We start from the raw sequence: 57671 nt of genomic DNA on the forward strand, positions 1-57671 counted from the left end.
GCCATATCCTCCTTTTAACGTCCTTATCTCTTCGAAATCAGCTGGAAAAGCTTGAGAACGCTACGGGCCTATCCCTTCGTTTCTAATATGGTTCGTCTTCAATTCAGAGCGGCGGAGCTTAATCCTAGCCTTAACCGTAACAGGCGTTTTCGCGAATATTTCATTCCATCTTTCCGCAAGCGGTTCGTATTGCTTATAATGGTTGCGGTACATCTGCTCTCCGAACCCGAACACGTCAAGCCCATATTTCTCCTGAATGCTTTGGATCGCCTTACTCAATTGCTTCTCCAAGTAATCCGAACCCAGCTTCTCGAGCTTTTCGTAGCCGGAAATCTTGGTTATATCAATGGATTCGTCAATGCTCGACACCACACCGTCGCCCTCCAAGTTAATCTGTAATTTCACTTTTCCTTTATCCATATAGGCTTGAATATCAGATTGCACATGCCGAAGGCGAAGGGATACTTCATGATCATGATACGGTATCGATAGTGTCGTATCTTTAACCAGGTCGCTTGCCATCATGACCAATCTGCATTCATCGACAGTGATGAAGCCCTTCAGTTTGTCCTCTGAGAAAATACCCGCTCCGGTTATAACGATGGATGCCTTCGGCGTGACCATCTTGATGCTCTCCATTTTATCGGCATCCTTAATGGAGCCCTTAAGCGAGATTGCCCCAAGCATCAGTTCTCTTCCTTCTGCCAGTATAGCTTCAGAGGCATCAAACAATCGGCTTTGGGGAATACCTCCCCTGGAGGAGCGGTAGCTTTTGAGCTGAGATACGATTTTTGAAGAGGCCTGCATGGATCTAGGATAAAGCACCTTAAATATTTGGGAGGCTTGAACGCCTTCCGAAATTAAAATAAGGACATCCTCTCGGATAAATCTCGTCCGCTGCAGCGGGTCCAATATAGTCTGCAGGCCTTTGCGGGCTAGCCGTTCGTCGATGACAATAACGCCGATATGGGAGATGAGCAGACTGCGATCCAAGCTTTCGTTGAACCGCACCAACAGATCGGGCAGCGAATTTCCCTCCAACGATTGCACGATCGATGGCGCCGTGTCCTTGCTCTCCTCCGGACGTTTGGCGATCATGGTCTCTACAGTAAGCCGCAGCTTACTGTTTTTTCCGGGCTCTAAGGCTACCCCTGTAATAAGCGATGTTTTATTAAGCTCCGAGCTGTCCCAGCAGCCTGACAAAGAAAGAGAGGCGGCTGCCAGACTTACGGCAAGAAATAATCTAACCGCTTTATTCATGGCGCTCCCCTCCTATCCCCTCATCCGGCAAAGGCGTTTGTAAGACCATGATCGCATCCTTCTGGTTGCTTGCACGGAACGGGACGAATGGAGAGAGATACACAACCCCGAAGGATTGCAGCCTAACCATATGAATCAACAGGAATGCGCTACCCAATATGACGCCATAAAGTCCAAGCAGCCCTGCTAGAAAAATAAAGCCAAACCGCAAAAGGCGAACATTGGTGCCGAATGAATAGATCGGAACGGCAAAGCCGGAAATCGCAGTTAACGACACGACAATGACGTTGATGCTGGAGACGATTCCTGCTTGAACCGCCGCCTCTCCGAGCACTAAAGCTCCTACGATGGATATCGTCTGGCCGACGACACGGGGCATTCGCGTGCCCGCCTCGCGCAAAATTTCAAATGTGATTTCCATTAATAGTATTTCGATAACGGCGGGGAACGGGATACCCTCCCGCTGCGCAACAATGCTTGTCAGGAGCACCGTCGGGATCAATTCCGCATGAAAGGTCGTTATCGCTATATAGATGGCGGGAGCAAGCAGTGAGAAGAAGAAAGCCAAATACCGCAGCAGCCTTGTAAAGGTTCCAAAAGCAAACCATTGATAATGATCCTCCGGCGACTTGAAAAAATCGTTCATGACAGCCGGAACAACGAGCACAAACGGGCTGCCGTTCACGATAATGGCGGCCTTCGCCTCCATGATGGAACAGCACACCGCATCAGGCCGCTCGCTGCTGTATACGGTCGGAAACAAGGAGAAGCCCTTTGGTCTAAGCAGCTCCTCCAAATTGCCGGAATCCATCACGCTGGACATTTCATTCTGTTGCAGCCTTTTCCTGATCCTATCCAGAACTTTGGATTCGACGCCCCCTTCCAAATAAGTTAAGTAAACGGGGGTAAACGATTTAGCGCCTACTATATATTTTTCGAATCGCAGCTTCTCATTGATTAGTCGCCTGCGAATTAAGCTCATATTCGTATCCGCCGATTCCGTAAATCCGTCCTTCGGCCCTCTTACAACGGCTTGTGACGTGGGCTCGGCAACGGATCGGTTGTCCATCTTCTTCACGTCTAACATAAGTATGGAAGACGCCCCGTCTAGCGCTAAGCCCGCATAACCGGCAGCCATCTTATGCGCGAGCTCCTTCAAATCACCTATAAGCTCGCAGGATAACCCACCGAAATACTGTACCATCAATCCTTGCAGCAACGACTCGGAACTGCTTTCATGTTCACCCTTATTCCGATGCGATAGCGGCTTTACGATATGATCCATAATAAAAGGGACGCTCGTCATCGTCTCCAAATAGCAGAGCAGCCCGATGTCCTCCCCGATCCTTACCGACACTACGGCAAGATCGTCCGTATTGCCGAAAACATCCGTCAAATAGGCGCGAATTTGCTCAATTGACCTAATTGGCTGATTATCCATCCCGTTCTGTGAAGGTTGGTTTGATCGGTTCACCCGCATTGCCTCTCTTTCGTCTAGAACGAATCCAAATGAGCGCCCCTGTTAGAACCGGAAGCACAAACTGAAACGGAAAATGCAGGAAGAAAGTGACAAAATGAAGCCCTTCTTCCGAATGCTCGGCAAAGTTTTGCGTAACGATGAGTGACATCGCCCCAATTAGCAGAGCAAGCGGATAAATGTAGGTTCGGCTTGCCCTCCGGAATACGACAGCAACCCCTTTGGCGCCCGCGTACAAAAAAATGGTGCATTTCAAAAAAACGCCGAATATGGTGATCAACGCAACGAGAGCATCCATTCGGTTAATAAAGTCCAATACATTAATGAGCCTTGCCGCATCCAGCAGCGGAAAGGTAGAAAATTTCTCGTACTCCATTCCCATCGACCAAATTTGCAGCAAATCGGAGAAAGCCAGAATCATCCCTGCGCTTATAACTGCCCACAAACCCGCTTTGCGAAATGACTTTTTCCCGCCCATTCTCGAACATAACACAAGAAAAACGACCATCTCGCCGTAAGGAAACCACAATGAGCTTGTAAAGCTTGTCTTGATGATTGGCGCGATGCCTTTAGACAAGAAAGGAAACATTCTTTGCAAATCAAGCGAGCCGCTTATGAGCAATAGCGCTGCTATCGCAATAAAAAACAAAATAATTAATCCGATAATAACCTCCGATAAGCGCCCTAATGCCAGTAATCCGCCTGACGCCGCATAGGCGACAATAAGCACAAACAGTACGACAACGAACTCCTGCGGAGTAGCACGCAGCAGCGTAGTCATGACAAGCTCCAGCATATCCCGGACATTTCGGGCCGCTATATAAAGAAAATAAATCGAATAACCAAGCACGAATATTTTTCCCAGCACGCTTCCCCAAGCTGCAATCAAGAGGGTATATAGCCCTTTCGGAGAAACCTTGGAAACCATCGTCGTGTAGAACAGAAACAACAGCATCGCTGGAACGATGGTTACCACTTGAACCAGCCATACATCCGGCACCAGCTTCGGGGTTCCAAACAGGATTGACGTGCCTAACAGTAAAACAAGCATGAGGCTGTAGATTTGAATCGTGGTCATTTTATTGGTCATCCGTTATTCCTATCGCTTTGCCGTTCACCTCGTAAACGCTGCAGCCGCTTCCTGCCTTGCGATTGTTTAAGGCTCCGCCAATCCCGAAATAAGGCAATGATAAAAGCAGCTATTACCATCAAGTACGTTTGCCAGCTATTATAAGCTAAGGTTTGCTTATAGAACGCGGGTCCAAGGGATTCGCGATATACGCCCATATCTAGTACAACAAACAGCAGCGAGGCTAGAATGGAAATTGCTAATATGCCTATGGTCGTCATTTTAAACAGCCCCATTTCTCATGCATGTATTTACCATTGCTATTTTTCACGGAAACAATGGCAATTATGTACAAAACATCATCATGCCTATCGCTTTTTTGCAACAAAACAAAAAACCACAACCTCGGGGAGGCTGTGGTTAGTCGTACATATTAAGCTTTTCCAAGGATCTCATCTATTTCGCTTTTCAGTAATAGATATCTGTGGACGCTGCGATTAATCGCTACCTTCGTTAGGTTATGCTTAAGCACATACACCTTCATCTGGTCCTTTGTAAGGCCTAAGAGATCGCCGGCCTCGGTTACCGTCAATACAACCTGCTTGCTCGTCGCATTAAACGTCTTTTTTACTTTTTGATCCCAGTCTTCAAATACTACCTGCATATTTCCGACTCCTTTATCATAGTCAATGTTCTTTATTGACTGCACCTCTTAATTATAACACGAACCGTGCCATAATCTTAGCTGGATAAAAATTTTAACGGAAATATGATGATTAATTTGCTTTCGGGAAGCTGAAATAAAACTCCGTTCCTATTCCGAGCTCGCTCTTAATATCAATTTTCCCGTTCATCTTCTTAATAATGCTAAAGGAGACCATCGTGCCAAGGCCCGTTCCCTTTTCCTTAGTCGAATAATAAGGCGTGCCCAGCCTCTTCATCTGCTCAGGGGCCATTCCGCTCCCATTATCGCTTAATACAATCAGGGCATGATCATCACGGATATCCGTTTTGAGCACTAATAAACCGCCGCTTTGCATCGCTTCGATCGCATTTTTGCCAATATTAATTAAAGCTTGGCGGAATTTATTGCGGTCCCCGTGTATGTGGAATTCCTGCTCTTTCATTGTTTTCACGTCAATCTCTATATTGTGGTAGTTGGCATAGGTCATTAGCACATTGGCTAAGTAATGGATCTCATGATTGATATTGATAGCTTCGACAACCTCAAGGTCAGGCTTGGCAAGCGAGAGGTAATCGGAAATAATAAGCTCCGCACGGTCCAGCTCCTCGAAGCAAATCCTTTTATAGGTTTCCTTCTTTTCTTTGCCGAGGTCTGCTGTAGCGAAGAGATGAATGAAGCCTCTAATCGTTGTTAGCGGATTACGAATCTCATGCGCGACGGAAGCGGCCATGTCACCGACCACCTTCAGCTTCTCGCTTCTAACCATCTCCTCTTGCATGAGAAAAAATTGATCTTGGATATGGATGACATAAGCGCATAAACCCGCAATTACAGCTTGCAGCAAATACGTTTGCAAGGTGCCCATTGGATTCGCCAGCAGCAGCTCCATTTCTCCGATCAAAGCAAGGTATATCGTGAAGGTAATCAGCTTAATGAGCGAGCAAAACACGATAACAACCGCAACTTTCCGAGCAAGGCTTAACGCATGAAAACGCTTGTAAAATAAGGCAAGAACAACAAAGCTCGGCAGCAAGGAAATGACGTATTCCAAGCCATTTGGGCTGTTAAGAAAAAAACGGTACAGCATGAGAACCACATACAAACATATGGATACCTGTATGCCTCCGTAAAGCGCACCGATTGCTAGCGGAATCGATCGGAAATCGTAGATTAAGCCATTAAGATGGATTGGAAACGACATCGTCATCATGATGGACAACGAGAAAAGGATACTTACAAAAAAGCGATAAAGAACTTTGTTGCCTTTGGCTTTATGAATATACGGGTATACAGCAAGAGGGGAGCAGATAATGAATATATTCAATACAAAATCTTTAAAGTAACCTAACATAAATGACCCCCGTAAGCTCATTTTCCCCTGAAATTTACTATTTTTAGCAATTCTCTTTTAATATATCATAAAACCAAAATAATTGGACTAAAAAAAACGCAAACTACTCGTCCATGTTCTTCAGTAGCTTATACAAATAATCAACCGACCGCATCGCATATTCAAATTGTATAGGCTCGCCGTCCTTTAGCAGGACGAGACAGGGCACGCTCGTAATTTTCCAGGCATTGCGCAGCTTTGCCGCATAATTGATATTTATTTTATACAAGGTAACAGGAACCTCGGCTGCGTCGACGATTTCCAGCATGCGCTCAGCCACCTTGCACGTTCCGCAGAACGGCGATGAAAACAGAAGCGCATCCTTCCCGTTGCCGATCCGATTCAGCTTGAGCCAATCCGCCTCTTGTATTTCAAGAATAGCCATCGTTATCTTTCCTTCCTCTAACCCTCTGATCATGCTCATGGAATTTCCTAGCTTCGTATAGATAAATGATATAATAAGGTTTATTGAAAATAAACCATATTCGTTCGGGAGACCTATCCGTCATGAAACCAATAAATACGATGAATATTGCCGAATGGCACGGGCTGTTCAAGCTGCGTACCGCCACTTTGGCCGACCATACCCGGAACCCCTCTTTCGTAAAGGAAGCCATGGCGTCCATTAACCAAATAAAGCCGGCGCTTTCTTCCGGACGCGACGCGCTGTTCACGCTTCATGCCCATCTTTATGTTCTCGGGCTGCTGCTTAACCGAACGCCGAATGCTGCGCCGCAGCCGGGAGCATTTATCGGATTTCATACGCATGCCGCTATTTCCGATGTGGGAGAGGCGCTTGAGCATCTATTCGAAAATAAACCGGAAATCGCAGACGAACCTGCCTACTGGCCTCTCATCGAGGAGACAGTAGGCTATTTGCGAAGTCTTATGCTGACGGATTCGGGAACCAAGCCTTACTTCACCGAATGGTATTTGCGGCTTTGGAGATGCTGGATTTCCCCTTATCAGGGAGACGCAAGCCGTTTTGCGGACGAGCTTCGTCAGCTGCAATCGGCGCCAGCTGTGCTTGGCCCAGCGCTTTCCGAGTACCCATGGCTGCTTGCCCAAAGCTGGTTATGCTTTTATTTAAAACGCGATGAAGAGGCGCAGGCTTATCTGATAGAACTGAACAAAAGGTCCGCCGTTCGTCCCGAAGATCTGTTCCCTATGCTTGAAATGCTCCAGACGGGTGAAGATTGGCAGCGCCTGAAGGGCTGGCTTGTGGCTGCTGCGCCGTTAGTGGAGAGTGCGCGGTTGAATAATTTAAAAAGCTTTTATCAGTACTGGGACGGCGTTATTGCTCATATTCCCCAAGCCGAGCAGCTAATGTGGGAGCCTCTTGTTCAGATGCTGCCTTATACGAACACCATCTACGAGGAAAAGCTGCTCCACTTCGCCAAGTGGCAGCAATGGATCGACTTCCAGATCAGTAAAGGAAGCGAGCCTCTTGACTATCGCGTCGGCGTTCTTGCTCCAATCGAGAAAGAAACGCCTGAGCTGCTGCTTCCCTTCTTTCATCAGGCAGCGGAGAGATATGTCTTGCTCAAAAATAGGCACGGCTACAAGATGGCGGTGAAGCTGCTCAAACGGCTCTCCAAGCTGTACAAAAAAATGAAAAACGAAGAGCGCTGGGAGACTTACATCACTGCCTTCGCCGCGCGCAACAGCCGCCTTCGCGCCCTGCAGGAGGAGCTTCGGAAAGGAAAACTAATCCCATGAGCATATATACAAAATCCATTGCCGTTCACGTTAATTTAACGACGCATGGCGATGCCCTTTTTTACGGAGTGAGCAGTACGGACGAATTCGTGAGCGGCCTAAGCTTAAAGCAAAGCTTGTTTGCCTGGCATGAGCCTTCCTTCTACGGAACGGAGCTGGAGGTGCAGCAGGTTCAGGGACTAGAGCTTGTTCTGCTTCCTGCGGAGCAGGTGCTTCCTTTCTTTGCAGAAAAGAGGCTGCTTGCGCATATTGAGTGGGTGTGGGGAGGATTAGCCGAGCAGCTCCTTCTGCTTGCGCCTCTGCTGGCTTCGGAGATCGAAGCCAAGCGCTATATGCCAAGCTTCTCCGCTTTCCGAAGCGGCAAGCTGCAATGGACCTGGGATAACACAGCCTTAAACAAACAAATACAAGCGGCGCTGGATGCGGCGGATGCGGACAAAGAGGTTCTGGACGGCTTGCAAGCGGCGTTCTCTGCTGTCCTATTTGACGTTTATTACGGGACGGAAACGACTGCCGCCGATTTGCGAAGAGAATATCCGCTGCTATTCGCCAAAAATCATGCTGCTTCAGCGGGATTTGATGCACTGGCATGGCTAATTGCAATAGGCTGGAAAGCCGATCAAGCCTCCTTCCGTCCTATCCTTCAGCTAGTGGAGCCCGAGGAAATGGAAGCGCCTTGGCAGCTTAAGCTCGTTCTGCAGGATAAGCTTGACCAAGCGGTGCTTGTACCGGTACGCCTCTCCGAAGCCGGTGAAGCGTTCGGCTCATGGCCTGCAGCTTGGTCGAACGCCATACGCGAGCGCTCTGCCGGCTGGTTGAATAGTTTGCGCGCCTGTCTGCCAAGAGAGCGGTTAGGCGGAAATGCCGACGATCTGTTAAACGCCCCTTTGGAAAATGATGCCGCATGGCGCTTCCTTGCCGTTGACAGCCCGCGCCTGCTGGATGCAGGCTGGCAGGTGCTGCTCCCCGCCTGGTGGGAGACGGCAAGCCGCAAGAAGCCGCGGCTTCGCGCCAAGGTCAGCACCCGCGAAGAAGGCTCCGGCGAGTCCTTGTTTGGGCTTGATACGCTGATTGACTTTGATTGGCGAATCGCTATTGGCGAAACCGATCTTACCGAAACCGAGTTCAACGAGCTGGTTGCCCGCAACGAGCGGCTGGTGCGCTTCCGCGGGCAGTGGATAGCGCTTGATCCCGCCTTGCTTGCGCAAATTCGCAAAGCAATGGCAGGCATTGACCGCTCTGAAGGGTTGTCCTTCCAAGACGTGCTACAGCTTCATTTGCTAAGCAGCAGCGAGGGGCAGGAGGATGAGCAGCCTGAACAAGAAATGGAGCAGGCGCAGCGTATCCAGCTCGAAGTCGAGCTGAACGAGCATCTCATGAAGCTCGTCAGCCAGCTCAATCAAAAAGCGGATTGGCCGGTGCTTGACGTCCCTTCCGGGCTGAAGGCGGAGCTGCGCGCTTATCAGCGCGAGGGTTATGCTTGGCTGTCATTCTTGCGGCGCTTTGGGCTGGGCGCCTGTCTCGCTGACGATATGGGGCTTGGCAAAACCGTGCAGCTTATCGCTTATTTATTAAATCTCAAGGAAAGCGCAGCGAATGCGGACGATCGGCTTCCTGCACTAATCATTTGCCCGACCTCGGTTCTCGGCAACTGGCAGAAGGAGATCAGCCGTTTTGCGCCATCGCTTAACGTTATGCTTCATTACGGCAGCAGGCGTCTCGAAGGCGGCGCTTTCCATGCCGGCCTTCCGCATACCGATGTCATTCTAACTTCGTTTGCCACGGCAACGCTCGATCAGGAGCTTCTGAAGAGCTTTACTTGGGAAGCGATTTGCCTCGACGAGGCACAAAATATTAAAAACGCCCAGACTAAGCAGTCCACGGCGGTCCGCAGCTTGTCCGCCAAGCATCGTATCGCGCTGACCGGCACGCCAATCGAGAATCGCCTATCGGAGCTATGGTCGATCTACGACTTCATGAACCCGGGTTTTCTAGGCAGCGCCCATGGCTTTCAGCAGCGATTTAGCAATCCCATCGAGAAAGAACGCAATATGGAGCGCACCGCGGATTTGCAAAAGCTCGTCAAGCCGTTCATGCTTCGCCGCAAGAAGAAGGACCCTGCTATCCAGCTGGATTTGCCGGACAAGAACGAAATGAAAACCTATATCCACCTGACGGCCGAACAGGGCGCCCTCTATAACCAAACGGTCAATCAGCTTATGGACCGCATGCAAAAGCTCGAAGGCATCGAACGAAAAGGCGCTATTTTATCCGCCATTATGCAGCTCAAGCAAATATGCGATCATCCGATGCTCCTCGCCAAGGAATCGATTCAAGAGATTGCCGCTTCCGCTGGCAAGGACATCGATACAGAGCCGCTAATCAGCCGTTCCGCAAAGCTTGAGCGGCTGCTCGCCATGGTGAGGGAGCTTCGGGACGAGGGGGAGCGCTGCCTTATTTTCACCCAGTATATCGGGATGGGAGAGCTGCTTAAAGCCGTGCTGCAGCAAGAGCTTCAGGAGCCGATTCTGTACTTGAACGGCAGCACATCCAAGCCGGCGCGGGATAAAATGATCGAGAGGTTCCAATCGTATGAGCTGCCGCCCGCCGAGCAGCCGAATGTGTTCATTCTGTCGATCAAAGCCGGCGGTGTCGGGCTAAACCTTACTGCGGCTAACCACGTGTTCCATTTCGATCGCTGGTGGAATCCCGCCGTCGAGAACCAAGCAACCGATCGCGCTTACCGCATGGGGCAAACCCGCGATGTCCAAGTGCATAAATTTATATCGCTTGGCACGCTGGAGGAACGGATCGATGAGATGCTGGAAAACAAGCAGCAGCTTAGCGAAAATGTCATCTCCAGCTCGGAAGGCTGGATAACGGAGCTTTCGACGGAAGCGCTGAAGGAGCTGTTTACGCTGCGTCAGGATTGGAGCGACTCCTAAATTTACCCAATATTTGTTCGGTTATGACTTGCCGTTTCACGGACGGTTGTGCTACACTGTTTCTAATTTAAAGGAACGGAGGGTTACGTGTGATAGACTATATCCGAGTTAGGTCTTTGCGCAGCTGCTAATTGAATAGCGCCAAAGCTCTGCCTGTGTGCAGAGGACTCAGGATAGGTCTGCCATTTTAAAGGTAACCCATAATTATTGAATACGGCCGCATGCTAAGGGAGCACTCCCTTTTGGCGTATTCGCCTTTGGAACGGAATTTCCATATGCAAATAAGAACCTCGGCTCGTGCAGCAGGCGGATTTTCGCCTACTCATCGCGCCGGCTCCGTTGTTCTTTGCCTATGGATGACCCCATTTTCCTTGATTTCCTCTTACCCATAACTGTGAACACAGGCAGAGCTGCCTGTGTTTTTTTGTTTGACCAAATAACCGTAAGAGGATGATGAATAATGGAACAACCGTTGCAAAAGGCGATTATCGTCGGCGTCCAGCTTCAAAATCAAACTGATTTTGCTTACTCCATGGAGGAGCTGCGCAATCTGGCTGCCGCCTGTTATATAGAAGTTGCTGATGAGCTTAGCCAAAAGGCAGCCCGCATCAATCCATCCCATTATATCGGGACCGGCAAAATACAGGAGCTGCTCGCGCTGCTTGAAGCGCATGACGCGCATGTCGTCATTTTTAACGATGAGCTGTCTCCATCCCAAATTCGCAATTTAGAGGCTGCTTTGGAGCGGACGGTCATCGATCGGACCATTCTGATTTTAGATATTTTTGCGGAGCGTGCCAAAACGAGGGAAGCGCAGCTTCAAGTCGAGGTAGCTCGGCTCCAGTATATGCTCCCCCGCCTGGTCGGCCTTCGGGCATCATTAGGACGGCAAGGCGGCGGGGCCGGCCTCAAAAATAGAGGCGCCGGCGAAACGAAGCTGGAGCTTGACCGCAGGCGCATTGAGGAGCGAATAACAGCGCTGCAAGCTGAGCTGGATAAGCTCGTTGCTAGGCGCCAGATTCAGCGGAAGCAGCGCCAAAAGAACGAGGTGCCCGTCGTCTGCCTCGTCGGCTATACGAATACGGGCAAATCCAGCTTAATGAATGCTTTGCTCGAAAACGGCAATCCCGGCGGCTCGCATAAGCTGGTCTTTGCCCAGGATATGCTGTTTGCTACGCTTGAGACATCGGTGCGAAGCATTGAGCTGCATGACAATAAATCATTTTTGCTTACGGATACGGTCGGCTTCGTCAGCCAGCTCCCCCATCACCTTGTTAAAGCCTTCCGCTCGACGCTTGAGGAAGTAGCTGAAGCGGATCTGCTGGTGCACGTCGTCGACTACTCCCATGAAGACTACGAGCAGCTCGTCTCCGTCACGAACGATACGCTTAAGGAGCTGGGCGCCCAGCATATTCCGACCATCTACGCCTACAATAAATGCGATTTGACGGAGCATGCTTATCCAGCCGTACAGGACAATAAGGTCTACCTCTCCGCGAAGAAAAAGAGCGGTTTGGATGAGCTGATCGCGCTTGTCCGCGATCATATTTTTGACGACTATATGGAATGTGAGCTGTTGATTCCTTTCAGCCAAGGCCGATTGGTCGCCTACTTCAACGAGCATGCCCATGTTCAATCAACGGACTATGAGCCGGAAGGCACACGAATGAAACTGGAATGCCGTGTAGCCGATTTCGAGCGATATCGCAATGAAGTAACCGTGCTTTAACCGCAGGAAAACCAAGCCTAGCTTGAATTATCCCCCTTAGAATAACAATCGGAATAAACCTCTGGTTTGCCCGATGAAATTCTAAGGGGGTTTTTTTTCATGCCCGTAATGGACGTGTTCCCGCAAAAATCTTCTACTAGCCCCTAAGGTATTCCCTAAAGGATATTAAGGGACTTGTACATTTTCATAGGGAGACAAGCTCCGCACGATAAATTATGCTAGGTAAGGATTGAAGATGTCGGCCGACAAATCTTAATTGGTGTAGGAGGGGAATCAGTCAAATGAACCCCTGCTCCTCATTTTTTAATTTAATCATAATTTTAGGAGGAATTTTAAAATGAAAAAGCTGTTTATTTCCGCTCTTATCGCCGTAAGCGCATTGTCTGGGCTCGCTACTAACGCATTTGCTTTCGAGAAAGCGCACGATAGCGTAACCGAAGGGAAAACCTTCTCTTCCTCTTGGCAGCTAGCCGATCAATCCGTTGGGGTATGGGAAATGAAGTATGGTTTCAATACGGCTTGGATCAATGAGGATTATACGCATACCTATCATAATTCCCTTTCCTCCACGGCTGTTGTTAGAAATGACAATGGAACCTATGACAATCAAGCCGGATCCCAAAAGTGGGCAAAAATTGAGGTTACTCACAATGGCACGAAAATATTTTATAAAATCAAATTTTAATTAAAGCCTATATGCCTTTAGTTACCGTTCAGGCGCCCGGCATTGGGAACTGAACGGTAACATCAATAACCTCGGAGGTCAGCGTTTTGAAAACGGTTAAGTATATAATAAGCTTCTGCATTCTATTTGTAGGCGTACTGATTATCGGTGAAAGCCATACCTTTCGCCTGAATAACTTCTATACGGAATTCGATAATACGACCTTATATTTACAACGGAATACAACGGAGCAAGAAATGATAAAGGATATTCTTGAGTCCGCCGCTCGGAATGAAGTCGAAGTATTTACTTACATCAAATCTCCCCGAAGTACGTATCTTACTGAAATCGAAATTTACGGCACAGCGCGTGTCGAACAATATATGAACAAGCATTTAAATATTTTTGCAAAGGAATATCCGAGTATATTTTTGGAGGATTTCCGCTTTGCTTTCCATCATTTAAATGATATTCAGGGCATTAAGAGCATGAATGATTACTATGTCATCGGCAGCAACGAAAAAGTGAAGCAGTTCAAGCTTGATCTCATTGATAAATACGCTGGAAATCACCCTAAGGAAGGTTACGCCAGCAATGAATCCAGGAATACCATCATCGCCATTTGGGCTCTAATCCTATCGATTATTTTACTGTTATCCTATTATGACGTGATTTATCAAAAGAAAGAAAATCTGATCAGGGTTTCGTTGGGAGAACCGATAAGCAGGATCGTTTGGAAAAACATTTTAGCGGACACGCTCTGCTTCGCCTTATTATTTGCCTTGATTTTATACGGCTTATCCCGTTATACGTATGTTTTTTTCGGGTTCCAGCTTTCGCTCCTCTTCTTCTCTATTTTATTAATTGCAAACGCGCTGTTATATATCAATCTATATCATTACAATCTGAAAGAAGTTTTTTCAAATGTCAAAGGCGGGTCCAAAAAGCTGCTATCGCTTAATTACGGCTTAAAGCTGGTGACTGTTGTCATTACGATTTTTGTCATATCGAGCAATGTGGTGCTAATGGTTGAATCGTATCAGCTGTATCGACAAAAATCCTTTTTCGCAGATCACAAAGACTACTCCTTTACAAGATTAGAATACCGGGTTATCGATTATGGCAAAGGATCTTATGATTTGAGGACAGAAGACGCAGAAAGGGCTCAAGCTGCCTTCTACAAGCAATTTTTCAAGGAGTCCGATGCCATATTGTTATCCGGAACCAATCGTTTGTTGGACGGAAAGGGATTAATCGCAAATCGCAACGCGCTTGCATACTTATCCAGCGAAATTAAGGAGCTAAAGGGTCTAAAGCTTAACAAAGATATTTATTTCCTTTTGCCTAAAGAACGGTCAGGCAGCGCTGTGGACTTGGATGAGCTGAAGAATACGGTACGGTCTTATGAAGGAGAGGATTTCACCTACGATTATGAAGTTATTTATTATGAGGATAACGTGGACATCGTCCGAATTGACGAGGATATGGTATACGGCAGCGATCTGCTGAAAAATCCAATTATTATTTATTACAACTTGCCACCAGACGCTCTTGAAAAGTTTGATAAAGACACTCATTACTTAGCCCGTTCTACTGAAATTATGTATAAAATGTCGGATGGCCCATTTAATCAATTCGTGCACGACTATCAGTTAACAGGTCAAATCGTCACAAAAACGAATGTTCTGGATAGCTACAATAAGAGCTGGAATATCGCCAAACGAATCTTATATATGAACTTTATATTTAGCCTTTTAGTATTGTTTTTAGAATTTATAATCATTACCTCCATCATTCGTTTGGAGTACGAGGTAAACGCCATTGAGCTTTCGATTAAAAAAATTTTGGGTCACAGTATACTCGAGAAAAACAGAAAAATCATTCTGATGACAAGCATTACGACGATCGTGAGTATTGGATCAACGGTAGTTGCCGCGATACTTCTTGGATTGGATAAAGTCTACTATTTAACTGCTGCGGGTATCGTTATTCTTGTGCTGGAATTGTTCGTAATCACCTTCTATATACGGCGCATCGAAAACGTTAAAGTCCAAAAAATATTGAAAGGAGGGAGCGTATGATTGAGATCAAAAATGTAACCAAATCGTTTGAAGAGAAGCTATTATTTTCAGATTTTAGCTTAACCATTGAAAATGGGGATTTTGTTATCTTTTCCGGTCCCAGCGGCTGCGGTAAAACGACATTGCTTAATATGATCGGAGCTATCGAAAAAATAGAGCGCGGCTCCATCCTTGTAGACGGTATCGACATTAGCGTTAAAAAAAACCATCTGGGTTATTTTAGAACCAAAATTGGCTTCTTATTTCAAAACTTCGCATTAGTTGACAATAAAACGGTTAAAGAAAATTTGAAAATGATCCGCAAGGACTGCAAAACAGACCTTACCATCGAAGAGGTGTTACGGATTGTAGGGCTAGAGGATAAAATAAACAAAAAAATTTATACCTTATCTGGCGGGGAGCAGCAGCGGATCGCGTTGGCTCGGTTAATGCTTAAGAAATGCGACATTATTTTAGCAGATGAGCCGACAGGATCACTTGATAAAAACAATGCAGAGGTTGTAATCAGCATCCTCAAGCAACTGAATAAAGAAGGTAAAACCATCATTCTTGTTACACATGACGATGAGATTAAAAAACAAGGAAGCAGGGTCGTAAACTTATGCGTAAGTTAATGAAAAATAAATTTCTTATGGTTGTGCTTGCTGCACTTATCCTATTTGGCGTTTGGAACTTGGCTTGGCTGTTCATAACAAAGAACCGCTATCATGATTTTACGGAAGCTATACCTAAAACAGAAGGCGGCTCGTATATTACAACAAAGGATGGGTACATCTACAATGTGAAACTGCCCGATTACCTGCACTTCACAGGGAATTTAGGGATCGCTAATCATGATAAAGGGGAAGCCCTTATTATATGGCCCTTAATAAATGGCGGCTATGAGTATGGAATCCGGCTGCAAAAAGACGGAGTAGCCCATGAAATCTATGTGGATGAAAATATGAACCCCATCGATAAGAACGATACGGATTCCGTGCAGCTCATTGAGAAATATAAAGCTGAAGCAAATGGGCTGCTGGCTAGAGCAAATGAAATGTGGGATTTGAACTAACGCAAAAAGCAGCCAAATGAAAAAACACCCCTTAGAATGAGCATCGGAATAAACGCTTGGTTTATCCGATGAGATTCTAGGGGTATTTTTTTACGCTATATCATAGGCGTTAGCCAAGTTAGATGCTGACATCCTGCGGATGCGGCTCAGTGAGAAGGTCTGCGGCTTTGGCGTTGGCTTCAACCTGCTCGGCGTCCTTGCAGCCCGGGATAACTGCGGTAACTGCCGGATGCTTCAAGCACCATGCCAGCGCCCAGCTAGCCATCGTTACGCCTTGCGGAACTTCTTCCCGCTGGATATGCTCCACCTCGAGCAGCTTAAGCCGCGTATTCTCGGCATCATGCCTGTGGCGCACATCGGTCTCGCCGAAGACTGCACCCGGCTTGTATTTGCCGCTCAAATAACCACTCGCGAGCGGAACGCGGGCAAGCACGCCCAAATCCTGCTGCTGGCAAGACGGGAATACGCGCTCTTCCGGCGCGCGGTCAAGCCTGTTGTAGACAACCTGAATGACGCGTGAATTCACTTTGGATGACGCCTCCGTTTGATGAAGGTTGTCATTGCTTCCAATCGACGTGCCTAGAAAACGGATTTTGCCAGCTGCTATTTGCTTATCCAGTGCGGTCCACAGCTCATCGTTGTCGAAGGACTGGTCCGGTCCGGAATGGAATTGGTACAAGTCAATGTATTCAAGCTGCAGTGCCTTCAGCGATGCATCAAGCTGGGCAATGACCCCCTCCGCGTTAAAGGAATCGGTGCGAGTGAAACGCTCATGAAAGTGATGCCCGAACTTTGTCGCAATGATCCAATCCTCGCGGTTGCGGCGGCTGATATAATTCCCGATCAATGATTCCGAGAGATGATCGCCATAACATTCAGCGGTGTCAATCAGGTTAATGCCAAGCTCATGCCCTTTGTCGAGAACCAGATCCGCTTCCTTTTGCGAATATTCCCGGCCCCACTCCCCGCCAAACTGCCAGGTTCCAAGACCAATTACCGATACGTTTAACCCCGTGCTTCCAAGTCGTCTATACTTCAAGCTCATCACTCCTTCGATTTGATCGGATGCCTGTCTCATTCATTTTACCATTCTTAGCCACAGGTAAGAAATAGCTTGGTCCGCCTATATCGGAATAAGCAATTCCTACCACCGAATTCGCTTAACGAGCTCCACCATCCGCTTCTGCACATCCGCTTGGAACTGCCAATGCTCGATTTCATTCACGATGCGCTCCAAATTCGTATAGCCCTTGGCCAAGCCATTCAAACGGGCAGCTAAGGTGGAGTCGATCAGTTCTTCCTGTGTGGGATACCATTCACTAAGCTTCTCCATGGCATCGGGATACCTCTTCAAATAATACTTTTGATGCCGATCCTCGGCAGGATAAAACTTCGCAAAAGGAGCGATTTCCGTACTTGGCTCCGGTACTCCATGCACGGTCCGTTTTTTCAACACACGCCTAATCGTTTCAATTTGCTGTGCATCCGTATAAAACAAGATCGATCTATACTGCCGCCCCTTATAATCATTGATGTTATCCGGGTTATGGTTGTCCCAAAACACCTCTAAAATCTCTTCAAAAGAAACGATTTCCGAGTCAAAAGCAATCTGGATCGTCTCCGAATGATCTCCCATCTGCCTGTAGGTCGGGTCCGCAGCGGTGCCGCCAGCATAGCCGACACGCGTTCGAACCACGCCAGGCAAATGTCCGAATAATGCCTCCGGACTCCAAAAACAACCCATTCCAAGCGTTGCGGCCATAATGCTGCTGTGCAAAAACGAAGCCTCGCTTCTTCCAGCTTGAAAGCCCGATTTGTTCATTTTCCGCCCTCCTTATGCTTGATTGTACGATTGAGATGAAAAAATGTGAAGGCTATGCTACAATACTAAAATTGCTGAAATTGCACCGGCAATACAATTAGGGAGGTTTATTTAATCGCCATGCTTATTATTGGAATCGCCGGCGGCACCGGTTCGGGCAAAACAACGGTTGCCCGCTCTGTTATCGACCGTCTTGGATCAGAAAAAGTCACATTCATATCCCAGGATAATTACTATAGTAACCCCATACATCTCAGCCTAGACGAACGCAAGATGATTAATTATGATCATCCGTTATCTTTTGACATCGAGCTGTTAGCTCGCGACCTCCTGCTTCTTAGAGAAGGCAAAACCGTCTATGCGCCGGTCTATGACTTTTCCCTTTTTGCACGTGTTGAGGGTGAGTCGGTAGAGCTTAAGCCAAACAGCATCGTCATTCTCGAAGGACTCCATGTGCTGTATGAAGAGAGCATCCGTAACATACTCGACATCAAAGTATTCGTCGACACCGATCCCGATGTCCGTATTCTCCGCCGAGTGCTTCGGGATATGGAGGAACGCGGACGGACGATCCAATCCGTGCACGATCAATATTTAAAAACAGTGAAGCCTATGCATGAGGCCTTTATCGAGCCTTCCAAAAAGTATGCCGATCTGATCATCCCAGAGGGCGGACACAATGAGGTCGGCATTCAGCTGTTGTCCATCTTGACCGAAAAATATTTGACAGACGATACGGTATTAACGGACGTTTAATGCTGAAAATCGACAAAAAAGAACCTTCAGCTCACCTTTTGAGTGGCTTGAAGGTTCTTTTTGTTATCCCATTCGTTTAGATATGAAGGCTGTCAAGCAGCCTGTAAATCATAGCCGCAGCTTCTGCTCTGCTAGCTTCGCGGTCCGAGCGGAACGTAAGATCTTTATAGCCCGTAAGAATACCAGCCGTTACAGCTGTATTAATGGAGGACTTTGCCCAAGCCGGAATGGCGGCAGCATCTTTAAACGAGATCTCTGCGTTTGCCGGCTGCTGCGAATTAGCTTTCAAAGCGTTCGCGATCATCACGGACATTTCTGCGCGTGTAATCGTTTGGCTTGCTTTAAACCATGTTTTTCCGTTTTGCTCGTAGCCCTTCAAAATGCCTGCTTGTACAGCAGCAGCTACATCACCTTTAGCCCATGCTGGAATCTCGTTGTTATCCGCAAAGCTGGTATTCCCCGAAGCTGCTGGAAGCCCCAGCGCCTGGACAATCATTTTCGCGAATGCTGCGCGCGTTACAGTCACCTCAGGACGGAACGTATTGTCCTCAAAGCCTTGAATGACATTCATGCCAAGCAAACGAGCCGTATATGGAGCTGCCCAGTGAGCGGTCACATCGGAGAGCACTTTCGGCTCCGCTTGGTAAACCGCAAATTTGGTGAAATGCTTAACGCTAACTGTAATCGTACCGTCCGCTCTAACATCTCCGCCGATATAAACCCAGCGCTTCTGCTGCTCATTGTAGTAATAGATCGCAGCTTTCTTGCCAGCTTGCACTTGCTCTTGCTTGTAGTTGAAGGTAATGTCGATCGGCTTGTTAAACGTGCTGCCTGACGTGCTAAGGAACTCTACCGTAGGGCTAAGCGACTCAAGCGTTCCTGCCGATGGCACGGCACTCGCTTCAACGACCTTCGCGCTTATTTTTCCATCAGTAGCAACCGCGTCGGCAGGCACCTTGAAAGATACAACATTTTTAACCGAACCTTCTGTGCCTTTGGATGCATCAAGCTCAACCTCTACTGAAGTGACCGGCTTTGGCTCTCCCTTCGGCGGGTTCGTCACAACCGGACCCGGGCCTCCAGTGCTGCTTCCAGGATCGTTTCTGCTTATGGTAACGGTGCGTGTTATTTCATCCGCCGCATTGCCTGCACGGTCGCTAACGTTATACTTCAGCGTATAAGTTCCGGCAGTCGAAGTGTTCACCGATCCCGTGACGGATACCTTATCGGCTACCCCAGTGTTATCCGTTGCTATAGCACCCTGCTCCGTATAGGCGTTGCCCACGTTTAGATTAATCGTCTTTGCTCCTACAAGAGTAAGCACCGGCTTGACGCGGTCAATATTAGTTTTCACCGGCAATGAGGTTTCGTTGCCAAGCGTATCCTTAGCTTTGAACAACAGCGTATGCTCGCCATCCTGCGACACTACGATTTTGCTTTCGTTCTCGTATGGCTCATACTGTTGTCCGCCGTCCTTCGACACGAGCAGCTCCGCGATGGAAACCGGCTTGTAGACGGATGCATAGACGCTTACCGTTACGTTTTTGTTCGTCCAGTCGCCATTTTTCAGAATTTGGTTGCCCTCTGTGCTCAATTTTTCTTGAAGCTTCAGTCCGGCAGCATTCTCCGCGCCTTTCACCGAGGCATAGAAAACTTTGCTTTTGGACACGTCGCCGCGCGTAGCGGTTGCGGTCAAAGTAACCAACGCATCATTTTTCGGACGAAATCCGAACTTCCCAGTATCGCTGATCACTTGCGGGTTGGAGCTTTTCCAAGTGAGGGAAGTACCGTGCAGGCTTTGCTGCGGCAGCTCAATATCGGATTCTACTCCGATCGTGTTGCCTAAATCCAGTACATTCAGCGCATCGCTCACCGCTTGGTCATTGCTGTATGGCTCGGTCTTTACAAAGATTGGGTTGGAATAGAACCATAGATCCTTGTAGTTGCGATCGTTAATTTCGTTAAATCTCTTCATAGATTGAACATCTTTATCATTCTCGAAACTCCGGTCGTCTTCCACTTTCGCGTCAATAAGCGGCTCGCCGTTTTCGGTTTCGCCAGCAACGTCTACGCCAAGATTTGTTCCTCTAAGCCTAAAATACTGGTCCTTGTTGGCAGCGTCTAAATTGTACGTAATTACATTGTAGCCTTCTGCATCCGTTGTCCAGTCTTTGCTCGTAAATCTCGCAATAACCTTCGTTGATTCATTCGTATCTTTGTTGTAATTCGGTGATCCTGGCTTAACCTCGCCTGTGACATCGCCTGCAATTAGATCAACATGATCTACGTTAACCTCATTCGTTACATTGCTAGTATGCGTATATCTGTCGTTAACTGCAGGTGTTACACTTTTGATGACGGCATAGTTGTTTGTTTTTGGGCTTTTGAACCGAATCGTCAGCTTGAGCGGGTCGCCTTCTTTTACTTTAAAGTCCTCTCCCATCTCGCCTTTACCCGTTTCGTTTGCAATATTGAAATCCAGCGCATTGATCAGATTACCGTACGCGGAAAACGATTTGCCTGAGCGCATGCCCTTCAGCACGGCATTCATATCATTTCCATCTACCCAGGTATAGTTCTTTGAGTACTCACCCGGCAAATAACCGCTGGAAAATCGATCGCCTGCTACTTTAAAATGGAAATCTGAATTAGCAAAGTTCCAGAAGTGGCGCCCTTCGCCGAGCAGCGCATCCCACACGCCTCCGACCTTCGCGATCATATAGTCAGAACCGCCATACGTTTTGTTTTTCGGATTGTTTTGATTCAAGCCGCCGCGGTCAGGCTCCATCTGGTTGCCCGGCATGCCTTCCATTCCGAAAACGACATTAGGAGCAATATTATTAAAATCGCGGATATCGGAAATTTGGAATATCGTTTTCCCGTTGGCTAGTTTTCTTGAAGGATGATTAATAATCATATAGCTTGAGTCATTGTAATTCGAAGCCAGCCACTTCACCGCAGTCCGGGCGTCCGCTGCATTTGAATAGGCCCGTTGATCCTTCTGATCCCATATAGCCCTATCCTCTGCCTTAAACAAATTGGCATCACGATTCGTAAATAAATACTCAAACTGGCTCGATGCCTTCATGCTGCCATCCAAAATGCCTACGCCCGTATGGTCGTAAGTTGGCATATCCCATTCAAAGCCCGTAAACGTAATTTTGCCTTGGTATTTGCCTTGACCTCTCAGTTCGTTGATTTTTTTCGTCTGATAATCAACGATAGCTTGGGAAAGCGGAATCGGTCCGCCTGGTACGTTATGTCCCTCGTCATCACGATCCGACATTCTGAGGTGATCGGATAAAGCCAACCAGTCCATGCCGTATGTTTCAAAGCCTTGGTCAAGCACGGTTTGAAGGGATTGCTGCGCATCATTCGAAACGTAGGTATGGACATGGTAATCGCCCGCCATCCACTTTCCGCTGCTTGGAGCCGCAGCTTTGGTTAGCTGATTATTTGTGTCTGCAAAAGCAGTAGTCATTGAAATGTTTTGTCCTAGAATACTTGACGATAGAAGAACAGCTGTTGCCAGCTTGGCCCACTTGCTAGATAACATGTTATAAACCTCCGTTATAATGTTGTACTTTCATTCGCTTGTTTAATAGCATGCTAAGCTTCTAGAGAAGACCCCCTCATACCTATTCATATGAACACATGTCTAAAATTAATGGATAGGACTTGCTCTGTCTATACGTTTGAAGCAAACCATACAAATTCTTAACAATAGCGTTAACAGAGGAGGAAATGCCTGTAAAACGGGCAAAAATAAAATAAACGGCTAGCAGATACAGCATCTGTCAGCCGTTTATTAAAGAGCATTATTTTTTAAAACAATGACATATAATCAAAAAAATGTATTTTTAGTTTTTTTGCCAATCTTTCGCTCCATTAATCCATCATGCTTTTCTTGTACACATATACAGATAAGACATGAATGGCGATTGCCCACACTAGGATGATCCCCATATTGGGCCACACATCCACCATGCCAGCACCCGCCTCCACTTGGCGAGCCAAGTCGATAAGCTGAAAGTTCGGCATATACTCAACGATACCTAGAATCGGATACTTCTCGATGAAAGGAATGACAAGCGAGCCAAAAGTAAAAATAAGGATGGCAGGCACAATCGCAACCGAGGCTTCCATAACCGACTTTGTAAGCAGCCCGATCCAAGTGCCAACCCCTAGGTAAAAAATCGCGGACAAAAAGAGCGCCGCCGTGACGATTAACATATTTTTCGGATGATAATCGATCAGCATCGACGAGAGAAAAACAATGACAGCGGTCGAAATGAAGGTCAGCAAGCTTTTGCCGCAAAAAATCTCAAACGTGCTGGCTGGCGACAGCATTAATCCGCGCAGCGTATTCTTTTCCTTCTCTTCGGCAATGAGCGAGGACTGAATATAGGTCGCCACCATAATAAAGGCCATATTGATAATCATATACTGGGCATCAACTGTCCCGCTATCCAAGCGCCCAAAAATCGCCGCCATGATTAACGGAATGAATAGCGTCATGGACACATACAGATTGCGTGATAAATCCTTATAATCCTTTTGCATAATCGTCATTACGCGCTTCATGGAAAAAGTCATGACAATGCCCTCCCTGTTACCTCTACAAAAATATCGCCAAGCGTCGGATTATTGGTTTGAACCGACACGACTTGATTCAAGCTCATATAGTTGAATAGCTGCTGCGCGCCTTCAGCCCCCATGGGAACGATAGCGCTAGTTCCATTGTTTAACTCTACCGTTAGCGTAGCATCCCCATGCTGCTCGCGCAGCTTCCTTGGCGCATCCAGCAGTTGAATTTGCCCGTTGTTTAGGAAAGCAACCCGGTCGCACAGCGTTTCGGCTTCGACCATGTCATGTGTCGTCAAAAAGATTGTCGTTCCCTTCTCCTTTAGACGCGTCAGCCCTTCATAGACATGCTTTGTGTTGACAGGGTCCAGAGCGGACGTTGGCTCATCAAGAAACAGCAGCTCCGGCTCATGCAGGAAAGCGCGTGCCAAGGTCACCCTTTGCGTCATCCCTCTGGATAGCTTGGAGACCATTTTCTTGCTCTCTTTCTCCAAATTCACCATCTGAAGAACCTCGTCGATCCGTTTCGCAGGCACATCATACAAATCACAATACAGCTTCAAATTATCGTATACGTTCAGCCGGCCATACAAGGCGGTGTTGTCCGTAATGACACCCATTTTTTTACGGTATTTCTCTTCCTTCAATCGGCTTGCAGGCACCCCCAATACAAAAGCGCTTCCCGATGACTGCTTTAGCTGTGCCGTTAATATTTTAATCGTCGTCGTTTTGCCCGACCCGCTTGGCCCTAAAAAACCAAAAATTTCACCTTTTCTTACATTAAAGGATACGTCCTTCAACGCTCGAAAATCTGCAAATGATTTTTCTAATGAAGTCACTTCAATGATATTTTCCATCGCGATCACTACCTCCGTCTTGTTATCCGATCTACTCTAATCGTAGCCTCGAACGAAGGCAGGCGCATTATATTCCCGTTGAAAGGAGCATACGGAGGGATGAATGGCGCGTATTTAGCGGTGAATGGCGCAGTATCGGCGTTGTTTGGAGCAGCCGGCTGGGCGAATGGAGCTTATTTGAGACCTATCATGTCCTTTAATTCCGCCATTTTTGTTTTCGACAAAGGAACCGACGACTTGGCTTGGTCATCGAGCACAAGGCTGTAGCTGTTGCGCGTATAGGTGACGATTTCTCTTACCTTTTGCAAATTAACGATGTAGGAACGATGGCAGCGAAAAAAACCGTAACTTTGCAGCCGCTCCTCCAGCTCATTAATTTTGAAAGACGTCGGATAGATCTCGCCCTTAATATAAAGATTGGATTGCCCTTCGCTGCTTTCGATATAATCGATTTCCGGCGGATTGAACAAAATAATTTTGTCATTCATCCGGGTAGGAATTTTCTCGAACCTGACTAGCTGAATGATAGGCTCATCTTCGCTTGTTTCCTCTTCGTCCGCCAATTGCTGCTGATCTTCATTATGGTTAGCTGTCTCGGAGGGCGCCGCTTGCGGAGCATCCTGCGTATCTTGCACATCAAATGCCTTTAGCCCTTTTTCATCTAGTCGATATACGCGGCTGGTCACACTTAGCGCCGTTTCCATATTGCCGGTCAGAACGAGCACGCCTTTGCCGTTATCGCTCAGCGCTTGGACCATCCTCTGGAATACGAGCTTCGTTTCATGATCGACGTTTTGGTCCGGCTCCTCGAATACGTAAAGCGCCGGGTCCTGAAACCATAAGCGTGCAAATTGAATTCTGCGCTTCTCGGACAAACCTAGCTTAGCTACCCTAACATTTGCTTTGGCATCCAGCTTTGACGTGCGGATGGCCTTGTCTACCGCCAGATCAGACCCGTACAAATTTTTGTAAAATATAAAATGCTCCTTTACCGTTAGCCGCTCGTACAGCCCGTCCTCTAACAAAACAAAACCGATTTGCGAAACATAAGCCGCTTTATTCGTCGTATATGCCTCATCATTCACTCTAATCTCGCCGCTCGATAACGGCATTCTTCCGCTTAGCATAGCGATTAGCGTATGCCGCACGCTCATGCCCGCATAGAGCGCGACCACCTCATGCCTAGCCACTTCTATATGAAAAGCAGGGAATACGAGCACGTTTTCCGTATATCTCTCTAATTCCCGAATCGTAAGCACGGTCATTTCATCACCTAATCTATTTTTAATTTAAATGAAATAGTATCCATTTGACCAATCAAGTATACAATACGGGCTCTCATTCCGAATACACAGGGGCGTTAAATTAAAAAAAAGGCCGCTCCAGTAAGAGACGACCTTTTTGCTGCGCCTAACCTTCAGCATTAAGCTTCGATAACATGGCTGGCGGATTTCTGGTGATGCCGGCTTGAAAGAAACAGCAGCGAAGCTGCAGTACATAGACAGAAGAGGATTAAATAAAGGAATGGCGCCCCAAAGCGGTCAACAACCATGCCTCCCATCGCATTTCCGACAATTCCGCCAAGCCCCCATGTTACTGCCGCATATACGGTTTGAAGCGTTGCCTTCGTCCCCTCTGTTGCATAGCTCTGTACGATTTCTACCGATGTGCCGGCTACAAAAGCAAACGCGATCCCGTTCAACAGTTGAACAGCCAGCGTCAATGAAACGTTAGCGAATGAGAACAAAAAGAAATATTGAATGCCATAAATGGCGGCGGCCAGGCATAACAGCTGATATTTGCCGATTCTTTTGCTCAGCTTGGTCGCTACCCAAAACATTGGGACCTCAATAATGGCGGCAATCGCAAAAGCGCTGCCGATCCAGCTTTTATCGAAGCCCATTTCCTTAAAGTACAGCGGCAAAAAGTTCATATTAATGGATGCCGACATCATCATCAGCATGCTTGTGACCACAAATATCATAAAAGGTTTATTGCGAACAACCTCGCCCATTTGACCAAATAACGTCACTCTTCTGCGGGAAATCCGGGCTGCCGGAAGAAGCATTAGCGACAGGCAGACCGTTGTACTTATAACTAGATAATAAATAAAAATATCGGTGTAGCCAAATCTTTCGTACAAAATCCCCGTCGAGAAGGTTCCTACCGCATAGCTTAACGCTCCCCACAGCCTAACGCTGCCGAATGAGAAGCCCCTTTTGCTGGCTATTTCCACTGCCATTGCGTCGCCGATCGGTCCGCCAGAGGATTGAAACCAAGCGAAAAATACAGATAAAACAAGAATAGCCGCAAGTCCATGCGTAAAATGGAATCCTAAGCCGAGAACAGGAGCCGCGATGGCACAAATCAACATGATTTTTCGCGGTTTGTTAATGCGGTCGTTGATGAGGCCCATCACGGGCTGGGCAATGACGCTGACTAAAGCCCATAAAGATAAAATAAGGCCAACCGTGGTGTGGCTAAAGCCTCTATCGCTAAAATAAAGGCTCGTATACGGCATAACGACTGACATGGCCAGATAAAATAAAAAATAATAGCCTGCTAATGATTTCACCCGAGCTTCTCCTCTTTTCCGCAGCAAACTGACTGATATGTTAGCTATCCGTTCAATGGTTCTAACAACTCATTGGATTATAATATTCATCATTGCCTTTGTAAATTTGAAGATCATGCTGCTAAAGGGCAAGACAGAAAGAGCCGCCTATAAATGGGCAGCCCTCTATTTACTTATTTCCTATTGATCTTCCACAATCTCGGCTTGCCAGCCTAACTGAACGCACATTTTGTGCATTCTGCGAATATCCTGCCTGGCCTCAATTCGAGTTAAGCCAAGTCTGTTTGCCGTCTCCACAGCCCAGCGAAGCATATAGACCAAAGTGTCCGCCTGCGCCTCCTTAGCTGCAAAATCGAGTAATACGAGCGTATCTTTCATAACGCCAGCTCGAACATAACCCCAATAGGAGCCGCTAAATTCCCATAGATAAAATAACTGGCGATCTTCTATCGTGCGAAACTCATGGAGCGAATTTTCCAGATGCTGAAGCCAATCGCTCTCGGAGGTGAAATTTTGCGTATATTGCCTAATGTGCCAATCTATACTTTGGGCCGCTATCTCCGCAAGCTGCTCACGGCTGCTAAGTGGAACCCAATTCTCCGCAGGAAGATCCGGCTCGGCAGGAACCTCGACTGTAATTTTCCATGATTTATGGCCCGCTTCTATGCCAAGCGATTGCAGCAATTCAGGTATGCCTATGGCTTTAAGCCCTCTTTGCTTCGCCATTCGGATCAGCTCCCTGAGCGCCTCGGGAGAATGCTTCGCAATATCATTGCTATGCATAACGACAATCGCCCCGTTAACCAGACCCGGTTCAACCTCTGCAACGATTTCTTCGGCTGGAACGCCAGCCCAATCGCCGGAATCGATTCCTTCGATATCCAGATAACCGCCCCACTCCGCAAGCCATTCCAGATTTTCCTCATTGTACGAGCAGTAAGGGAAACGCATAAAGGCTGGACATGGCAAGCCTGTTGCATCCTGATAAGCAAGCTCGGTTAGCTTTAGCTCCTCAAGAAATACAGACTTTGGCACCTGCGCCATCCTGCGATGGTGATACGTATGAGGGGCAAGCACATGCCCGCGGGAAATCATTTCTCTCGCTTTATAAGGGAACTGATCGATCCATTCTCCGGTGAAGAAAAAGGTACCGATGACGCCTTCCTGCTCTAGAACATCAAGCCATCGTTCCAGTGGAAGCTGGGAAGGACCGTCATCGAATGTAAATGCACAGATTGCCTGGTTGGTATTTCCCTTCCAAACTGCTTCAGCCGCCATGTTTCCGCCTCGCTTCTTTCGGTTTATACCCTGTATTATAGACGAGGTTTCCTTGTGATTCTAATATTGTCCTCTCCATATGTAATACAATCTTACTATCATTAGTGAACGCCCTCCGACCAGCTAGTCGATTTTCCTTGTTTGGAAGCACGAAGAAATGCAGCGCGCCAAAAAGGACACTTTGATAAAAGTGCCCTTTCGTGTAGTCGCCATTATTTGACCGCACCGGCCGTAATGCCGCTCGCGATCTGCCTTTGAAAAATAATATAAATAATAAGGACAGGAATAATTGTGATGAGCAGCGCTGCGAACAGCGGCCCCCACTCTGTACGATACTGCATCTCGGCTTGCATTACGCCTATTTCCACCGGCAGCGTGTATTGCTCAGGATCATTAATGAGTATCGTACCTACGATATACTCGTTCCAAATGTTCAAGATGTTCACAATGCCAATGGTAATTAAGCCTGGCTGTGATAACGGAAGCATGACTCTAAAGAATGTCCCGTAATACGAAGCGCCATCCACGATTGCAGCCTCTTCCAGCTCCTTCGGCAGCGATTTGAAAAAACCAACGAGGACAAAGATGCCGAACGCAAGCAGGCTTGACGTATACACAAAGATCAAACCGATCTTCGTATTAATGAGGCCCATCGAATTCATTAAGAAGAACAAAGGAATAAGCGCAAGTACAAACGGAACCATCATCGACGAAATATAGAGCAGCAGCAAGGCATTGCTCCCTCTAAACTTATACCTAGCCAAGACATAGGCCGTCGTTGCCGACAACAGCAAAGCGAGCAGGGTCGAACCGAAAGTAATGACGATCGAGTTCACGAAATAGGTGTCAAAATGATATTTGTTCCATACATACGAGAAGTTGGACCACAGCAGCGGCATTTCGGGCAATGACCATGGTGCATTCAAGAAAAATTGTTCATTATTTTTCAAGGAATCAAGCAGCGTCCATAGGAGGGGATACAAGACGGAAATGCCCCACAGCAGCAAAATGACATAAACAATCAGCTTGGCGACCGGATTTTTAATCTGTAAATTCATCTTTATCCCCCTTAGCTCATCTCAACGGTATCGTGACGCATTAACCGTTGAAGCGCGATAGTCGTAATTAATGAGAGGACCAAGATCATAAAGCCGATCGCAGCGCCGTAGCCAAAATGAAATTGACGGAATGCCATTTGGTACAAATAAGAGCCCATAACCTGCGTGCTGTTATCCGGTCCGCCCTCTGTCATAATCCATACGATAACGAAGGAGCCATTGAGCGTTGTCATCATAATATTCAAAATGGATACTTTGATTTGCTCCCAAGTCAGAGGAACGGTAATGCTCCAAAATTGCTTCCACTGGCCCGCGCCTTCAATGTTAGCCGCCTCGTAATAGGATTCGGGAATGCTCTGGATGGCAGCAATCAATAGGATCATATAAAATCCGATACCCGCCCAAATGGCCGGAGGCAGCAGCATCCAAATCGAGTGATCGGGAAAGCCAAGCCATGTTATCGTCACTTTTTCCTTCGTGAATAACGATAGAAAACCATTTAAGAAGCCGATTTGCGGATTATATATAAAATTCCACAATACGCCGATAACTACGACGGAGATGACATTCGGAATAAAGAAGATCGAGCGGAAGAACCCAGCCAGCCTAAAGCCAAAGCGGGTAAGCGCTACTGCAAAAAACGTCGCGAGAAGCATAATGCCGATTATTTTGCCCGCAACTAGAAAATAATCGTTGCCAATCGCTCGCCATACAATGGGATCGTGAATCATCTCTTTGAAATTATCAAGGCCGATAAACGTTTTTTTGTCCGACATGCCGGACCATTCGAAGAAGGAATAATACAAGCTTTGCAAAACCGGATAAATCGTAAATACGCCAAAAAAGAGAAGCGTCGGAATGATGAATGATGCAATAAATATATTTCGCTGCCATTTTGCCGTCCCTGAGCTCATGCTACCCATCCTTCCAAGTAAACTCGCAGAAGGTGACCAAAGGGCGTTATGCCTCGATCACCCGCTGCTTTCATTTTGTTAAAGGCTTATTATTTGCTCACTTTTTTCACGACGTCAGTAACCCGTTTAACCCACTCTTCAGGCGTAATCGTGCTGATGGTAAGGGCATCCGTAGCATCCATCATCGCTTTATCCACGTCTGCGTTATAAGTAATCGTCGGGATGACAACCGTGTTCGGGTCCGTCAAATATTTCGCTGCGTCTTTAACAAAGCTTGGAGCGTTGGAAGCGCTGATGTCGCCTTTGATGTTGGAAGGCGCGCCGCTAAGCTCAGCCCACTGGGAAGCTTGCTGCTTCGAGAAGATGAATTGCAGGAACGCTTTAGCTGCTTCTTTGTTTTTGCCTTTTTTAGCGATAGCTACAGTAGATGTGGAAGTGTTGGCAACCACTTTGCCGCCCGCTTCCTGCGTAACCGAAGGAATGAAGCCAAAGTCAAAGCCGGCAGGAATATCTTTTGCCATTTCGTTAGGCAGCCACAGACCATTCGGGATAAAAGCATCTTTATTTTGCAGGAACAGCATTTGTGAATCCGTGTGATTGATTTGGATGGAAGCTTTGTCAATGAAGCCTTTATCGCGCAGCGCAACGATTTTGTTAAGCGCAGCAAGTACCGCCGGGCTCTCGAATGCTTCTACCTTGTTAGCTGCCATGTCTTGAAGAATGGAGAAATCATTGTTGTTTGCCGATACGATAGCAGGATACAGAATCGAACCGTTAATATAATAAGGATATTTGCCCGTGTGAATGAATGGCGTAATGCCGTCCGCTTTAATTTTTTCGCTTACGTCAAGGAAGGATTGGAAGTCAGTTGGCTCCGTGTAGCCCTTTTCCTTGAAGAGCGCTTTGTTCCAGAACACGCCCCATGAGTTCAAAACGAGCGGAATGTTGTACACTTTGCCGTCAAATTGTTGTGCGGGCTGAGCCAGAATATCGGTAATCAAATCGCCGTCCACGTTTTTGGCTTCCTTCAGCCAATCCGTCAAATCTTCAAGCTGGCCATCCTCGACCATTTGGCGGTCATTTAGGACCGGACCGTCGATGTATACGAAATCAGGAGGATTTCCTCCAATCCAACGAGGTCTGTTTTGATCATTTATTTTTGGCCCTGCGGATTCTTTAATGTTTAGATCAGGGTTCGCGGCTTGGAAATCAGCAATAACCTTTTTCCACCATTTGTCGCCATATCCGCCAACAAAGTATTGAATTTCGAAATCGCCCGTCAGTTTCGTTGTTTCGTTCCCGGCATCGGGAGCGACTGTCGTCTCGGCGGCAGGAGCAGAATTGGAAGGCGTGTTGGAAGCTTTACCCGTAGAACCACCGTTATTCGATCCACCACAACCCGTTAGCGATACGGCTGCCAATATAGCGGCGATACCAAGCGCTGCAAACTTTTTCTTCATAATCATTAAAGCAAACCCTCCCACAAATGATGTTTTATACGCCGTAGCAATGAGCTCGTATTTGAGCTCTAGCGCGTAATTTCATCATAAGTTGGGAGGGCTTTATTCTCTATTGAATATCTTCCATATATTCTTTATTATCTTCTCTTCTCTATGAATTTAGAGGAAAAATATCGTGTTTCGTCATTTTTTTCGGCTATTCAGCTGATTGCTCTTCGTTTCGGCAAAAAGCTGGAGCTGATCTAACGCTGCTTTTGGGGTGGTATGCTCGAACAAGACGGCATCGCCCATTTTGCGGGCATAATCGAGCACGGCCTGCCAAGCCGGCTCCTTGACCGGATAAAACTTCGCTTTGCTCAGCGCTTCCAGATCGCTCTTCATCACTTCGTCCTGCTCGGACAATCGAACGCCTACTGTCGTGGTGGCAGGAAGGAAGCCTTCCCGCTTAATCATTTCCTCATAGGCACGATCATCATACAGAAAATCCAGAAATTTGGACAACGCTTCTTTGTTCGTATGATCGGTCTTAAACGAAACTAGCACATCGTGTACGCCAAATGTGATGGGCGGCGTTCCGTCCTTTACCGGTATCGGGCCTTTGCCCCATTGCAGGCTCGGGAATTCCTTCGGAACGACGGACGAGAAATAATTGCCGGATATCATCATCGCAAGCTCTCCCGCTCCGAGTATCCGCTGCTTCTCATCGCGAGTCGTAACGGTTGGCTCCGGATCGGTCAGCCCTTTATCGAACAGCTCTTTCAGAAAAGTTAAACCCTCGATGTTTGTTTTGGAGTTAATATGCCACTTCCCGTCTTTAATCCACTCTCCGCCCGAGCCGTAAAAGATATAAGATAACGATGCCTGCGTCTCATTATCGGTTAAATCTACGCCGAATCCTTCCGCCTCGCCGAGCGCTTTGATTTTGCCGGCAGCCTGCTCAAGCTCTGACCATGTCGCCGGAGGAGCCGCGATGCCCGCTCTTTGGAACAGATCTTTGTTATAGTACAAATTCCGCGTTGTAGCTACATAGGGGATGGCATACTGCACTCCGTTCATCTGATCCATCTCAACTAAATTCGGATACAGCTTGCTCGCCAGCTCAGGCGATATGATCTCATCCAAGTCATTAAGCAAGTCATCCTGGGCAAAATGGGCATAAACATTGGTATTCAAAAGATCAGGAGGCTGATTCTTGCTGATCATGGTCGTATAGATGCCATCGAGAATATCCCAATTGGCTACCTGCAGCTCCACATCGATTAACGGATTTTTACGCTCGAATTCTTTTACAAGCTTCTCCAGCAGCGGCTTCGTCTCCGTACTGTATTCAGAGGCAACGAACCGGATCAACGCCCGCTCTTCCTTCGGCGTCGCAATCGGCTCCGAGCTCGCATTCATGCATGAAGAGAGAAGAATCGCGGAAAGGGTGAATATAACGGTAATCATGAAGGGCTGCTTATTATAAAATTTTCGCTGCATAGGGTGATCTTATCCTCCCAGAAAAAAGTCTACTTGCTATTAATAAACGGGAACAGCAGCTTCTGATTTTCAGTGGTATACATATTCTCTTTCGTAATGACGCTGGATTCGATATCGATCTTAGGATCAGCGTTGTCGCCTTCGATTAGGTTTAATGCCGTTTTCACGCCTAAGTAGCCCATATTAAACGGTTTCTGCACGATGGACGCTTTGATGATGCCTGCTTCCAGCAGCTGCACCTCATCGCTCGTGCTGTCAAACCCGATCAAGCTCACCGCATCGATCCGATTTTGCTCCTTCAGCGCTTTAGCAACGCCCTGGGAAGAGGACCCGTTTAGCGTAATAAACGTATTGATGGAGGAGTCGCTCATCATCAGCTGCTTGGCAATCTCGTACGCTCTGTCCTCGGAATTGTCCGCATAATAGGGACCCTTCAAGCTTTCGTTATACCCGGCAAGAACGAGCCTCATCCCTGCAACCCGCTCCTCGGAAATGACCGAATTCGCATTATCGCTAATAATCGCTATATTCGGATGGCCGTTTGTTTCCTTAATCGCGGTCTGGCCCGCTAACCGCCCTGATTCCAAATGATTGCTGGAGACGACGATCGGAGAAGGCAGCATATCCGGCGATTGATTAATAACGACCAGCTTAATGCCTGCCGCACGCGCCTTCGCCAGAACAGCCGGCATCCGGTCATCCATAAGGGTAGCGATGACGATGGCTTGCGGCCTGCGCTCGATCGCTGCCTCCAATATTTGAATCTGAGTATCCGCATCATCCTCGGTAAGAGGGCCTTCCACGCTCAGATTAAGCCCGATCTCTTTGGCCGCTGCTTCGGCGCCTTGGTTCACGGCCTGCCAGAAGTCGTAGCGTACATTCAGCGTTTCCAAAATAACGGTGACGCTTTTGTCCTCGCGGGCAAAGCCCGTAAATAATTTGAAATTAAATACAGAATAGATCGCAATGACCGCAATCGCCAGCACGAGCCATAACGTAAATCGATGCTTCCGCATTAGTCTGCTCTCCTTACTCGAGTTTCGGTATTACGATCGTGATGCAGGTGCCTTCCTCGATTTCGCTGCGGATTGTAATGCCATATTCATGGCCAAAATAGAGCTTGATCCGCTCATTCACGTTACGGATGCCGATGCCCTGATTGCGGTTATCCTCCTCGCTGCGGAAGAAGAGCCGTCCGAGCTGCTCCTGTGTCATGCCATGCCCGTTGTCCTCGACTTCAAATATGACCTGTTCGCCCGATTGTCTGCCGCGTATCGTAATTAACCCGTCATCCATACCATACATGCTGCGAATGCCGTGATAGATCGCATTTTCGACAAAGGGCTGAAGCAGTATCTTAAGTGTCTTATAACCAACAATGGCTTCGTCAATATCGATCACATAATTAAGCTCATCATTGTAGCGCATCTTCTGTATCAGCAAATAGTTCGTAATATGCTCAATTTCTACGCGAATCGGGATCAGCTCCTGATCCTTCGTAATGCTCGCGCGGAACAGCTTGGCTAAGGCGGAAGTCATGAGCACGACCTCCTCATGCTGCTTCTGCTCGGCCATCCAGACGATGGAATCGAGCGTATTATACAAAAAATGAGGATTAATCTGTGATTGCAGCAGCAGCAGCTCGCTCTTGCGCTTGTTCTCTTGGTTTAGAATCGTCTCCTCCATGAGAAACTTTGTCCGGCTGACCATGAGATTAAACGATCGGCCCAGCTGCCCGATTTCGTTCATTTGTCCGATTTCGGTCTGAATGTCGAAATTCCCTTTCTCCACCTGTTTCATATCCGACGTCAATACCCGGATCGGCTTCGATAGCCGGTGAGACAGCCCAAGCGAAATAAGCAGCGAGAAAGCCAAGCCGCATAAGGAATAAAAAATAATCGAATTCCGCAAATTGTCTTTGCTGGCAATCAAATCATCGGTGTAGGCAACCCCCGCAATCCGCCATCCAAAGTTTGTATCCTGAACGGAGTAGATGCGTTTGCCATCCCCCTGGTTAACGGTAAAGGATTGTCCGCTTTCGGCTTGCAAAACCTCCGTTATTCTCTCGCTCCGCAGTTTGCTGTCGATCAGCTGCTGCTGCGGATGGTAGACGATATTGCCCTGCTTGTCCACAATGAAGAGATAACCTTTTTTGCCTAGATTAATGTTGTTGCAAATATCGTTTATAATGCTGAGATTTAGATCAACAAGGAAAACGCCCTCGGCCGTTATGCCATCGGTGCTCTTAAGCTCCCGGCTTAAGGAAACGACCCAGCGGTATTCGTTCTCGATCAGGCTTTGCACATGGGGAGCCGATACGACCGACTGGCCGCCTGCTGCCTTAGCCATCTGATACCAAGCTTGCTCCTCCAGATCGGTATTCGGATTTAAGCTCGTAATTCTGCGGTCGGATACAAATCTGCCATTATAGCCAAACACCATAATCGAAGCGATGTCCTTGCGCGTATACAAAATCGCTTGAAACAAGTCGGATATTTGCTTCTCGTACATCCGGCGATTCTCTGCGCTTATGAAGCTGTTGTCGGAGATATAATATTTGACATCCTTGTTGGTCAGAGCAAGCAGCGAGATGTTCTCCATGTTGTCGACATAGGATTGAATGTTGAGATTGACCTGCTTAATGATTTCTTCGATATACCCTTTCGAGTTCCGCTCGACAGCGGCGACGGACACTTGATAGCTTACTAGACTCGTTAGTACGATTGCAGCCAATATTAATAAGGAGAACGCTAACGATATGTTGGATTGAATGCTTTTGAGCGGGAATAAGGGAAAGAAACGTTCTTTGAGCATGCTAGGCTCCGCTCCCCTTTATTTGCTTATCTCGATAATCCTTGGGTGTTATTCCCGAATGCTTCTTAAATAGAATGCTGAAATAATTGGGGTCCTTGTAGCCGACCTGCTCGGCGATTTCGTATAATTTTAAATTTGAGTTATGAAGCAGCTCCTTAGCCTTCGCAACCCGTACACCGGTCAAATATTCGATAAACGTTTCTCCGGTATGCTGCTTAAAGACGAGGCTGAAATAGCTGGTGCTCATGAGCACATGGCGGCATAAATCCTGGAGAGACATTTTCTCGTTGGCATAATTCGTATCAATGTACTCTACTGCGCGATGAATTTGCATGTTCGTCAAATAATTGCGGTTATCCGTAATCGTCGAAATGACAGCGCACACCACTTCTTTGAGCCAAACCTCGATTTCATCCAGCGTCTTGAATCTAAACACATTCATCAGCTTGATTTGCTGCTCGATGGAAGGCTCCTGCTGCTGAATAGCAAGCTCCTGGATCGAGTTCATGAGCGATAGAACAACCTTCTGCATTTGCAGCATGCAGGCTTCTACCGGGACAAGTGCCGCCTTAAGCTCGGCTACTCCCGTTTCAATTAACTGATGCGCTTCTTGAATGGCGCCTGTTTTGACAGCTGTCGCAAGCTTGCGATCCCACTCCAGGCTAAGCGGCATAACGTTTGTGGGCTTGCCCTCTATATCCATAATGCTCAGTACCCGATTTTTGCCAAGCAGGAAGCGGTAATCCAGAACAGACAAAGCGCTCTTATAGGATATCGGAAGCTGCTCCACGTTAGCGCAGGCTCTGCCTACTCCGATCGTAACCGTAAAGCTCAAATATTTCTCCACATGATAACGGACTTCCTCCGCAAGAGAAAATACGCGCTCATACAATAGACTCTCATTGTCCTGTCCGAAAATAATCGCAACCATCCGCTCCTCGCGGGTACGGAAGGTTAGCACATGATCTTCATCCAGCGTTTCTTGAAAAATATCAAATGCCGCAAATCGCAAAAATTCGGAATCATGCTCATAGGAATGCAGCTCGCGGTTTCCGAAATCATCGATATCTACAACCATTACCACATACAGCGGCGACACGGGCGGAAGATTAAAATAAGCGAAGCGCTCCGTCACCTCCGATTCTTTCAGCCCAACTGCGACTAGACGCTCAAGAAACCGCTCCTTAAGAAGCGGAAGGCTCTGCTCCAATTGGCTGTTAAGCCTGCTTAGATCCTCGCGCCGCTTCTTCTCTTCATCCATCTCCGCTCTAATGCGGTCGAGCAGAAGCCTAATTTCCTGTGCCGTAATCGGCTTCAAAATAAAATCCGATATTTTAAGCCGAATCGCTTGCTGCGCATATTCAAATTCGTCATACCCCGTTAAAATTATCATTTTGATATACGGAAACTGCGCTGAGATTAATCCCGCAAGCTCCAGCCCATCCATAAAGGGCATGCTAATATCTGAAATGACCAGCTCCGGCCTATACAACTCTACTGCATCCCAAGCCTCGCGGCCGTTGGCATAATCACCTATCAATTCGAAGCCATGCTCGCTCCAATTAATCGTATTTTTCAACCCGTTCCGGACAACCGCTTCATCATCGACAATCATTACTCTGTACATCGAAGCCTCTCCAGTCTATTGGAATACATCTATTTGCTATAACAATATACCCCAATTATGCATGAGAACTAGCTTGCTTACAATTGATTGATTTACGGTCGTAATAAATATAGATGCGTAAACCTCACATGTAAATTTGGGAATAATACAAAAAAAGGAAGGAGACCGAGGCTCCTTCCCTTGTGTTACAGATCAACAATCACACCATTCATTTTTTCGTCCAAATCTTATAACTATTTCACGTCATATCTTTACAGTCATGCTCTCTGGGTCCAGCTACCGCTTATCTACCAAAGCAATCATCCGCTCGGACGGCTCCAGTCCCAGATAGCGGCACATTAACGGGGCGAGCATAAGCTGCGGCAAAGCTTCGCCATCGCTTACTGTCAGCAAGTCAGGCGCTTCACCGCAAATGTAGAGCGGCACATGCCGCTCCTCCGGCTCCGTCCCGCCATGATAACCGGCTGCGTTCATCCCGTGGTCGGCGGTTACGATAATACGGCAGCCTTGGGACATCCATAGCGGCATCAACGTCGCAAGCATGCCATCCACCGCGCGCACGGATGCTTCATATGGCTTGCTTTCCCCGCCGTGCTTATGTCCCGCGTCATCAATATTCATCGTATGGATATATAGAAAATGCGGGTCATACGTTGCACGCAAATTTTCGGCGTCTACGAATAGATGGCTGTCTGGATATTGATCCTCGAAATAAAAAATACCATGCTGGATCGGCTTGCTCTCGTCATGCTGATGGCGATCCGTAATCGGGTTAAATGGCGCCGAATTATAAAGCTCGCTAACCCAGTGGTACGCGGCAGCAGCCGTTCTGAGCCCTGCCTTGGCAGCAAGCCCAAATACGCTCTGCTCCTGGCTTAATCTAACGATATGATTAGCCGTAATGCCATTCTTCGCAGCCGGCGTCCCCGTAAGAAGCACTTCGTAGAGCGGACGCGACAGACTCGGGAGCTCCGATTGAACCCGGTAACAATGAACCTGTCCTTGCTCCACAAGATGCTCCATGTAGCCTAAATATTTTCGCGCCGAATCATATCTTAATCCGTCCAGAACAACAACGATCAGCCTTGGTGACGTGTCAGTCATGCGCCCTCCCTCTCTAGATGCAAGAGCTGGGAATGATCCATCGCTAAGCATACACGGCTGCTTTCTCCCAAACGCAGTGACCGGCCGTCGTTAAGCACATCGATGGTTAGCCTTACGCTGGCGGCATCTATGGCATAACGGATAATATTGCCGAGAATGGAGACCGAATGGATGGTTCCCTCCACAATCCGCTTTCCCTCGCGTACTGCCGCTAGGCGAGCTTCCTCGTCCAACAGAACGACCGATTCAGGCCGAATAGCGAAGCTTTCCGCCGTACTATCCACCTGCTCGAACAATCGCATAACCTCAGGTTTAGTCAGTACGTTGTAGCTTCCCATGAAACGGGCGACAAACTCTGTTTTTGGAGTCGTGTAAATCTCTTCAGGGGTTCCCTCCTGCACGATGCTTCCGTTGTTCATCAGACATACCCGATCGGATAAAATGAGCGCTTCTTCCTGATCATGCGTCACGAAGATCGTCGTCATATTAAAACGTTTCTGTATATCACGAATTTCTGTCCGCAGGTTTTTGCGAATTTTCGCATCCAATGCGCTCAGCGGCTCATCGAGCAGGAGCACTTTGGGCTGAACGGCAAGCGAACGAGCAAGCGCCACGCGCTGCTGCTGACCGCCGGAAAGATGCTGGGGATAGGCGCCCCGCTTGTCCTCCAGGTCAATCATGGCAAGCAGTTCCTCGGATCGCCTTACTCTCTCTTCCTTGGCGACCCCTCTCATTTTCATCCCGTATTGAATATTTTCACTGACGGTTAGATTAGGAAACAGAGCATAAGATTGAAACACCATCCCAATCTCCCGATTGCGGGGAGGAAGGTTCACGATATTTTTTTTATCTAAAATAATTTGCCCGCCGTCAATTTCCGTCAGGCCCGCAATGCAGCGCAGCAGCGTGCTCTTTCCGCAGCCCGATGGCCCAAGCAGCGTCACGAGCTCCCCTTCGCGGATTTGCAAATCAACATGATTCAGCACATTCGTGCTGCCGAATTGCTTATGAATGCCTTGCAGTTCCAAATATGCGCTCATCCTTGAATCCCCTTATTCATTTTTTGGCCAAGCTTCATTAGGACCATAGACAACAGCAGAATAAAAATGAAATAGGAAATCGCGATAGCGCTAGCCAAGTGCCCGCTTTCCCCTAACCTCTGATAAAGGTAAACCTGTATCGTATGGATATGCCCGCCGACAAGCATGTTGGTTAGAACAAACTCACCGAATAGGATAGAGAAAGATAACAATGTCGAGGTAATGACGCCTGGCCAAATATTGGGGAGAATCACGTTAACGAACGCTTTTGCCCGGCTGGCACCTAACATTTCTGCCGAATTAAGCAGCTCAACCGCTGACACCGTTAGCAGGCTATTACGAATGCCTTGATACATATAGGGTAAAATGACAACGAAATAAGCGCCAATTAATAGATAGGCTGTTCCAGCGATATCAATTGGACCCGAGGAGTACGCACGAATGAGACCGACCGCCGCCACGACGCCAGGCACAGCATAAGGCAGCACAACAATCCCCTTCATAAACGTCTCCCATTTGGGCAGGTAGACCGTAATAATAAACACGGCCGGCAGCATAATGACGAGACTCAGCGCTACGCTTATTGCACATAAATAGAGGGAGGTCCACAGCGCGTCCAGAAAACGTATATCTTCGAACATCCCGCTGAACCATTCGGTCGTCCAGCGCGTCGGGAGTACGGTCGTCTGCCATTCCTTGGCGAATGCATAAATGAAAGTAGCTAATAAGGGTAGCAGCAAATAAATCATGAGCACCAGCATGAGCAGCCGATGCGTCCAGCCCGTCTTCTTCCTCTTCATCTCCATCACAGCTCCTCCTTCACGGCTGCCGTAAGGCGGCTCAGCTGTTTCCGGCGCTTTCGTGCCTGTACAGGGGATGAACTCGATTGAAACAATTGGGATCGCTGAACCATTTTATGATTAAGATATACAGCGAGTAAGGTAGATAACGCTAAAATAACCGCAAGCGCATTGCCGAGCTGAGGCTCGTTCACGACATCCCCCGCTACCAGGGAACCGATTCGAATGGCAAGCAAGTTGTAATTCCCTCCGACTAAGGCATAAGCCGTCGCATATGCGCCCATTGCATTCGCAAATAAAATGCCCAGCGTCCCGAAGACGGCTGGCATCAGAACCGGTATGCCGATCGTGGTCCAAAACTTCCAATTGCTTGCTCCAAGCAGCGATGCCGCCTCTTTCCATTGCTCGCGGATTCCATAGAAAGAGGGATACAGAAGCAAGAGGGCAAGCGGAACCTGAAAGTAAACATAAACCAAAATAAGACCTGTCCAGCTATACAAATCAAAATCCGAAAATACATTCCAGCCCCACTGCTTAAACAGCAGCGTAAATACGCCATTGCTGCCCAGCAGGATAATATAAGCAAAGGCGAGCGGAACACCTGCAAAATTCGAGGTCATATTGGAGAGCATAAGAAGCCGATCCCGCATTTTTGGGGAAAATCGCGTGATCGAGTAAGCGCATAGGAGACCGATGATGATTCCGATTGCACTTGAGGATATAGAAATGAGCAGGCTGTTCTTAATAGCCTTCAAATAGTATTCACTTTGCATAATTCTCGCGTAATAGCTTAGCGTAAAGCCCGGACCGTCCTCCGGCCTGACACTTCCGGCCAGCATAGACAGGATTGGAGCGAATTGAAACGCCACAATCATGACAACAAACGGGATTAACCCTAGAAACACCCACCGATTCCTTCGCCTCATGCCTGTATTCTCTCCTCCTATTAAATAAAAGGGGGCGTCTTCGGCAACAACGACGAAGACGCTCCATTTTCGGCTATCAGGTTAACGATTAACGATTAGTTCATGTGCACAAGAACGCGTTCCTGCCACAGCTGCGGTAATTTTTTAGCCGTCTCTTCCCATACCTTGTAATCGCCAACCGGCTTAACGTTAGCATATGCGTCGCTAGGGAGCAGCTTTGCCGCTACGTCCTCAGGCAGCTTTACGCTATCACGAATCGGCCTTGCATAACCTTTCGCCAAGTTAATCTGGCCTGCATCGCTCAAAATATATTCACGAGCCAGCTTCGCCGCATTTGGATGCAAAGCATATTTGTTGATGATCGTGGCATAACCGCTCACAACGCTTCCTTCTTTAGGAATGGCTACGTTGAATTGGTCCTTGCCAAGCTGGTCTTTGGAGTTCAAAGCGTTAAAATCCCATAATAACGTCACTTCGACTTCGCCTTTTTCGATGTTAGCCAGACTAGCTTCCGCATTGGAAAGGCGGCCTTTTTTTGCAAGATCCTCGAAATAAGCAATTCCTGGCTCAATATTAGATTCGTCCCCGCCAAAAGCGATCGCCGCGGCCAACACGGCCATTTGAGCCTGCGCTGCTTTTGTTACATCGCCAACGATGATTTTGTAGGTGCCGCTCTTAAGGTCTTCCCAGCTTTGGGGCGGCGTTTGGACAAGCTTCGTATTCGTTAGGAATGAAATCGAGCCTTGGTATCCTACGATCCAGTGCCCATCTTTATCTTTGGCCCAATCCGGCACTTCATCCCAATAGGAGGTTTTGTAAGCTTGCGTAACGCCTTTATCAACCGCAACCGGTCCAAATGCAATACCAACGTCGCCAATATCAGAGGTTGGCTTATCTTTCTCAGCCTCAAACTTGGCAATTTCCTCTGCGCTCGACATATCTGTATCCGTATGTGTTAACGCGTACTTGGTTTGCAGATCCGTCCATGTGTCCTTCCAGTTCGCCCAAGTGTCCGGCATTCCGACGCTTACGACAGAGCCTTCTTCCTTCGCGTTCTTCTCAAGATCAGCTACCGAGATTTCTTCAACTTCAGCACTCTCATTAGCTGCTTCCTTGTTGTTACTTCCCCCGCATGCAGCAAGCATTAGAACGAACACTGATAAAATAACGCCGACAACTAACTCTTTTTTGAACCAAAGTTTCATGATCTCTCTTTCACTCCCATGTGGATTAATGTGGGTTGTTATGAATTCTTGTTGTTTTTACCCTTTTAAAGTATAGATCGGCAATATTTTCTCCAGGTTATCTAAATTCAGCACATTTGTTAAACTAATGTATTTATATGGTAAATTTAGTGTGGGCAGCGGTCTATTTACACAAAAAAAAGAGCACCTTTAAGGCACTCTCTTAGCGTTTAGTCCTTATATATAGCGCTCACATGTCTGCATTTATTTTTCCCAAAATTTTAGCCGCCGCTTCTTCCCAGTACCGCTTCATATTTTCCCGCTCATTCCCATCCTTCAGCTTTTCCTGATGAAAGCTTATGACTGTTTTGCCTGCGCTCTTTGGATTAGGAATAATGCGGATTTGCACCGTTGACGGGCTCTCCCACGTCTTCCTCTGCCATGTCATCCGAAGCTGGTGGAGCGGCTTTACGACACGCAATTCGCCAAATATGCCTTCCTTGGTTGTGTACGGATGACCAACCTCTAGCTTTAAATCTGAAATGTCGCCCAACCATAGCTTTAGTCCTACAGGAGAAATCAACAATGCCCATGCTTGCTCTTGCGAGATCGGAAATGTCCTGCGAACGCCAATTTGGAATCCTGCCGAAGCCGTCTGTCCTAACATAGCAACCGCCTCCCTATTAATTGTTGCTACTAGCTCATTTTATAACCGCGAACCTATTCTTGGGGTCATGATAGCTTCTCTATTATTTTTTGTCAATCTATGGATAGTAACCAACCGAACATGCAAAAGGCAAAGAGCGCCTAATAAGGCGCTCTTTCTACACTTGTGAACGATGGCATGCCGAGAGTGAATGGCCGGTTGCACTTAATCAGCAAACGGGCTGACGCTTATGCCTTGAAGACTGATTTTGCCATAGCCGCCTGTCAGTTTAATGCTGTTGTCCGTCCCTGGATTCAGCGTCACTGTAAGGCTGGCTTTGCCGGTAAAATCGGTCAAGCTTCCCGTCGACAACGCATTTAGCAATGAATAATCATGGCCATTGACCGTCAGATTCAGCTTGGCGAGACGCTCTGCCGTGGCATAACGAATATGAATCGTTGCTCTGCCGCCCTTCCCTCCATCGACATTGTCGAACCGGCAGTAGGAGCCTGCCGCTTGCAAATGGGTTACAACGCTGGAGCCTTGCTCGTTTGTTTCGATTGCTGCCCCACCGTAAACGCTGCATTTCTCTGCCGGGTAGGCCTTTTCGTTCGGATTGGGTGCAGGAGCATCCCCGACTGATTGGACGCCTTCCTTAGTCTGGACGACGGTCTTGATCGTTCCGTCTTCATTGAAGTACAAATAGTCGATGCACATGCTTCGCAAATTGCCTTCGCCCGAGATATCTTGATTATGGTAGAACAAATACCATTGTCCCTTAAATTCCGCCACGGAGCCATGAGTTGTCGAGCAGCCGGTCGGCTCCAGAAAGATCCCCCGATAGGTCCAAGGGCCAAGCGGATTTTCGCTGGTAGCGTATCTCATCCGGTTATTTCCGTCCAGATTGTCCGCGTAGGTCAAATAGTAGAGGCCCTCTCTTTTGAATACCCATGCCGCCTCGTGAAAATCCTCCAACCCTTCCATTTCCCGCATTTCGCCCTTAATCGACATCATATCCTCGTTCAGCTCGCCGCCCTCGCATCGGCTGCCGCCGCCGTAGTACATGTAGGCACGGTCATCATCATCCACCAGCACGCAAGGATCAATGAGCGCAAATCCCCCAAGCCCCTCAATATAGCCCTGATCGGTAAAGCCGCTTGCAGGCCTTTGGCTCGTTGCTACCCCGATTTTCCAAGTGTCGTTCCAGCTGGAGCCGCTCGGATGCGGATAATAGAAATAGTAGGTTCCGTTCTTGTAGGCCGCATCAGGCGCCCACATAAAGCCGCCTTCCGGTCTGCCCCAAGCCACATCATCCGAGCGGAGAATTTCTCCTTCATCTACCCAGTTCACCATATCCGACGAGGAAAACACATGATACCTGTCCATCAGATCGCAGCCTCTTGCCGGGTCCATGTCATGGGAAGCATAAATATAAACCTTGCCGTCCCCCCACACGTGGGCAGATGGGTCGGCCGTGTATATTGACGTCACAATGGGATTTTTCGAAGTTACCTTCATGGATGGTGCCGATACGCCTTCGTTTCTCATTATTTTGATCCTCCTATTGTCGTTAAAAATGAACGATTTACTTAATATATACGCTCACTCCAGCATACCCCGCATGACTAGGCGTCACCATGGGACGATATTAAACAATATAGTCGAATCTAAACTGATTTTTTTATAAAAAAAATCCACAACCTTTTATGGTTGTGGATTTGAATGGTGGAGATGGGTAACTGCTGCACTATATTTGGATCGCGATTTGGGTGACATATTTATCCGGATCTCCAACAGCTAAATAACTAAGCAAATCATATTCGTATGCGTTGCCCGTAATCGTCAAATGATTAGCGGCGATAGTACATTAACGTAACCATATTGCCCCGTCAAGGAACATGAGGCGCTGCTATCAATTTAGGGGCGGTTAATTAAGCCAGTTGTTCCTCATAATACCTTACGGGAGCAAAATTTTATTGCGCATCTTTGGAGGATTACAAATGTCTACCTTTCATCTCTCTAAGCTTCAACGCTGGATTGTGCTGGCGATCGTGTCAAGTGCCCTGTTTCTAATCGTCATTGACATGACGGTGCTTTATACCGCTCTCCCGCAGCTTACGCATGACCTTTCTGCTACCGCTTCGGAAAAGCTATGGATCGTCAACATTTATCCGCTTGTGATGGCTGGGCTATTGCCCGGTCTCGGTACTTTAGGCGATAGGCTCGGTCATAAGAGGCTTTTCGTCAGCGGGCTTATTCTCTTTGGGATTGCTTCCCTGCTTGCGGCCTACGCGCCATTCCCGCTCGTTCTTATTGCCGCGCGTGCCCTGCTTGCCGTTGGCGCCGCGATGATGATGCCGGCAACCCTTTCCATCATTCGCACGACCTTTTCCGATGAGCGCGAGCGCTCACTAGCCATCGGCATTTGGGCATCCGTCTCCTCTGTCGGAGCCGGAATCGGCCCACTCATTGGCGGTTTATTGCTGGAGCATTTTTGGTGGGGCTCGGTGTTCCTGCTCAATATTCCAATCGTCATTATCGCTCTGCTTTTAGCCGTTCTGTTTATCCCGAACCTTAAAGGGCATCCAAGCAAAACATGGGATTTTATCGGTTCCGTCCAGATTATGATTGGCCTCGTTGGTCTCGTGTATGCAATCAAGGAGGTCAGCAGGCGTGATGGCTCGTATGCCATCGCTTTGATTTCAGCCGCAATTGGAATTATGGCTTTGATTTTGTTTTTGCTACGCCAACGTAAGAGCACCGATCCCTTAATCGATTTTGCCTTATTTAAAGATTCTCGCTTCACGATAGGCGTGCTGACAGCTCTGCTGTCTTGCTTTGCTCTAATAGGAATGGAATTGATCGTCACCCAGCGGCTTCAGCTCGTGCTTGGGTATTCCCCCCTAGAAGCCGGCCTGTTCATTATATTTACTCCGATCGCTTCATTCCTCTCCGGAATAATCATCGGGCTAGTGCTGCATCGCGTGGATAAGATGAACGTACAATGGATTTGTTTGTTTATCTCTGGTCTCGGGATGGGTGCGTTTCTGCTCTTCCATAATGGAAATATCATTGCACAGGTCGTATCGCTGTTGATTCTGGGGGCGGGTCTTGGCGGAGCGATGACTGCTGCTTCTAATTCGATTATGATTCATGCCCCTATTGAGAAAGCAGGCATGGCCGCATCCATCGAGGAAGTCTCGTTCGAGCTTGGCAGCACGCTGAGCATTACGCTTCTGGGCAGCCTTTCGTCGTTCATCTATACCGCTTCATTCGTTATTCCTGAAGGACTAGCCGTCTCTCCGGTCGTTCGGGACAGCTTAGACGAGGCACTAATGGCAGCAGAAAATTTGTCCGCCACAGCCGGATCCACCCTCATTCAAATCGCGCAAGCGGCATTTGATAAGTCGTTTGTTGCGGTCCTAGCTACTGCTACACTCATTCTTATGATCGCTGCGTTTATGGTCCGTGCCGCTGCATATCGTGCCAAGGTTAGGGGCAATTAGAGCTGATTGTAAAATACGCGATAAACAATGGGGCAGAAATTCGAGGCTGTTATTGCTTTGGCAGATGTCGATTATTCCGGGACTGAGCGTTTGCATAACTCGGATCCCGGAGAATCTTGCTTTCTAACTGTCATACAATAAGGCTCCAATTGCCCCGCAATACTCGCCATTATCAATGAACAAGGGCGAGGCTCCTCTTAGCTTTGTATAATTTTGAACAACCTCTTTAAGAAGGTCGTTTCCAATGAAAGATGAACCGATGAAAATGACGGATGAGACGCCACATTGGCCCGCAGCAAGCACGCTAACTGTAGCTGCCGTTTCCCCCACTAGGCCGATTACAGAAGCCAGTAGTTCTTCCTTCGACAATTGATCTGCAGCTACCAACGGCAGTATATTTCCGAAATTACTTGCGGTTAAATCTCCTGGAATGGGAGGCTCTGCGCCTGCATAAATATGCTTTACTTTCAAATCGATGCGGTCACGCTCTCCCTTAACTGCGGATGATACAATGGTTTCATAATCTGTTATCCCAGTCAGCAGCTGCGACAGCCCCATTATGGTTCCGCCGCCAACCCCGGTTCCACCGACCCTTTTTTGACTGCTGGGACCGACATGGTGAATCGAAGTGCCGGTACCCACATTCGTTAAAATATACGTTTCCTCTAATATAGCGTTCTTCGCAAGAAGATAACGCACACCGCTGCAGGTTGCCTCGAATTCAACGATCTCCGCCGCTTTCTCTGCCGCTTCTTTGCTCAAATAGGATTTCAATAAAGCGGCTTTACCGCCCGTGATACAAATCTTAGCGTTATCGAATCCGCTTATCTGCTGAGCCACATTTTCCAATTGGGAGATCGGGAACTTGTTGAATTCGAGCGCGCCGCTCTGCATCCATGCGACTTTAATTAGTGTACCGCCAGCATCTATTCCAATTTTCATCATTGATTTATGTACCCCGCTATTGTATAGACATTTATTCCATTATTCGGCTGCGCCTCTCGAGCCTCTTTCTAGTCGCTCTAGAAGATTCGTACGTACCTCCGGCCATTCATTCGCCAGAATCGAATAATATGCCGTATCCCTAATGCCCCCTTCACTGGCGGGAGCATGTGCCCTGCGGACACCTTCAAATGCTGCGCCAAGCCGTTGTATGGCGGAACGAGAGCGCATGTTGCGGGCATCTGTCTTTAGTGTGACTCTAATCGCATTCCAAGATTCAAACGCATGGGTAAGCATTAAAAGCTTGCACTCTGCATGGTAAGAATAGAATTTGAAGATGGCAGCTCGCAAGAATACACTATAGTTTCAAACGATATATACCTGTTGGTTGAATTGCCGACTAGCGTCATGCAGTTGGATGCTAATGCCAGAGTTTCGATAATAACTTGTCCCGGAAAATATCATAAGGTTAAAGATGGCTATCAATCCAGAGCGGTAGTCGTTCTAAATAACGGCGCTAGGAAGGGTCAACAATATGGACTCATATTTATTCGAGAAGGATTCTATTGTCTTGTGGAGGTAGCAGAAGAACATCAGATAAATCTTCTTTATCCGGAGGTCTTGAAGGTTAGCCAGCAATTGAACGATTTAAATAATAAGCGCCCCACGACGAAATATGCTTTAGCGTACACTCCGACTTGATATCAAAGGATTGTTTCAATCACATAATTTACTTATTTTTGCATCGTAACAAAATGCTTACTCTTTCCGTCTAAATTGTATGAAGAGTTCGAAAGAACATTTTTATCAACGCTTGTAACTTAGCCAAAATGAATTAAAAGTAGGAGGTATGATGATTTACCGATATAGGAAAGTAAAAACAAACACCGAGTATAGACTTACAAAGATGAAATATAATAATAAAAAATTCAAACGATAGATAAAGAAAAGGAGGAACCTAAGTTGAAGATATTCAGTAGGATTATCTTATTGATTATTGGCTTGTATGTTATTTATCAAGGATACACCATCTACACATTTAGTGCTAGAAGTAATGGCAGCATGGGTATTCGTAAATTTATCTGGTTATTTATTCCTGCAACGGATTATCACTTACATACTTATGGAATTGCCTTTATTGTTATAGGTGTAATAATTACAATAACATCTGTCGCTCTATATCGAATGTCATTGAAGGGCAAAAAGACCGTACAATAGAGTTAATGTATAGCTTTTAAAATTTTATCTATTCAATTAACCGCGGTAGCACATTAAAATATTCTATTGAAACATTAAAGAGGAGTTGTCGTAGGATCAATTTAAATTGGACCCTTAATCAAGGACATTTCTAAAAAAGAGTGCTAGGCCACACGTAAAAGATGATTCCTGTATTGAACAGGAGTCATCTTTTTTAGTCCCCACTGATATCTGTGATGATTGTAATAATGAATATAGCGGTTAATTTCTCGTTGCAATTCTGCCAAGGTTGTGCGGCTGCGACTCTTAACATGATCTTTCATATGGCCGTTGAAGGACTCCTGTGGGGGACGTTGTCCCAGCAGTTTCCGCGTTGTGACATCGACCAAGGCCTTTTCTCTTCAATAATTTCTGGTAGGTGGGGCACGTGTAGTGGCTCCCTTGATCGGAATGGATGAAGGCATCCTTATGGAGTTTTAAACGCCTCTGCCTCATTAATGATTCAATGGTTCTTGTAGCTAGTGGCAGATGGAGGGACTCTGAGATATTTTGGGCTAGTAGTTCTCCTGTTGATGCGTCTAAAGTAGTCGACAAATACGCCGTCTGCGATTTGCCATACGGAAGATAGGTGATATCGGTGAGCAGCGCAAGACCGGGGATTCCTTTCTTGAAGTCCCTCTTCAACACATTGGGGAGTGTGCGGTGTTCTTGTGTTGCTTTGGCCATAAGCTGATACGGTTTAGGTTTCCGATGAGGACATGCGAGGCCAAACTTCTTCATTAGCCTTTAAATACGCTTTCGGTTGTAACAGATGTCGTTTTCCGACGACATCTTAATGGATCTGGAGACCTTTTTATATCCTCTTCGATGAAAGGCTTTCTTGATGAGTGCACCTGCTTGCTCATCTGTTAGCGCACGGTCCAGGCGTTTGTCAGCAGATTGGAGGTAGTTGTAGTAGCCAGAACGAGACACGTCAAGCAGTTGGCAGAGGTAACTTGTCATCCGCCCTAAGCCTTGTTGTACAGCTTCCTGAATAAGGTTGAAACGATCACTCGGACTTAGGCTTTTTCCTTTTGCTATTAGCCTCCTTTCGTTCCTGTCTAACTTTTTCACGTATGCTAGTTGCGCTACTAAAAGTTTAATCTGTGCCTCCTGTTTGGCAATGATCTCATCAGGAGATAAATCCCGTTTTGAAGGGCGCAGAGCTGGTTCTTTACGCGAGTCCGCAAGTCCAATGATCCCGTCTTTTTCGTAGTCTTTCTTCCAACGATCTGCACACTGTTCGATTCGCTTCATCCCAAGGATCTCCACTTGAAATCCACTGGTTTCAAAAATCTCTCTTGGTGTTCGTCCTAGCACGTACTGGTCAATGAACACGCGTTTGAATTCATCTGCATACGTAATCGATTTTTCGCTGATGCGTAAGACATAAGGGTTGTTAGCTAACTGTTCCTGCTCATGTTGATTAAAGTGTTTTTTACCCATACGCTAAACCCTTTTTTCAAAGTGTCCAGTGTATGGGTACCAGTTTAATTTGACCTTTGTGACAGCTCCTCTTTACTTTGTGAGGGGTATTTTATTCCGGAATTACATTATTTAGATAAACCAACCACTTACCATTTTCCTCAATTAAATTGAACTTTTGTTTCACTTCATTCATTGTTGATACATTCAGCTCGGTTAAGGCTTCAGCGTGTGTAGAATCAACTAAAGTAACATCTAAAATTTTATAGTCGATAAGTCTGTTTTCTTCAATATCCTTAGTGTAGAAAGCGACTAACGATTCTTGATCCTTAAATGTATTATCCTTTATATTGTCCACGACTTGTGTAGCATCCCTATTTTTAACGCCTTCCAAAAAGTTAGATAGGGCTTCAGTAGCTGGTTCATTGGACATTCCATATAACTTGTTCCAATTGAAAGCTAATAACACAGAAGAAACCAAAACTACCAAAAGTAATATAATGATTAAAATTTTCCTATTTTTTACTATCATTTTCCACCTCCTTTATGCTATATTATCTATTGTAACATTTATCCAATTATCTAGATACTAGAAAAAAAGGAAAAGGAAGTGTGGATTTGAAATCTTCTAAATTTTTTTTATCATCAGTACTTTGTTTTACGATAGTTGCAAGTTCGTTAACTGCAGTAAGTGCGGCGTCTAATCCCAATGCCTTGACTCCGGAAACCCACCCGTTGTTAGATAATCATATTGACAACAATAAAATTTCTTATGCAGCGCCACTTAATTCTTCAAAATTCGGTGCATTTGCGGTTCCTCCAGGTGAAGTATGGCTTGATGATTTTGATTTTTATGGAGTTACTCCTAATGGTGCTGTTCAAACCGACTCTGTTAAATCAACTGGTAAAAATATTCAAGTCAATAGCCAGGCTGATGCAGCAAATTATAATCAGGCTTCTGGTGAGTACGGTATTACTCTATATAAGAAAAATTGGCTTGGAGTAGGAGTTTCTCAAGGTCAAATCAATTATCCTTTTGGTTCTAAGACGGTTTATGTTGGTACTTGGAGAGGCGTTGACACTGGAACTTTTTATCTTGGAATAAAAACAATTTCTAGTACAACTTCACAAAAAATTGACGGTAGTGGTAAAGTTTATCAAAATGACGCAACTTAATAAAATAAAGCTACTGTAACAGCAAATCGCCATCTTCTTTTTAAACCAGAAGATGGCGATTTTAATTTCAGCTTTATTTTCTTTCATCAATAATGCAGTTTTGTGTCGTTGCACTATGTACATCTAACGAAGGAAGGAACTCCACCGCACATTATTATTCATAATAGAATACACTCTATGAATTCAACGACTTATCATTGGCCAAGGAACTTGTTCTGAAACGACGAAATGATATTTATGAAAGGAGATAATCATAGGACCTGGCTTGTTACTTTGGGGAATTCATAAAAATTAAAGGACTTAGGTTATAAAGAAATTACTTGAACGCTGCCGATCGCTAACAAAAGGCTACCCAAGAGGGTAGCTTTATAGTTTTCTCCAACGAGCACTTCTTCCCATTGTAATGCTTTTCTATTTGTCCATCTCGGCAAAGTTTATTTAAAACTTGCCTGAAAGTCGGTCCTGCTATTCCCGGACGGAGGTCTACAATATCCGAAACTGTGAAGTCGGCCATCATATGTTTAATAACGGTTTCTACTTGACGAACCTTCCATCCACTTCCGTGGTCTAAGTTGCTGACACGTTCCTCAAAACGCTGACAAGCCTTAATCATATCCGACAAAAAATACTCAATCCCAGAGAATAAATTATTCTTGGACTCATGAATTTATACTTATGAAAGGACGCCCACAGCGACCAGCACCCAGCCAATCATAAATGAAAGTCCGCCCAGCGGTGTTATTGGACCAAGAAAGCGAGCTTTTGCAACACTTAACACGTATAGGCTTCCCGAGAACAAAATAATTCCCGCTGCCAAAAACCAGCCTCCCGTAACGATGATCTGAGCATCGGGATATTGGCCCGCAAGCAGTCCGATCAAAATTAAACCTAATGCATGTGCAATGTGGTATTGCACGCCTACCTCATATACCTTCAGCTTATCCGGCGCCAATTTGCTCTTAAGCGCATGTGCGCCGAACGCACCAATCGCAACCGCCAAAACCATCAAAATACTACCGAGCATAACAAAGGTTTGCATATGTATTTCTCACCTCATTTTCAATTTGTATGTTTAGCATATCATGATTAAACAGGGTAGGGAATTATTCTCATGATCTACTCTCTTGATTTACCGATGCCATAATAGTAAGGTTGTTTGTTGGAACATCATCAGGAGGCATCTACGTGAAATTCTTTCAATCTACCACCACGGAGTGGCAGGGCTGGTCCCGCAACATTCGTCTATTCTTTCTAGCTAACATGTTATATCAAATAGGAACGGGTATGTTTGCAGTACTATACAACTTATATATCCACGAGCTCGGTTACCCCGACGCCATGAGCGGAAAAATCGTAAGTATGCAATCACTCGCAACGGCACTATGCTTCATTCCGATTGGTTTGTTCGGCGATCGCGCCAGCCGCAAGCGATTGCTCGTCATTGGCGCTCTATGCAGCGGTATCGTACTAGCTGGCCGCTCCTTATTCGAATCAGAGAGCAGTCTGCTTACGATGGCCGTTCTGACAGGCTTATTTGCTGCTATCTTTCAAGTGCTCGCGATTCCTTTCTTAGCCGAAAATATAGCTAAAGCAGACCGGCTGCGCATATTCAGCATCTATTCTGCCTTTGTGCTCGCTTCCCAGGTTGCCGGCAGCCTTGGCGGAGGCGTCATTGCCGATATTTTGCAATCCGTAGGATTTGATAAGCTGCTCTCGTTTAAAATCGTTTTGCTCGCAGGCAGCCTAGCGGCAATTGCGGCATTTCTGCCATTGCAGGCTATAAGAGAATCAACACGTGCTCAGAAGCAGGCTGACCAAGCCGTTAACAAAGACATTGCGGCAAGCCAAAGCGCGCAATCAAGCAGTGAAATCGAGTTTATTGCCAAGTTTGCCGCGATACAGCTATTAATCGGCATCGGGTCCGGACTTGTCGTTCCTTATTTAAATTTATATTTCACGAATCGATTCTCGATTTCGCTTAGCGCGATGAGCTTCTTGCTCTCATTAGGACAAGTCATGACGATCATCTCCATGCTCATTGGTCCATCGCTAGCTAATCGAGTTGGGCAAGTGAAAGCGATCGTTATTTTCCAAACCCTCTCGCTGCCGTTTCTGCTGTTAACTGGCTTCACCAATCTGCTGCTCATAGCATCTATCAGCTTTTTATTTAGGCAGGCGCTTATGAATGCCGCTAACCCGCTTCAATCTGCTATTCTCATTGACCGGGTCTCTGCCAAAAAACAAAGCCTTGCCAATTCCTGCATGCAGACAGCCTTTATGCTTGGATGGGCTACAATGGGGCCGGTTCATTCTCATCTTATCGCTGCCTATGGTTATTATTGGGGTTACGCCATTACGTTCAGCATCACAGGAATATTGTATGTTACCGCGTCTATGCTTTTCTTTATGCTATTTCGCCAGAAGCGGTCAACTGCGCATAAAAAAGCCGCTCCATCCCTATGAAGCGGCCGCAAAACTTGTTTGATCCCATTGGTTATGAATGCAGCCTCTACCTTGGGATTATTCTTCATTTCCATGAAAAAGGCTCTTTATTTCTCGAATAATAAATGATTCAGAGCCGGCTTGACTGGCCTGCCTGCAATGAGCCGGCCTTCCCTGACAAATCCCTCTTCACGCCCTTCCAGTTCATGTATGAGCACTTCTCTCCAAGCCGCTACTTCTGCTGACTGCTCCGGCTGCTCCGCCAAATTGTTCAGCTCCTGCGGGTCCTGCAGCAGATCAAAAAATTGCTCCTTGCCTGTCTGCGAATACCAAATATATTTGACCTTGCCGTCTGTTACGTATTGGTTGGACAGTTCACCGAGCGCCATTTCCCCATGCACATATGATCTCCATTCGGGCCCTTCCCCTTTGCATAACGGCAGCAGGCTCTTGCCCTCCACCGTCTTCGGAATAGGCGCACCCGCCGCTTCCAGAAGCGTCGGCATAATGTCCCTGAGCTCGATCGGCTCATCAACATGGCTGCCCGCTCTTAAACCCAGCTTCCCGCCGGGATCGCATACGATAAACGGTATTTTTGCGCTCCCCTCGTACGGAAGCCCTTTGCGGAATAGATGATGGTCTCCCATCAGCTCGCCGTGGTCGGAGGTGAACAAAATGAGCGTGTTATCCAGCACATTGTATTCCTGCAGCGCGTTCAGCAGCCTCCCGATCTGATCGTCCAGATGGGTAATAAGCGCATAATAGCCAGCCTTCGCACGGTTGTGGCGCCGCTTCGGAAGCTTGCCTGCAATGGTCGTCGGATTGAACCTGCCTCTCTCCGCTGCGGCTTCGTCCGCCCAGTCGCCTACGGGCGAGTCCGGCATTTCAACATCCTTATACAGATCGAAGTAAGCCGCAGGAGGATCAAGCGGCGAATGCGGCCTGACGAACGAAGTCCAGAGGAAAAAAGGCTTCCCGGGATCCCTTCTCCGCAGAAAATCAATCGATTCCGATACCGTCCAGTTTGTGGGATGCAGCCCTTCATCCAGATGCCAAGCTCTTGCCACCGTAGAAGCGTTGCAATCGAGCCCGTGGTCCGTCAGATCGGCATCCGGTCCCGCCATCCGCCTCAGCCACTGCAAGTAATCGTCGCATTGATTGAAGTGCTCCCCGTAAGAAGCTGCTGCATTTCGGTTATGATGCAAATAACCGTCATGCAATACGATATTGTGAAATCCGCATAAGTTGCGGGTTGGATATACATGCATCTTCCCAACGCATTGCGTATGGTAATCTTCCTTTGCCAGCTCCCCCGCCAGCATATGCTCGTACGTCCATGGGATGCCGTCTGCATAGCCGACTCTTCCGTGGGAATGCTGCCCCATTCCCGTCATAATGGCGGCTCTTGCCGGAATGCATACCGGCGTAGCGGAATACGCGTTATTGAACAGGACGCCTCGATTTGCGAGCGCATCCAAGTTTGGCGTTTCCACAATCGGATGATTCTGAATGCTCAAGCAATCAAAGCGCATTTGGTCTACAGTAATTAGCAGCAGATTCGGTTTCACGGTTTACCCCCTCATGGTCTCACTTTCGCTCATTTGTTCACGGCTGCCGGCATGATTTGATTTTTATATTGCGACAATTCGATTGGCTTGCCTTTATGAAGCCTGGATTCCTCCGCGGCAAAGGCCATCAAATGACTCCGCACAGATACCGTTGCAGAAGATAAGCTTTCCACATCACTCTGTCCATCATTTCGCACTTCATTTATAAAGGAGTGGACAATTCCGGCATCCCCGCCTCCATGTCCCGATTCAGACGCTTCCAGCTTCACCACACGTTTTTCCTTCTTAACAAACTGATGAATCGTAATGGCATCATCCATCATATTCCCGCGAATATCGCCTTTTGTCCCCATAATTTGCACGATGCGAGTGTTGTCCTCTGTAAAACCGCACATACTAAAGGTTGCTGTTGCTCCGCTGGCAAATTCCATATTGACCACCTGATGATCGACCACGTTGTTGTCTGTCTGGTACACGCATCGACCGTAAGGACCTGTACGGAGCGCTTCCATGATTTCCTCATCCGTATCGTTATTCGTAAATTTCCGCGACCATCCTCGTCCTTCATTCAAATAGTAGTTTACCGCATGATACTGGCACTCTTTCTCTGCCGGGCAGCCTTCTGCACAAAAGGCAGGCGCTCCTTCCGGCTTATTTCCTTCATGAAAATGCATCAAGGACCCAAACGAGCTCACACGCTCGCAAGGCTCATCCATAATATAAGAAAGAATATCCATATCATGACAAGATTTCTGAAGAATCATCGGGCTTGATTCGTCGCTATTGCGCCAGTTCCCCCGAACAAAGCTGTGCGCCATATGCATATTGCCCACATTCTCATTTAATTGGACAGAAACGATATCACCGATGGCTCCCTGCTCAATCTCATGCTTGATCGTCTGCCAAAAAGACGTATAACGCAGCACATGGCAGATCGTCAGCAAACGTCCTTGCTTAAGTGCCTCCTGTTCCATTTCCACACACTCGCTAGGAATAGGCGACATCGGCTTTTCCAACAATACGTGATAACCAAGCTGCAGCGCTCTAATAGTAGGCTCTAAATGCATATGATCCATTGTGCATATAATAGCCGCATCGGCGTCCTTCTTCTCTGCCAAAATATGCTCCCAGGAATGATATTGCTGTTCATCTGTTAATTGATGCGCTTTAGCAATCATTTCCCGTCGCCCGCTATTCGGATCTGCTACCCCAACAATACGAAGGTCCTCTTGATGGGTAAGCGCATAAGGAGCGTAAGCGCGCATTCCCCGGTCTCCCGCTCCAATCAGAATCGCTCTAATAGGCTTCATGCGAACTCTCTCCTTTTTGGTTTATTGCAAAAAGGGGTGGCAGCAGCATTTTATTGCATGGCACCCCTTCCGCATTCACGTATTAATGATTCACTTTCTCCTGATAAGCAGCCGTCATATCCTCTGCAACTTCTTTCAAGGTTGGATCATTGCGCAGCTGGTCTATTAATTTATCATAGTTTTCAATCGTATCTTTTCCGATAATAACCTTCGTGCGCATATCGCTCACTTTTTTGGAGATTTCAGGATAGTATTTGTTGTAAACCTCAGAATACAATTCAAGGCTAGGGTTTGGCGTCTTGATCTTTTTACGTTCATTGACGATTTCGACATTCCGATTGTAAACGTCATCCGGCATGCCCACAGCGCCTATCGACATGTCATCGCTGATGAGATGAATCAAATTGTTCATATTGCCGTCACCCACTTGGTCGATAGCGCTTTGAGGAGTAGCTATTTTGCGGCCATTCTCTACCGTATAATGGACGCCCTCAATCCCATAGGTGGCAAGCTCATTGCCTTCCTTCCCATAAGCGTAATCGAAAAATTTCAAAATCTCTTTCAATTTATTTTCCGAAACCTTCTTCGGGATCAAATACACGCCATAATAAGAGGAACCTGATGGCGTATATTTCACTCCGCTTGCATTCTCCAAATAAGTGATTGGCACATAGTCGGCAGTCGGAACAACCTCACGTATAACGGAACCCGTAACCCACGCATGGTTCATCGATTGAGAAGTACCGCCCGATTTGCCTCCACGAATCACGTCTACCGTTTGCGAGTATTTCATAATGGCAAAATCTTTTGGGAATAGCCCTGCTTCATATGCCTTTTTAATCCATAGCAGAGCATCGCGCGACTCATCTTCTGTTATGGCAGGAACAAGCTTATCCTCTTTCAGTTTCCACTGCCCTTGCGTACCGTTAAACACGCCGTATACAAAGCCTAATGTATCGTAATTAGCGGAATAAGGAATTTCATCCGCCTGGCCATTTCCGTTAGGATCCTTTTCCTTAAATGCCTTTAGTACATCATAAAATTGATCCATCGTCGTAGGCGCTGCGAG

49 protein-coding genes and 1 pseudogene (1 of these 50 only partly in view) are annotated in these 57671 nt (G+C 47.0%); 12 read left to right on the top strand and 38 right to left on the bottom strand.

The window, feature by feature from the left end; all coding sequences use genetic code 11:
- Nucleotides 1-60 precede the first annotated feature (60 nt).
- From A7975_RS23980 to A7975_RS24010, 6 genes are all read right to left on the bottom strand, one after another.
- Nucleotides 61-1260 (bottom strand): Ger(x)C family spore germination protein, encoded by a 1200-nt coding sequence (locus A7975_RS23980; RefSeq protein ID WP_065386775.1) that lies wholly within the window; start codon nt 1258-1260, stop codon nt 61-63.
- Entirely contained in the window at nt 1253-2734 is a 1482-nt protein-coding gene (locus A7975_RS23985) for a spore germination protein (RefSeq protein WP_255314492.1), read from the bottom strand. The genes A7975_RS23980 and A7975_RS23985 overlap by 8 nt, the downstream gene beginning before the upstream one ends.
- The gene (locus A7975_RS23990) at nt 2694-3815 is read right to left on the bottom strand and encodes a GerAB/ArcD/ProY family transporter (RefSeq protein ID WP_255314493.1); all 1122 of its coding nucleotides are present in this window, start codon (nt 3813-3815) and stop codon (nt 2694-2696) included. The genes A7975_RS23985 and A7975_RS23990 overlap by 41 nt, the downstream gene beginning before the upstream one ends.
- A 424-nt stretch (nt 3816-4239) precedes the next feature.
- The gene (locus A7975_RS24000; protein ID WP_053373130.1) at nt 4240-4470 is read right to left on the bottom strand and encodes a hypothetical protein; all 231 of its coding nucleotides are present in this window, start codon (nt 4468-4470) and stop codon (nt 4240-4242) included.
- A gap of 112 nt (nt 4471-4582) precedes the next feature.
- Nucleotides 4583-5842 carry an ATP-binding protein gene (locus A7975_RS24005; protein ID WP_065386779.1) on the bottom strand — a complete coding sequence of 420 codons (1260 nt, stop codon included), beginning with the start codon at nt 5840-5842 and terminating at the stop codon, nt 4583-4585.
- A 103-nt stretch (nt 5843-5945) separates the two neighbouring features.
- Complete coding sequence (locus A7975_RS24010; RefSeq protein ID WP_255314496.1) at nt 5946-6299, bottom strand: thioredoxin family protein; 354 nt, start codon at nt 6297-6299, stop codon at nt 5946-5948.
- 89 nt (nt 6300-6388) lie between these two features.
- Here A7975_RS24010 and A7975_RS24015 point away from each other — a divergent pair, with 89 nt between their 5' ends.
- From A7975_RS24015 to A7975_RS24045, 7 genes are all read left to right on the top strand, one after another.
- Entirely contained in the window at nt 6389-7600 is a 1212-nt protein-coding gene (locus A7975_RS24015; RefSeq protein WP_065386780.1) for a hypothetical protein, read from the top strand.
- Nucleotides 7597-10545, top strand: coding sequence for a DEAD/DEAH box helicase (locus A7975_RS24020; RefSeq protein WP_065386781.1), 2949 nt, complete (start codon nt 7597-7599; stop codon nt 10543-10545). The genes A7975_RS24015 and A7975_RS24020 overlap by 4 nt, the downstream gene beginning before the upstream one ends.
- Before the next feature lie 460 nt (nt 10546-11005).
- Nucleotides 11006-12274 (top strand): GTPase HflX, encoded by a 1269-nt coding sequence (hflX, locus tag A7975_RS24025; protein WP_053373135.1) that lies wholly within the window; start codon nt 11006-11008, stop codon nt 12272-12274.
- 337 nt (nt 12275-12611) lie between these two features.
- On the top strand, nt 12612-12959 hold the full coding sequence (locus A7975_RS24030) for a mediterrocin family bacteriocin (protein WP_065386782.1): 348 nt from the start codon (nt 12612-12614) through the stop codon (nt 12957-12959).
- Nucleotides 12960-13045: 86 nt separating this feature from the next.
- Nucleotides 13046-15019, top strand: coding sequence for a DUF1430 domain-containing protein (locus tag A7975_RS24035; protein ID WP_065386783.1), 1974 nt, complete (start codon nt 13046-13048; stop codon nt 15017-15019).
- Entirely contained in the window at nt 15016-15633 is a 618-nt protein-coding gene (locus tag A7975_RS24040; RefSeq protein WP_065386784.1) for an ATP-binding cassette domain-containing protein, read from the top strand. The genes A7975_RS24035 and A7975_RS24040 overlap by 4 nt, the downstream gene beginning before the upstream one ends.
- Nucleotides 15621-16073: a hypothetical protein gene (locus tag A7975_RS24045; RefSeq protein ID WP_053373139.1), complete on the top strand. Its 453-nt coding sequence runs from the start codon at nt 15621-15623 to the stop codon at nt 16071-16073. Before A7975_RS24040 ends, A7975_RS24045 begins: the two co-directional genes overlap by 13 nt.
- A gap of 118 nt (nt 16074-16191) precedes the next feature.
- Here A7975_RS24045 and A7975_RS24050 read toward each other — a convergent pair whose 3' ends face one another.
- The gene (locus A7975_RS24050) at nt 16192-17112 is read right to left on the bottom strand and encodes an aldo/keto reductase (protein ID WP_065386894.1); all 921 of its coding nucleotides are present in this window, start codon (nt 17110-17112) and stop codon (nt 16192-16194) included.
- Between the two features lie 105 nt (nt 17113-17217).
- A complete protein-coding gene (gene msrA / locus A7975_RS24055; RefSeq protein ID WP_141680395.1) occupies nt 17218-17895 on the bottom strand; it encodes a peptide-methionine (S)-S-oxide reductase MsrA in 678 nt (225 codons plus the stop codon).
- A gap of 120 nt (nt 17896-18015) precedes the next feature.
- On the opposite strand from msrA, the gene udk reads away from it, so the two are divergent.
- Nucleotides 18016-18651 (top strand): uridine kinase, encoded by a 636-nt coding sequence (gene udk / locus A7975_RS24060; protein ID WP_053373140.1) that lies wholly within the window; start codon nt 18016-18018, stop codon nt 18649-18651.
- 76 nt (nt 18652-18727) lie between these two features.
- Here udk and A7975_RS24065 read toward each other — a convergent pair whose 3' ends face one another.
- From A7975_RS24065 to A7975_RS24160, 20 genes are all read right to left on the bottom strand, one after another.
- On the bottom strand, nt 18728-22207 hold the full coding sequence (locus A7975_RS24065; RefSeq protein WP_065386785.1) for an S-layer homology domain-containing protein: 3480 nt from the start codon (nt 22205-22207) through the stop codon (nt 18728-18730).
- 332 nt (nt 22208-22539) lie between these two features.
- Nucleotides 22540-23247 carry an ABC transporter permease gene (locus A7975_RS24070; protein WP_053373142.1) on the bottom strand — a complete coding sequence of 236 codons (708 nt, stop codon included), beginning with the start codon at nt 23245-23247 and terminating at the stop codon, nt 22540-22542.
- The gene (locus A7975_RS24075; protein ID WP_053373143.1) at nt 23244-24092 is read right to left on the bottom strand and encodes an ABC transporter ATP-binding protein; all 849 of its coding nucleotides are present in this window, start codon (nt 24090-24092) and stop codon (nt 23244-23246) included. The genes A7975_RS24070 and A7975_RS24075 overlap by 4 nt, the downstream gene beginning before the upstream one ends.
- A gap of 173 nt (nt 24093-24265) precedes the next feature.
- Nucleotides 24266-25357: a LytTR family transcriptional regulator DNA-binding domain-containing protein gene (locus A7975_RS24080; RefSeq protein WP_065386786.1), complete on the bottom strand. Its 1092-nt coding sequence runs from the start codon at nt 25355-25357 to the stop codon at nt 24266-24268.
- A gap of 158 nt (nt 25358-25515) precedes the next feature.
- Nucleotides 25516-26667 carry an MFS transporter gene (locus tag A7975_RS24085; RefSeq protein ID WP_065386787.1) on the bottom strand — a complete coding sequence of 384 codons (1152 nt, stop codon included), beginning with the start codon at nt 26665-26667 and terminating at the stop codon, nt 25516-25518.
- A gap of 180 nt (nt 26668-26847) precedes the next feature.
- A complete protein-coding gene (locus A7975_RS24090; protein WP_053373146.1) occupies nt 26848-27945 on the bottom strand; it encodes a polysaccharide deacetylase family protein in 1098 nt (365 codons plus the stop codon).
- Between the two features lie 212 nt (nt 27946-28157).
- Entirely contained in the window at nt 28158-29003 is an 846-nt protein-coding gene (locus A7975_RS24095; protein ID WP_065386788.1) for a carbohydrate ABC transporter permease, read from the bottom strand.
- An 11-nt stretch (nt 29004-29014) separates the two neighbouring features.
- Entirely contained in the window at nt 29015-29917 is a 903-nt protein-coding gene (locus A7975_RS24100; protein WP_053373148.1) for a carbohydrate ABC transporter permease, read from the bottom strand.
- An 89-nt stretch (nt 29918-30006) separates the two neighbouring features.
- Complete coding sequence (locus A7975_RS24105) at nt 30007-31383, bottom strand: ABC transporter substrate-binding protein (RefSeq protein ID WP_141680396.1); 1377 nt, start codon at nt 31381-31383, stop codon at nt 30007-30009.
- 177 nt (nt 31384-31560) lie between these two features.
- Entirely contained in the window at nt 31561-32856 is a 1296-nt protein-coding gene (locus tag A7975_RS24110) for an extracellular solute-binding protein (RefSeq protein WP_065386789.1), read from the bottom strand.
- A 29-nt stretch (nt 32857-32885) separates the two neighbouring features.
- On the bottom strand, nt 32886-33872 hold the full coding sequence (locus tag A7975_RS24115; RefSeq protein ID WP_065386790.1) for a substrate-binding domain-containing protein: 987 nt from the start codon (nt 33870-33872) through the stop codon (nt 32886-32888).
- A 13-nt stretch (nt 33873-33885) separates the two neighbouring features.
- A complete protein-coding gene (locus A7975_RS24120) occupies nt 33886-35670 on the bottom strand; it encodes a cache domain-containing sensor histidine kinase (protein WP_065386791.1) in 1785 nt (594 codons plus the stop codon).
- Between the two features lies 1 nt (nt 35671).
- Nucleotides 35672-37297, bottom strand: coding sequence for a response regulator (locus A7975_RS24125; protein WP_065386792.1), 1626 nt, complete (start codon nt 37295-37297; stop codon nt 35672-35674).
- Between the two features lie 276 nt (nt 37298-37573).
- Nucleotides 37574-38401, bottom strand: coding sequence for an alkaline phosphatase family protein (locus A7975_RS24130; RefSeq protein ID WP_065386793.1), 828 nt, complete (start codon nt 38399-38401; stop codon nt 37574-37576).
- Nucleotides 38398-39441: an ABC transporter ATP-binding protein gene (locus A7975_RS24135; protein ID WP_065386794.1), complete on the bottom strand. Its 1044-nt coding sequence runs from the start codon at nt 39439-39441 to the stop codon at nt 38398-38400. Before A7975_RS24135 ends, A7975_RS24130 begins: the two co-directional genes overlap by 4 nt.
- Nucleotides 39438-40247, bottom strand: coding sequence for an ABC transporter permease (locus A7975_RS24140; RefSeq protein WP_082198418.1), 810 nt, complete (start codon nt 40245-40247; stop codon nt 39438-39440). Before A7975_RS24140 ends, A7975_RS24135 begins: the two co-directional genes overlap by 4 nt.
- Nucleotides 40247-41167, bottom strand: coding sequence for an ABC transporter permease (locus A7975_RS24145; RefSeq protein WP_053373155.1), 921 nt, complete (start codon nt 41165-41167; stop codon nt 40247-40249). The genes A7975_RS24140 and A7975_RS24145 overlap by 1 nt, the downstream gene beginning before the upstream one ends.
- Nucleotides 41168-41262: 95 nt before the next feature.
- Nucleotides 41263-42372, bottom strand: a complete 1110-nt coding sequence (locus tag A7975_RS24150; RefSeq protein ID WP_053373156.1) for an ABC transporter substrate-binding protein — start codon at nt 42370-42372, stop codon at nt 41263-41265.
- Between the two features lie 229 nt (nt 42373-42601).
- Nucleotides 42602-43018: an SRPBCC family protein gene (locus tag A7975_RS24155; protein ID WP_065386795.1), complete on the bottom strand. Its 417-nt coding sequence runs from the start codon at nt 43016-43018 to the stop codon at nt 42602-42604.
- 204 nt (nt 43019-43222) lie between these two features.
- Nucleotides 43223-44545, bottom strand: a complete 1323-nt coding sequence (locus tag A7975_RS24160; RefSeq protein ID WP_065386796.1) for a family 43 glycosylhydrolase — start codon at nt 44543-44545, stop codon at nt 43223-43225.
- 452 nt (nt 44546-44997) lie between these two features.
- Between A7975_RS24160 and A7975_RS24165 the strand changes: the two genes are divergently transcribed.
- Nucleotides 44998-46503: an MFS transporter gene (locus tag A7975_RS24165; protein ID WP_065386797.1), complete on the top strand. Its 1506-nt coding sequence runs from the start codon at nt 44998-45000 to the stop codon at nt 46501-46503.
- A gap of 123 nt (nt 46504-46626) precedes the next feature.
- Here A7975_RS24165 and coaW read toward each other — a convergent pair whose 3' ends face one another.
- Nucleotides 46627-47448, bottom strand: a complete 822-nt coding sequence (gene coaW, locus A7975_RS24170; protein ID WP_231637333.1) for a type II pantothenate kinase — start codon at nt 47446-47448, stop codon at nt 46627-46629.
- 39 nt (nt 47449-47487) lie between these two features.
- Nucleotides 47488-47763, bottom strand: a pseudogene (locus A7975_RS33295) (GNAT family N-acetyltransferase); the annotation flags it as partial.
- A gap of 645 nt (nt 47764-48408) precedes the next feature.
- Between A7975_RS33295 and A7975_RS24180 the strand changes: the two are divergent.
- Nucleotides 48409-48663 carry a hypothetical protein gene (locus A7975_RS24180; RefSeq protein WP_065386799.1) on the top strand — a complete coding sequence of 85 codons (255 nt, stop codon included), beginning with the start codon at nt 48409-48411 and terminating at the stop codon, nt 48661-48663.
- A gap of 143 nt (nt 48664-48806) precedes the next feature.
- Here A7975_RS24180 and A7975_RS35085 read toward each other — a convergent pair whose 3' ends face one another.
- The 4 genes from A7975_RS35085 to A7975_RS24190 form a co-directional block, all read right to left on the bottom strand.
- Entirely contained in the window at nt 48807-48965 is a 159-nt protein-coding gene (locus A7975_RS35085) for an IS3 family transposase (protein ID WP_255314503.1), read from the bottom strand.
- A complete protein-coding gene (locus A7975_RS35520) occupies nt 48949-49422 on the bottom strand; it encodes a DDE-type integrase/transposase/recombinase (protein WP_369688956.1) in 474 nt (157 codons plus the stop codon). The genes A7975_RS35085 and A7975_RS35520 overlap by 17 nt, the downstream gene beginning before the upstream one ends.
- A 6-nt stretch (nt 49423-49428) precedes the next feature.
- Nucleotides 49429-50127, bottom strand: coding sequence for an HTH domain-containing protein (locus A7975_RS35090; RefSeq protein ID WP_255314504.1), 699 nt, complete (start codon nt 50125-50127; stop codon nt 49429-49431).
- 91 nt (nt 50128-50218) lie between these two features.
- Entirely contained in the window at nt 50219-50638 is a 420-nt protein-coding gene (locus A7975_RS24190) for a hypothetical protein (RefSeq protein ID WP_065386800.1), read from the bottom strand.
- Nucleotides 50639-50724: 86 nt separating this feature from the next.
- Between A7975_RS24190 and A7975_RS24195 the strand changes: the two genes are divergently transcribed.
- Nucleotides 50725-51282, top strand: coding sequence for a hypothetical protein (locus A7975_RS24195; RefSeq protein WP_065386801.1), 558 nt, complete (start codon nt 50725-50727; stop codon nt 51280-51282).
- Between the two features lie 673 nt (nt 51283-51955).
- On the opposite strand, the gene A7975_RS24200 is transcribed toward A7975_RS24195, so the two are convergent.
- Entirely contained in the window at nt 51956-52321 is a 366-nt protein-coding gene (locus A7975_RS24200) for a DUF423 domain-containing protein (RefSeq protein WP_065386802.1), read from the bottom strand.
- A 146-nt stretch (nt 52322-52467) separates the two neighbouring features.
- Between A7975_RS24200 and A7975_RS24205 the strand changes: the two genes are divergently transcribed.
- Nucleotides 52468-53745: an MFS transporter gene (locus tag A7975_RS24205; protein ID WP_065386803.1), complete on the top strand. Its 1278-nt coding sequence runs from the start codon at nt 52468-52470 to the stop codon at nt 53743-53745.
- An 86-nt stretch (nt 53746-53831) separates the two neighbouring features.
- On the opposite strand, the gene A7975_RS24210 is transcribed toward A7975_RS24205, so the two are convergent.
- From A7975_RS24210 to A7975_RS24220, 3 genes are all read right to left on the bottom strand, one after another.
- A complete protein-coding gene (locus A7975_RS24210; RefSeq protein ID WP_082198420.1) occupies nt 53832-55292 on the bottom strand; it encodes an arylsulfatase in 1461 nt (486 codons plus the stop codon).
- 29 nt (nt 55293-55321) lie between these two features.
- Complete coding sequence (locus A7975_RS24215; RefSeq protein WP_065386804.1) at nt 55322-56602, bottom strand: Gfo/Idh/MocA family oxidoreductase; 1281 nt, start codon at nt 56600-56602, stop codon at nt 55322-55324.
- An 82-nt stretch (nt 56603-56684) separates the two neighbouring features.
- Nucleotides 56685-57671 carry the 3' portion of an extracellular solute-binding protein gene (locus A7975_RS24220; RefSeq protein WP_065386805.1) on the bottom strand. It continues 537 nt past the right edge of the window, so only the last 987 of its 1524 coding nucleotides appear in the window; its start codon lies beyond the right edge, outside the window; its stop codon occupies nt 56685-56687.

The sequence above is a fragment of the Bacillus sp. FJAT-26390 genome (assembly GCF_001682865.1).
Classification (GTDB): domain Bacteria; phylum Bacillota; class Bacilli; order Paenibacillales; family Paenibacillaceae; genus Pristimantibacillus.

Excerpts from the sequence above, each read along its gene's own strand:
- A7975_RS23980 (WP_065386775.1), bottom strand. The coding sequence starts at position 1,260 with ATGAATAAAGCGGTTAGATTATTTCTTGCCGTAAGTCTGGCAGCCGCC.
- A7975_RS23990 (WP_255314493.1), bottom strand. The coding sequence starts at position 3,815 with ATGACCACGATTCAAATCTACAGCCTCATGCTTGTTTTACTGTTAGGC.
- A7975_RS24000 (WP_053373130.1), bottom strand. The coding sequence starts at position 4,470 with ATGCAGGTAGTATTTGAAGACTGGGATCAAAAAGTAAAAAAGACGTTT.
- A7975_RS24005 (WP_065386779.1), bottom strand. The coding sequence starts at position 5,842 with ATGTTAGGTTACTTTAAAGATTTTGTATTGAATATATTCATTATCTGC.
- A7975_RS24010 (WP_255314496.1), bottom strand. The coding sequence starts at position 6,299 with ATGATCAGAGGGTTAGAGGAAGGAAAGATAACGATGGCTATTCTTGAA.
- A7975_RS24015 (WP_065386780.1), top strand. The coding sequence starts at position 6,389 with ATGAAACCAATAAATACGATGAATATTGCCGAATGGCACGGGCTGTTC.
- A7975_RS24020 (WP_065386781.1), top strand. The coding sequence starts at position 7,597 with ATGAGCATATATACAAAATCCATTGCCGTTCACGTTAATTTAACGACG.
- hflX (WP_053373135.1), top strand. The coding sequence starts at position 11,006 with ATGGAACAACCGTTGCAAAAGGCGATTATCGTCGGCGTCCAGCTTCAA.
- A7975_RS24030 (WP_065386782.1), top strand. The coding sequence starts at position 12,612 with ATGAAAAAGCTGTTTATTTCCGCTCTTATCGCCGTAAGCGCATTGTCT.
- A7975_RS24040 (WP_065386784.1), top strand. The coding sequence starts at position 15,016 with ATGATTGAGATCAAAAATGTAACCAAATCGTTTGAAGAGAAGCTATTA.
- A7975_RS24045 (WP_053373139.1), top strand. The coding sequence starts at position 15,621 with ATGCGTAAGTTAATGAAAAATAAATTTCTTATGGTTGTGCTTGCTGCA.
- msrA (WP_141680395.1), bottom strand. The coding sequence starts at position 17,895 with ATGAACAAATCGGGCTTTCAAGCTGGAAGAAGCGAGGCTTCGTTTTTG.
- udk (WP_053373140.1), top strand. The coding sequence starts at position 18,016 with ATGCTTATTATTGGAATCGCCGGCGGCACCGGTTCGGGCAAAACAACG.
- A7975_RS24065 (WP_065386785.1), bottom strand. The coding sequence starts at position 22,207 with ATGTTATCTAGCAAGTGGGCCAAGCTGGCAACAGCTGTTCTTCTATCG.
- A7975_RS24070 (WP_053373142.1), bottom strand. The coding sequence starts at position 23,247 with ATGACTTTTTCCATGAAGCGCGTAATGACGATTATGCAAAAGGATTAT.
- A7975_RS24075 (WP_053373143.1), bottom strand. The coding sequence starts at position 24,092 with ATGGAAAATATCATTGAAGTGACTTCATTAGAAAAATCATTTGCAGAT.
- A7975_RS24080 (WP_065386786.1), bottom strand. The coding sequence starts at position 25,357 with ATGACCGTGCTTACGATTCGGGAATTAGAGAGATATACGGAAAACGTG.
- A7975_RS24090 (WP_053373146.1), bottom strand. The coding sequence starts at position 27,945 with ATGGCGGCTGAAGCAGTTTGGAAGGGAAATACCAACCAGGCAATCTGT.
- A7975_RS24095 (WP_065386788.1), bottom strand. The coding sequence starts at position 29,003 with ATGAATTTACAGATTAAAAATCCGGTCGCCAAGCTGATTGTTTATGTC.
- A7975_RS24100 (WP_053373148.1), bottom strand. The coding sequence starts at position 29,917 with ATGAGCTCAGGGACGGCAAAATGGCAGCGAAATATATTTATTGCATCA.
- A7975_RS24105 (WP_141680396.1), bottom strand. The coding sequence starts at position 31,383 with ATGATTATGAAGAAAAAGTTTGCAGCGCTTGGTATCGCCGCTATATTG.
- A7975_RS24110 (WP_065386789.1), bottom strand. The coding sequence starts at position 32,856 with ATGCAGCGAAAATTTTATAATAAGCAGCCCTTCATGATTACCGTTATA.
- A7975_RS24115 (WP_065386790.1), bottom strand. The coding sequence starts at position 33,872 with ATGCGGAAGCATCGATTTACGTTATGGCTCGTGCTGGCGATTGCGGTC.
- A7975_RS24120 (WP_065386791.1), bottom strand. The coding sequence starts at position 35,670 with ATGCTCAAAGAACGTTTCTTTCCCTTATTCCCGCTCAAAAGCATTCAA.
- A7975_RS24125 (WP_065386792.1), bottom strand. The coding sequence starts at position 37,297 with ATGTACAGAGTAATGATTGTCGATGATGAAGCGGTTGTCCGGAACGGG.
- A7975_RS24130 (WP_065386793.1), bottom strand. The coding sequence starts at position 38,401 with ATGACTGACACGTCACCAAGGCTGATCGTTGTTGTTCTGGACGGATTA.
- A7975_RS24135 (WP_065386794.1), bottom strand. The coding sequence starts at position 39,441 with ATGAGCGCATATTTGGAACTGCAAGGCATTCATAAGCAATTCGGCAGC.
- A7975_RS24140 (WP_082198418.1), bottom strand. The coding sequence starts at position 40,247 with ATGGAGATGAAGAGGAAGAAGACGGGCTGGACGCATCGGCTGCTCATG.
- A7975_RS24145 (WP_053373155.1), bottom strand. The coding sequence starts at position 41,167 with ATGAGGCGAAGGAATCGGTGGGTGTTTCTAGGGTTAATCCCGTTTGTT.
- A7975_RS24150 (WP_053373156.1), bottom strand. The coding sequence starts at position 42,372 with ATGAAACTTTGGTTCAAAAAAGAGTTAGTTGTCGGCGTTATTTTATCA.
- A7975_RS24155 (WP_065386795.1), bottom strand. The coding sequence starts at position 43,018 with ATGTTAGGACAGACGGCTTCGGCAGGATTCCAAATTGGCGTTCGCAGG.
- A7975_RS24160 (WP_065386796.1), bottom strand. The coding sequence starts at position 44,545 with ATGAGAAACGAAGGCGTATCGGCACCATCCATGAAGGTAACTTCGAAA.
- A7975_RS24165 (WP_065386797.1), top strand. The coding sequence starts at position 44,998 with ATGTCTACCTTTCATCTCTCTAAGCTTCAACGCTGGATTGTGCTGGCG.
- coaW (WP_231637333.1), bottom strand. The coding sequence starts at position 47,448 with ATGATGAAAATTGGAATAGATGCTGGCGGTACACTAATTAAAGTCGCA.
- A7975_RS35085 (WP_255314503.1), bottom strand. The coding sequence starts at position 48,965 with ATGAAAGATCATGTTAAGAGTCGCAGCCGCACAACCTTGGCAGAATTG.
- A7975_RS35520 (WP_369688956.1), bottom strand. The coding sequence starts at position 49,422 with ATGAAGAAGTTTGGCCTCGCATGTCCTCATCGGAAACCTAAACCGTAT.
- A7975_RS35090 (WP_255314504.1), bottom strand. The coding sequence starts at position 50,127 with ATGGGTAAAAAACACTTTAATCAACATGAGCAGGAACAGTTAGCTAAC.
- A7975_RS24190 (WP_065386800.1), bottom strand. The coding sequence starts at position 50,638 with ATGATAGTAAAAAATAGGAAAATTTTAATCATTATATTACTTTTGGTA.
- A7975_RS24200 (WP_065386802.1), bottom strand. The coding sequence starts at position 52,321 with ATGCAAACCTTTGTTATGCTCGGTAGTATTTTGATGGTTTTGGCGGTT.
- A7975_RS24215 (WP_065386804.1), bottom strand. The coding sequence starts at position 56,602 with ATGAAGCCTATTAGAGCGATTCTGATTGGAGCGGGAGACCGGGGAATG.